General features: G+C 73.5%; 40 protein-coding genes and 1 pseudogene (1 of these 41 only partly in view). 14 read left to right on the forward strand and 27 right to left on the reverse strand.

From position 1 onward, the window contains the following. From ACF061_RS34555 to ACF061_RS34570, 4 genes are all read right to left on the reverse strand, one after another. A protein-coding gene (locus ACF061_RS34555) for an acyl-CoA dehydrogenase family protein (protein WP_392270968.1) crosses the window boundary here: on the reverse strand, positions 1-518 show its 5' portion. Its footprint begins 649 nt before the window's first position; only the first 518 of its 1,167 coding nucleotides appear in the window; it begins with the start codon at positions 516-518; its stop codon lies off the left edge, out of view. A 37-nt stretch (positions 519-555) separates the two neighbouring features. Continuing rightward, a complete protein-coding gene (locus tag ACF061_RS34560; protein WP_392270969.1) occupies positions 556-2,214 on the reverse strand; it encodes an AMP-binding protein in 1,659 nt (552 codons plus the stop codon). A gap of 11 nt (positions 2,215-2,225) precedes the next feature. After that, positions 2,226-3,461 carry an NADH:flavin oxidoreductase gene (locus tag ACF061_RS34565; protein WP_392270970.1) on the reverse strand — a complete coding sequence of 412 codons (1,236 nt, stop codon included), beginning with the start codon at positions 3,459-3,461 and terminating at the stop codon, positions 2,226-2,228. A 224-nt stretch (positions 3,462-3,685) separates the two neighbouring features. Then, positions 3,686-4,447, reverse strand: a complete 762-nt coding sequence (locus tag ACF061_RS34570) for an SDR family NAD(P)-dependent oxidoreductase (RefSeq protein ID WP_392270971.1) — start codon at positions 4,445-4,447, stop codon at positions 3,686-3,688. Positions 4,448-4,722: 275 nt separating this feature from the next. On the opposite strand from ACF061_RS34570, the gene ACF061_RS34575 reads away from it, so the two are divergent. Next, positions 4,723-6,366, forward strand: a complete 1,644-nt coding sequence (locus ACF061_RS34575; RefSeq protein WP_392270972.1) for a class I adenylate-forming enzyme family protein — start codon at positions 4,723-4,725, stop codon at positions 6,364-6,366. On the opposite strand, the gene ACF061_RS34580 is transcribed toward ACF061_RS34575, so the two are convergent. From ACF061_RS34580 to ACF061_RS34650, 15 genes are all read right to left on the reverse strand, one after another. Further along, the gene (locus tag ACF061_RS34580) at positions 6,276-6,791 is read right to left on the reverse strand and encodes a hypothetical protein (protein WP_392270973.1); all 516 of its coding nucleotides are present in this window, start codon (positions 6,789-6,791) and stop codon (positions 6,276-6,278) included. The genes ACF061_RS34575 and ACF061_RS34580 overlap by 91 nt on opposite strands. A 266-nt stretch (positions 6,792-7,057) precedes the next feature. Continuing rightward, entirely contained in the window at positions 7,058-7,714 is a 657-nt protein-coding gene (locus ACF061_RS34585) for a PaaI family thioesterase (RefSeq protein ID WP_392270974.1), read from the reverse strand. Further along, positions 7,711-8,583 (reverse strand): MaoC/PaaZ C-terminal domain-containing protein, encoded by an 873-nt coding sequence (locus ACF061_RS34590; RefSeq protein ID WP_392270975.1) that lies wholly within the window; start codon positions 8,581-8,583, stop codon positions 7,711-7,713. Before ACF061_RS34590 ends, ACF061_RS34585 begins: the two co-directional genes overlap by 4 nt. Then, a complete protein-coding gene (locus tag ACF061_RS34595) occupies positions 8,580-10,802 on the reverse strand; it encodes an acyl-CoA dehydrogenase (protein WP_392270976.1) in 2,223 nt (740 codons plus the stop codon). Before ACF061_RS34595 ends, ACF061_RS34590 begins: the two co-directional genes overlap by 4 nt. 6 nt (positions 10,803-10,808) lie before the next feature. Then, positions 10,809-11,969, reverse strand: coding sequence for a steroid 3-ketoacyl-CoA thiolase (locus ACF061_RS34600; protein ID WP_392270977.1), 1,161 nt, complete (start codon positions 11,967-11,969; stop codon positions 10,809-10,811). Positions 11,970-12,123: 154 nt separating this feature from the next. Next, positions 12,124-12,915, reverse strand: a complete 792-nt coding sequence (locus tag ACF061_RS34605; protein WP_392270978.1) for an SDR family oxidoreductase — start codon at positions 12,913-12,915, stop codon at positions 12,124-12,126. 371 nt (positions 12,916-13,286) lie between these two features. Then, positions 13,287-14,039 carry an SDR family NAD(P)-dependent oxidoreductase gene (locus tag ACF061_RS34610; RefSeq protein ID WP_392270979.1) on the reverse strand — a complete coding sequence of 251 codons (753 nt, stop codon included), beginning with the start codon at positions 14,037-14,039 and terminating at the stop codon, positions 13,287-13,289. Positions 14,040-14,111: 72 nt separating this feature from the next. Beyond that, the gene (locus ACF061_RS34615; protein WP_392270980.1) at positions 14,112-15,599 is read right to left on the reverse strand and encodes an FAD-dependent oxidoreductase; all 1,488 of its coding nucleotides are present in this window, start codon (positions 15,597-15,599) and stop codon (positions 14,112-14,114) included. Then, the gene (locus ACF061_RS34620) at positions 15,596-16,525 is read right to left on the reverse strand and encodes a VOC family protein (protein WP_392270981.1); all 930 of its coding nucleotides are present in this window, start codon (positions 16,523-16,525) and stop codon (positions 15,596-15,598) included. Before ACF061_RS34620 ends, ACF061_RS34615 begins: the two co-directional genes overlap by 4 nt. Before the next feature lie 44 nt (positions 16,526-16,569). Beyond that, the gene (locus tag ACF061_RS34625) at positions 16,570-17,754 is read right to left on the reverse strand and encodes an acyl-CoA dehydrogenase family protein (protein ID WP_392270982.1); all 1,185 of its coding nucleotides are present in this window, start codon (positions 17,752-17,754) and stop codon (positions 16,570-16,572) included. A gap of 8 nt (positions 17,755-17,762) precedes the next feature. Beyond that, positions 17,763-18,827, reverse strand: coding sequence for a 4-hydroxy-2-oxovalerate aldolase (gene dmpG, locus ACF061_RS34630; protein WP_392270983.1), 1,065 nt, complete (start codon positions 18,825-18,827; stop codon positions 17,763-17,765). Between the two features lie 21 nt (positions 18,828-18,848). After that, positions 18,849-19,757, reverse strand: coding sequence for an acetaldehyde dehydrogenase (acetylating) (locus ACF061_RS34635; protein WP_392270984.1), 909 nt, complete (start codon positions 19,755-19,757; stop codon positions 18,849-18,851). A gap of 183 nt (positions 19,758-19,940) precedes the next feature. Continuing rightward, complete coding sequence (locus ACF061_RS34640; protein WP_392270985.1) at positions 19,941-20,975, reverse strand: 2Fe-2S iron-sulfur cluster-binding protein; 1,035 nt, start codon at positions 20,973-20,975, stop codon at positions 19,941-19,943. Between the two features lie 29 nt (positions 20,976-21,004). Continuing rightward, positions 21,005-22,684 (reverse strand): FAD-binding protein, encoded by a 1,680-nt coding sequence (locus ACF061_RS34645; protein WP_392270986.1) that lies wholly within the window; start codon positions 22,682-22,684, stop codon positions 21,005-21,007. Next, on the reverse strand, positions 22,681-23,577 hold the full coding sequence (locus ACF061_RS34650) for an alpha/beta fold hydrolase (protein WP_392270987.1): 897 nt from the start codon (positions 23,575-23,577) through the stop codon (positions 22,681-22,683). The genes ACF061_RS34645 and ACF061_RS34650 overlap by 4 nt, the downstream gene beginning before the upstream one ends. 219 nt (positions 23,578-23,796) lie before the next feature. On the opposite strand from ACF061_RS34650, the gene ACF061_RS34655 reads away from it, so the two are divergent. Continuing rightward, on the forward strand, positions 23,797-24,375 hold the full coding sequence (locus ACF061_RS34655; RefSeq protein ID WP_392270988.1) for a flavin reductase family protein: 579 nt from the start codon (positions 23,797-23,799) through the stop codon (positions 24,373-24,375). 142 nt (positions 24,376-24,517) lie between these two features. On the opposite strand, the gene ACF061_RS34660 is transcribed toward ACF061_RS34655, so the two are convergent. Next, positions 24,518-25,414 (reverse strand): IclR family transcriptional regulator, encoded by an 897-nt coding sequence (locus tag ACF061_RS34660; RefSeq protein ID WP_392270989.1) that lies wholly within the window; start codon positions 25,412-25,414, stop codon positions 24,518-24,520. 205 nt (positions 25,415-25,619) lie between these two features. On the opposite strand from ACF061_RS34660, the gene ACF061_RS34665 reads away from it, so the two are divergent. The 3 genes from ACF061_RS34665 to ACF061_RS34675 are packed head-to-tail and all read left to right on the forward strand — an operon-like array spanning position 25,620 to position 27,514. Beyond that, on the forward strand, positions 25,620-26,474 hold the full coding sequence (locus ACF061_RS34665) for a TIGR03619 family F420-dependent LLM class oxidoreductase (RefSeq protein WP_392270990.1): 855 nt from the start codon (positions 25,620-25,622) through the stop codon (positions 26,472-26,474). A 15-nt stretch (positions 26,475-26,489) separates the two neighbouring features. After that, entirely contained in the window at positions 26,490-27,041 is a 552-nt protein-coding gene (locus tag ACF061_RS34670) for a nuclear transport factor 2 family protein (protein WP_392270991.1), read from the forward strand. Further along, positions 27,038-27,514, forward strand: coding sequence for a nuclear transport factor 2 family protein (locus ACF061_RS34675; RefSeq protein WP_392270992.1), 477 nt, complete (start codon positions 27,038-27,040; stop codon positions 27,512-27,514). The genes ACF061_RS34670 and ACF061_RS34675 overlap by 4 nt, the downstream gene beginning before the upstream one ends. 352 nt (positions 27,515-27,866) lie before the next feature. Here the strand turns inward: ACF061_RS34675 and ACF061_RS34680 are convergent, their stop codons facing one another. The 3 genes from ACF061_RS34680 to ACF061_RS34690 all read right to left on the reverse strand — a co-directional run bounded on the left by ACF061_RS34680 (position 27,867) and on the right by ACF061_RS34690 (position 32,356). Continuing rightward, complete coding sequence (locus ACF061_RS34680) at positions 27,867-29,375, reverse strand: MFS transporter (protein WP_392270993.1); 1,509 nt, start codon at positions 29,373-29,375, stop codon at positions 27,867-27,869. A 70-nt stretch (positions 29,376-29,445) separates the two neighbouring features. Further along, positions 29,446-30,861 carry an amidase gene (locus ACF061_RS34685; protein WP_392270994.1) on the reverse strand — a complete coding sequence of 472 codons (1,416 nt, stop codon included), beginning with the start codon at positions 30,859-30,861 and terminating at the stop codon, positions 29,446-29,448. 583 nt (positions 30,862-31,444) lie between these two features. After that, entirely contained in the window at positions 31,445-32,356 is a 912-nt protein-coding gene (locus ACF061_RS34690; RefSeq protein WP_392270995.1) for an SDR family oxidoreductase, read from the reverse strand. Positions 32,357-32,598: 242 nt separating this feature from the next. On the opposite strand from ACF061_RS34690, the gene ACF061_RS34695 reads away from it, so the two are divergent. The 4 genes from ACF061_RS34695 to ACF061_RS34710 are packed head-to-tail and all read left to right on the forward strand — an operon-like array spanning position 32,599 to position 36,051. Then, complete coding sequence (locus ACF061_RS34695; protein WP_392270996.1) at positions 32,599-33,354, forward strand: enoyl-CoA hydratase family protein; 756 nt, start codon at positions 32,599-32,601, stop codon at positions 33,352-33,354. Between the two features lie 14 nt (positions 33,355-33,368). Continuing rightward, positions 33,369-34,223, forward strand: a complete 855-nt coding sequence (locus ACF061_RS34700; RefSeq protein WP_392271009.1) for a CoA transferase subunit A — start codon at positions 33,369-33,371, stop codon at positions 34,221-34,223. After that, positions 34,220-34,990 carry a CoA-transferase subunit beta gene (locus ACF061_RS34705; RefSeq protein WP_392270997.1) on the forward strand — a complete coding sequence of 257 codons (771 nt, stop codon included), beginning with the start codon at positions 34,220-34,222 and terminating at the stop codon, positions 34,988-34,990. The genes ACF061_RS34700 and ACF061_RS34705 overlap by 4 nt, the downstream gene beginning before the upstream one ends. Further along, positions 34,987-36,051 (forward strand): NAD(P)H-dependent flavin oxidoreductase, encoded by a 1,065-nt coding sequence (locus tag ACF061_RS34710; protein WP_392270998.1) that lies wholly within the window; start codon positions 34,987-34,989, stop codon positions 36,049-36,051. Before ACF061_RS34705 ends, ACF061_RS34710 begins: the two co-directional genes overlap by 4 nt. A 76-nt stretch (positions 36,052-36,127) precedes the next feature. Here the strand turns inward: ACF061_RS34710 and ACF061_RS34715 are convergent, their stop codons facing one another. The 4 genes from ACF061_RS34715 to ACF061_RS34730 are packed head-to-tail and all read right to left on the reverse strand — an operon-like array spanning position 36,128 to position 39,922. Further along, entirely contained in the window at positions 36,128-37,285 is a 1,158-nt protein-coding gene (locus ACF061_RS34715) for an acetyl-CoA C-acetyltransferase (protein WP_392270999.1), read from the reverse strand. A gap of 53 nt (positions 37,286-37,338) precedes the next feature. Continuing rightward, a complete protein-coding gene (locus ACF061_RS34720) occupies positions 37,339-37,959 on the reverse strand; it encodes a TetR/AcrR family transcriptional regulator (RefSeq protein ID WP_392271000.1) in 621 nt (206 codons plus the stop codon). A 14-nt stretch (positions 37,960-37,973) separates the two neighbouring features. After that, on the reverse strand, positions 37,974-38,759 hold the full coding sequence (locus ACF061_RS34725; protein WP_392271001.1) for an SDR family oxidoreductase: 786 nt from the start codon (positions 38,757-38,759) through the stop codon (positions 37,974-37,976). Next, positions 38,756-39,922 (reverse strand): acyl-CoA dehydrogenase family protein, encoded by a 1,167-nt coding sequence (locus ACF061_RS34730; protein WP_392271002.1) that lies wholly within the window; start codon positions 39,920-39,922, stop codon positions 38,756-38,758. Before ACF061_RS34730 ends, ACF061_RS34725 begins: the two co-directional genes overlap by 4 nt. Positions 39,923-39,968: 46 nt before the next feature. Here ACF061_RS34730 and ACF061_RS34735 point away from each other — a divergent pair, with 46 nt between their 5' ends. The 5 genes and pseudogenes from ACF061_RS34735 to ACF061_RS34755 form a co-directional block, all read left to right on the forward strand. Beyond that, the gene (locus ACF061_RS34735) at positions 39,969-40,847 is read left to right on the forward strand and encodes an enoyl-CoA hydratase (RefSeq protein WP_392271003.1); all 879 of its coding nucleotides are present in this window, start codon (positions 39,969-39,971) and stop codon (positions 40,845-40,847) included. Continuing rightward, entirely contained in the window at positions 40,847-42,016 is a 1,170-nt protein-coding gene (locus ACF061_RS34740) for an acyl-CoA dehydrogenase family protein (protein WP_392271004.1), read from the forward strand. Before ACF061_RS34735 ends, ACF061_RS34740 begins: the two co-directional genes overlap by 1 nt. Then, entirely contained in the window at positions 42,016-43,146 is a 1,131-nt protein-coding gene (locus tag ACF061_RS34745; RefSeq protein ID WP_392271005.1) for an acyl-CoA dehydrogenase family protein, read from the forward strand. The genes ACF061_RS34740 and ACF061_RS34745 overlap by 1 nt, the downstream gene beginning before the upstream one ends. Further along, entirely contained in the window at positions 43,143-44,291 is a 1,149-nt protein-coding gene (locus ACF061_RS34750) for an acyl-CoA dehydrogenase family protein (RefSeq protein WP_392271006.1), read from the forward strand. Before ACF061_RS34745 ends, ACF061_RS34750 begins: the two co-directional genes overlap by 4 nt. 19 nt (positions 44,292-44,310) lie before the next feature. Next, positions 44,311-44,412 (forward strand): annotated as a pseudogene (locus ACF061_RS34755) (electron transfer flavoprotein subunit beta); the annotation flags it as partial.

The raw sequence follows: 44,412 nt of genomic DNA on the forward strand, positions 1-44,412 counted from the left end.
GTGCGGGCGGCGAGCCAGATGTAGTCGGCGGTGTTGGCGCCGCTGGTGAAGATCTTGGCGCCGTCGACGACGAACTCGTCGCCGTCCCGCACCGCCCGGGTGGTGAGCGAGGCCAGGTCCGTGCCGGCGGCCGGCTCGGTGTAGCCGATCGCGAAGACGATCTCGCCGGAGAGGATGCCGGGCAGGAACCGCTTCTTCTGCTCCTCGGTCCCGTACTCCATGAGCGTGGGCCCGACCGTGTTGACGGTGACGAACGGGAAGGGCAGGCCGGCCCGCTGGACCTCGTCGAAGAACACGTACTGGTCCTCCACGGGCCGGCCCTGGCCGCCGTACTCCTCGGGCCAGCCGATGCCGAGCAGCCCGTCGGCGCCGAGCCGGGCCACGATCTCCCGGAAACGGGACCCGCCCACCCCCTCCTCGCCCGCCCGGCGGCGTTCGTCCTCGGGCAGCAGGCCCGAGAAGTACGCCCTGAGCTCCTGGCGCAGTTCGCGCTGCGCGGCGCTCTCGCGCAGTTGCATGTGGTTCTCCACTCTCCTCGTGTGCGGCCGGGCGCGGTCAGGGCACGAAGCGCCCGCGCCCGTTGGCGAGGAACTCCTCGCGCAGCGCCGTCTTGTCCGCGTCGGTCATCAGGGCGTATTCGGGCCGACCGCGTCCCGTCCAGCGGTAGACCGGGTCGCCGGTGCGCCAGCCCTCGGCCTGCATCTCCTTCTTGCGGAGCTTGCCCGAGCCGGTGGCCGGCAGGGCGTGGGAGACGCGGACGAAGCGGGGGGCGCCCTTGGTGCCCAGGTCCTCCTGGGCGGCCAGGAACTCCGGCAGGCGCAGGTCCTCCAGGCCGCTGCCCACGGGGATCTCCACGGCGGCCATGACCTGGTCGCCGGAGCGGGGGTCGGGGACGCCGAAGACCGCGGCGGCGACGACCGCGGGGTGTCTGCGCAGGATGCGTTCGGTCAGCAGCGCGGAGGTGTTCTCGCCGTCGACCCGGATCCAGTCCCCGGACCGGCCGGCGAAGTAGAAGTAGCCGGCCTCGTCGACGTAGCCGAGGTCGCCGGTCCAGTACCAGCCGTGGTGGACGCGTTCGGCGTTGGCGGCGTCGTTGTTGTAGTAGCCCTCGAACCGGGCGGCGCCCTCGGTGTCGACGATCTCGCCGATGGCCTCCTCCGGGTTGCGCACCCTGCCGTGCGCGTCGAGCAGCGCGGGCGGGCAGGTCTCGCGGGTCCCGGGGTGCACGATCCGGACGCTGTCGCGCGCGGGCACGCCGAGTGCGCCGGCCGGGCCGTCGGGGGCCCGCCGGAGCATTCCGGCGCCCTCGCTGGAGCCGTAACCCTCGATCAGCCGGCAGCCGAAGCGGCGCAGGAAGGCGGCCTGGTCCTCGGGGGACGCCTCGGTGCCGAAGGCGTGGGTGAGCCGGTTGTCGCCGTCGTCGTCCCGCTCCGGGCGGGCCAGGACGTAGGCGATGGCCTTGCCCACGTAGGTGAAGAACGTGGCGCCGAAGAAGCGTACGTCCGGCAGGAAGCCGGAGGCCGAGAACTTCGGGGTGAGGGCGACGGCGGCGCCGGCCGCCAGGGCCGGCGCCCACAGGGCCATCAGCGCGTTGCCGTGGAACAGCGGCATCGGGCAGTAGCACACGTCGTCGCGGCCGACCTCGTACTTGGCGGAGTTGGCGTGGCCGAGCGCGGCCAGCCGCCCCTGCGAGCAGATCGCCGCCTTGGAGGCGCCGGTCGTGCCGGAGGTGAACAGCAGCAGCATGCGGGTGGCCGCGGTGACCTCGGGGTCGCGGACCGGCTCGGCCCCCGCGTGCGCGGCCAGGGCGTCGGCGTACGCCGGGTCGTCGACGACGAGGTACCGCTGCGGCGGGACGCCGAGGTCCAGTCCGTCGAGCAGCTTGAGCCCGGCCCGGTCGGTGATGATCAACTGGCAGTCGGTGTGGCGTACTTCCTCCTCCAGGTAGCTGCCGCGCCGGGTCGGGTTGATGCCGACGACGGACGCGCCGGCGAGGGCCGCTCCGCCGAGCCAGAAGACGTACTCCGGCACGTTGTCGAGGAGGATGCCGATGTGGAACGGCCCGTCGGTGCGCAGCTCGCGCGCCAGCAGGGCGCGGGCCGCGCTCTCGTGCACGACCTCGTCCCAGGTCCAGTCCCGTTCCCGGGTGCGCAGGCCGGGACGGTCGTCCCCCGTGCGGGCGAGGAGCAGATCGGCGATGGTGTCGGGTGCCAACGTCGTCCCTCTCAGGCGGTGATGGGCGCCTTGCCGGCGGCGGTGCTCCCGCCGGCCGGCTCGACGAGTACGCAACGTGTGCCGCCGTAGATGGTGACGAAGCACTTGTTGCAGTGGATGCAGAGCGAGGGGGTGTCCGCCTCGGCCTTGATGCGGTTGATCAGATCGGGTTCGCGCAGCAGGGCGCGGCCCATGGCGACGAACTTGAACCCCTCCTCCATGGCCAGGTCCATGCTCGGCCGGCCGGTGATCCCGCCCAGCAGGATCAGCGGCATGTCGACGGCGGCGCGGATCTGCCGGGCCTGGTCGAGGAGGTAGGCGTCCTGGTACGGGTAGCTGTGCAGCACCCGCTTGCCGACGAGTTTGATGCCCGTCTTGATCGGCTCGGGCATGATCTGGGTGAACTCGTGCAGGGGCGCGTCACCGCGGAAGAGGTACATGGGGTTCAGCAGGGAGCTGCCCACGGTCAGCTCCAGGGCGTCGAGGCAGCCGTCGCTCTCCAGGGTGCGTGCGACGGGGATGGCCTCGTCGAGCCAGAAGCCGCCGGGGACGCCGTCGTCCATGTTGAGCTTGGCGATGACGGCGATCCGGTCGCCGACCGCCTCACGCACGGCCCGCACGATCTCGCGCGGGAAGCGGAACCGGTTCTCCAGGCTGCCGCCGTACTCGTCCTTGCGGTGGTTGACGCGCGGGCTGAGGAAGGAGCTGGCGAGGTAGTTGTGGCCCAGGTGGATCTCGACGCAGTCGAAGCCCGCCTCGACGGCCATGGCGGCGGCGTCGGCGTGGTTGCGGACGATGCGCTCGATGTCGGCCCGGGACACCTCCTTGGCGAAGCTGAGGGTCGTCTTGTGGAAGTGCCGGCTGGGCGAGAGCGCGGGAAGTCCGTTGGACTTCGGGTTGGCCACCGGACCGGCGTGGCCGATCTGGGCGGAGACGGCCGCGCCTTCGGCGTGGACGGCGTCGGTCAGCCTGCGCAGCCCGGGCAGGGCCTCGGGCCGCCACTGGATCTGGTGCCTGTCGGTCCTGCCCTCGGGGGCCACCGCGCAGTAGGCGACGGTGGTCATGCCGACCCCGCCCCGCGCGTACCGGACGTGGAAGTCGATCAGGTCCTGGGTGACCAGGCTGTCACGGCTCAGCCCCTCGTACGTCGCCGCCTTGACGACGCGGTTGCGCAGGGTGATGGGGCCGAGTGTCGCGGGGGCCAGGACGTCCGGCGTTCCGGGCGGCTGGTGCGATGTCTGAGTCAAGGGGAACCTCCGTCCGCGCACCCGTCGTGGTGGCGGTCGCGACGTTATTCAGGGATCAGCCGGCGGGCGGGGGCCGTCCCGCTGACCGGGAGGGCCGGGGGCCTGGAGCGCGGGCGGCGCCCGGGTCGGGGTCGGCGTCGGCGTCGGGGCTCGGCCGCCCCGGCGACGGGCGGCGCGGTGGTGGGCGGCGCGGGGGTGGGGCCGGGTCCGGGCCCGTGCCCGTGTCAGTCGAAGTTGGCCTGGCCGCCGTCGAGGGGCACGGTCGCGCCGGTGAGATAGCGGGCGTCCGGTCCGCACAGCATCACCACGGCCCGGCCGATGTCCGTCTCGCAGTCGCCGACACGGCGCAGCGGTACGGAGGCACGGAACTCCTCGGCCTCCGCCGGGTGGGCCTCGGCCCAGCGCACGTACCCGGGTGACGCCGCGTGCGGGGCGATCGCGTTCACGCGGATGCCGTCGGGCCCCCATTCGTTCGCGGCGGTACGGGTCAGGGAGCGCACGGCGGTCTTGGCGGCCGCGTAGGCGCCGTAGGTGCTCAGGTCCCAGCGGACCATGGCGGAGGTGACCAGGTTGATGACGACGCCTTCGCCGGAGCGTTTCAGGTGGGGGTGGCAGGCCTTCATGAACGCGAAGGTGGCGAAGGGACCGCTGCGGAATCCCCGTTGGAAGTCGGTGTCGCTCAGCGACAGCAGCGGGCCGTAGGCGCCGTCGTAGACGTTGTTGACGAGGACGTCGATACGTCCGAACCGCTCGGCGATCTCCTCCACCAGGTGCGGGATCCGTTCGGTTTCCAGCACGTCACAGCCGAACGGTTCGGCCCGCGCGCCGCGGGCCCGCAGCAGCGCACAGGTGGCCTCCAGTTTCGCCGGTGTCCGGCCGAGGACCGCCAGCGACGCTCCCTCGGTGGCCAGGGCGAGGGCGATGCCCTGGCCCACCCCCTGGCCCGCTCCGGTGACGACCGCGACCTTGCCCTGAAGGTGTCCCACCGGTTCTCCTCTCTCGCGTCTCTCGTGTTTCTCGTGTCTCTGGGGTGTGTCGTGTCGTCTCGTGCGTCTCGTGGACGGTGGGTGCCGGTCGGTCCGGCGCCCGGACCGCTCATGTTCCGGGCGGGGCGGAAGTCGCCGGGAGGCGTGTCCCACTGAGTGGTAGGCCGGCCGTCGCCGGATCGGGGCCCGTCCCGGTGACCGGGAGCCGCGCTCCCCGCCGGGGGCCCGAGGAGAACCATGACGCGCACATCGACCACTCGGAGAGAGGGAGGCACATGAGCGCGACGGCGGATCACCAGGAGACGGTGCCGGAGATCCTGCGGCGGCTGACGGGCCCCGGTGGCGCCTTCGAGCTGGTCCGGGAGGACGTGCTCGGAGCCCGTATGCAGGTGTTCGCGCACCGGGAGAGGTCACTGGCGGATGTGGTGGCCGCATCCGTGCGGCACGGTGACCGCGACTACATCGTGACCGAGGACGAGAGGATCTCGTTCGCCGATCACGCGCGTCAGGTGGCCTCCCTGGCCCGGGTCCTTCAGGAGGAGTACGGCGTCGGCAAGGGCGACCGGGTGGCGCTGCTGGCGGCGAACAACCCGGGCTGGATCGTCGCGTTCTGGGCGACGGTCTCGCTCGGCGCCGTCGCCGTCGGCTACAACGCCTGGTGGACGGCGCCCGAGATCGCCTACGGCATCGAGCACACCCGGCCCAAGGTGGTGCTGGCCGACACCAAGCGGGCCGCCTCGGTGGACGGCTCCCGCGTGCCGCTGCTGACGTTCGAGAAGGACGTCCCCGATCTGGTGCGGCGACACCCGGACGCGCCGCTGCCCGAGCCGGAGATCGACGAGGACGATCCCGCGGTCATCATGTACACGAGCGGTACGTCGGGCCGGCCTAAGGGGGCGGTGCACACGCACCGCAATCTGCTGGCGGTCATCGGCTACCTGTGCCTCAACAACGCACTGGCCGCGGAGCTGGGCGACCCGACCGCCCCCGAGGACCGGCGGCACCTGCTCGCGCTGCCCCTCTTCCACATCGCGGCACTGCACAACCTCGCCGTCCCCCGGCTCGTGGACGGGGGCACCGTGGTGATGTACCAGGGCCGCTTCGAGGTGGACCGGGTGCTGCGGCTGATCGAGCGGGAGCGGGTCACCAACTGGGGCGCGGTGCCGACCATGGCGCACCGTCTGATCGAGCACGGCGACCTCAGCGGCTACGACCTGTCGTCCCTGACGTCCTTCGCGCTGGCGTCGGCCCCGTCCTCCCCGGCCTTCCACGACCGGCTGCGCGCGGTGCTGCCGGTGGCCCGGAGCGCGCTCGCCAACAGCTACGGGCTCACCGAGTCCTGCACCGGCGCGGCCGTGGCCACCCCGGCCGACCTCGCCGTGGCGCCGGACAGCCTGGGCCGCCCGGTGGTGTCGGTGGAACTGGAGGTGCGCGACCCGGCCGGCCTGCCGCTGCCGGAGGGCCAGGAGGGCGAGATCTGCCTGCGCAGCCCCTATGTGATGCTCGGCTACTGGGAGGACCCGGCGGCCACCGCCCAGGCCATCCGCGCGGACCGCTGGCTGCACACGGGGGACATCGGGATGCTCCAGGACGGCCGGCTGCGGCTCACCAGCAGGCGCTCGGACCTGATCCTGCGCGGCGGCGAGAACGTGTACCCGGCGGAGATCGAGAACGCGCTGTCCGAGTGCCGGGGGGTGCGGGAGTGCCTGGTGATCGGGGTGCCCCACCCGGACCTGGGCCAGGAGGTGGCGGCGGTGGTCGTCACCGACGCGGGCTCCTCCCTCACCGAGGAGTCCCTGACCGACTTCCTGCGCGCACGCCTGGCGTACTACAAGGTGCCGTCACGGTGGCGGGTCACCTCGGAAAGCCTGCCGCGCAACGCCACGGGGAAAGTCATCCGGCGCGAGGTGCGCGTCTGACGGCGGGGCCCGTCCGGTGTCCCGAGGCGCGGTCCGGCACCGCCGGCGACCGCGTCGGGCCGACGCTCGTCCCGCGCCACCGACCCCTGTGACCGACGTGCCGCGCCGGTCACAGGGGTCGGCCGGACGAGTTCACACGATGCCGTCGAGGGGGTGCTGGGCTGCCGGGCCACGGGCAGGACGACGTCGACGCCGTCCCGGCGGGCCAGGGGCAGCGGTCTGCTCATGGTGGCGCCGAGGTCGTCGAACAGGTAGGGCACGGGGCGCAGCGGCCGGTCCAGGCCGAGGAAGAAGTCGTCCCAGTGCGCCAGGACGACCCGCCCGGCCCCGGTCCCGGCCACGTCCCAGTATGTGTGGAGGAACTCCGCGGGCTGCTTGCCCGGCGCACCGCCCCCCAGGCGGACGACCTCGCCCGGCGCGTGCACCGACGACGAGGGACCTCCGTCGCCTTCGCGGGCGGACCGTCTTCACGAGCGGGCCGTCTTCACGGCTGGACCGTCTTCACGAGCGGACCGGCTTCACGGCTGGACCGTCTTCACGAGCGGGCCGGCTTCACGGCTGGACGGCAGCGGCCCCCGGCACGTCCCGGACGAGCCGATGGACGGTACACCTCGTCAGGTGGGCGTCCGGCGGCAGGGGAAGGGCGAGGCCCCGGGGCGGAGGGGTGTCCGGCCCGGGGCCTGCCCGTGGGTCAGCTCGGGCGGGGCAGTTGTTTGGCGATGAAGAGGCCCTGGGCCGTCACGCACTCGCGGCCGCCGGCGGAGATGGACCCGATCGTCTGGATCTTCTTGCCGTCCACGGAGATCTGGCGGCCGGTGACGGTCAGGGGTTCGAACAGGGGGGTGGGGCGCAGGTAGCGCAGGGTGAGTTCGGCGGTCATCCCCGACAGGCCCGCCCAGTGGTTGGCGACGCCGAGGGTGTGGTCGAGCAGCAGCGCCGACACGCCGCCGTGCACGCAGCGGGGCGGGCCCTGGTAGGGGAACCCGAGGGTGACCGTGCCCTGGACGGAGCCGTCCTCCCGGCCGGCGAGCGTCAGGGGCGGGGCGATGGCGTTCTCGGGGCCGGTGACGGGGTCGTGCCGGGTGATGCCGCTGCCCTGCCACATGGTGACCAGACGGTCCTCCGGGCCGGGGGCCCGTTCGGTGAGCTGGTCGGCGAGGGCGTCGAGCTGCTTGGCCACGTCCGCCATGTCGGTGTCGGTGTGGTCGCCGGCTCTCAGCAGGGCGTCGATCAGTCTGCGCGCGGCGGCGGCCGCCGCGTCGACGCCCTCGTCGCGGGCGGTGGAGACCAGGGCCTCGGGCCGTGCGACGGGCTCGGAGGGCACGGGAGTGTGGTGTTCGGCGGTCATGCGGTGATCCTCGCCGTCGCGTGGGTGAGTACCGGGGCGTCGTCGCGGTCCGGGCAGGTGGCGTGCAGCAGGAGGCGGTCGCCGTCGCGCCACAGGGCGGTGCGGATGGTCTCGCCGGGGAAGAGGACGCCCGCGAACCGCACGGACAGTTCCGTCAGCCTGGTGGCGTCGCCGTCGAGCAGGCCGCCGACGAGGGCCTTGGCGAGAAGGCCGTAGGAGGCGAGGCCGTGCAGGACGGGCCGGTCGAAGCCGGCCAACCGCGCGAACCCGGGGTCGGCGTGCAGGGGGTTGAGGTCGCCGTTGAGGCGGTAGAGCAGCGCCTGCTGGGGCGTGGTCGGGGTGTCGAGCACGGCGTCGGGCGCGCGGTCGGGCACGGACCGTTCGGTCTGCGGGCCGGGCTCTCCGCCGAAGCCGCCCGCGCCGCGGGCCCAGATCTGCATCCTGCTGGTCCACAGCGGCTCGCCGTCGGGGCCGGTCGCGGTGGACTCCCGTACGATCACGGCCGCCTTGCCCTTGTCCCACACCTCGGCGACGCGGGAGGAGAGCGTGGCCGAGCCGGCCGTCGGCAGGGGGCGGTGGACCTTCAGGTCCTGGCCGGCGTGGAGGATGCGGCGCAGGTCGATGTCGATGCCCGGCAGTTCGAAGGACGGGTCGGGGTCGGTGCCGGTGGAGACGCCGGTGCCGGCGACCATCGCGAAGGTGGGCAGCACCGTCAGGCCGCGCTCGTAGGTGAGGTGGAGTTCGGGGCCGAGGGCGGTGTCCGCGCCGGCGCCCAGGCTCAGGTGGTAGAGGAGGACGTCCCGCGTGGTCCAGCTGATCTCCTGGACGGCCGGGGGCGCGCCGAGCGCCTTGTCGCGGTCGATCGTCATGCGCGGGCCTTCTCTCCGGAGGTGCTGGGGGCGGGCGCGGGGTCTCGGGGCAGGCCCAGCATGCGTTCGCCGATGATGTTCAGCTGGACCTCCGTCGTGCCGCCCGCGATGGACATGCAGCGGGAGTTGAGGAACCACCAGGTGGGGTCCTGGCGGGGGCCCTCGCCGGTGAGGGAGGCGTCGCCGAGCCAGTCCATGGCGGTCTCCCACACCTGCTGGACGTGTTCGACGCCGATCAGTTTGGCGATGCTGGCCTCGGCTCCGGGCTGCTGCCCGGACACCGAGCGCAGTGTGGTGCGCAGGCCCAGCAGTCCGCCGCACTGGGCGTCGCAGAGGATGCCGCCGAGGGTGGTGAGCCGTTCGTCGTCCATGTCCTCGGGTGCCGAGGCCGCGAGGTCGAGCAGGGCCTCGCCGCCGGTGCCGAGCGAGGAGTCGTGGGAGAGGGCGACGCGTTCGTTGGCCAGGGTGGTGCGGCTCAGCCGCCATCCGTCGCCGGGCGCGCCGACGAGCATGGCGTCGGGAACGAACACGTCGTCGAGGAACACCTCGTTGAACTCGGCCTCGCCGGTGATCTGCCGCAGGGGGCGGATGTCGATGCCGGGGGCGCTCATGTCGAGCAGGAAGTACGACAGGCCCTTGTGCTTGGGCGCGTCGGGGTCGGTGCGGGCGAGCAGGATGCCCCAGTCGGCGTCGTGGGCCATGGAGGTCCACACCTTCTGGCCGCTGATCCGCCAGCCGCCGTCGGTTTTGACCGCGCGGGTGGACAGGCCGGCCAGGTCCGATCCGGCGCCGGGCTCGCTGAACAGCTGGCACCAGGTGATCTCGCCGCGCAGGCTCGGCCTGAGGAACCGTTCGCGCTGCTCGTCGTCGCCGTGCGCGACGAGGGTCGGCACCACCCAGCCCCCGATGACCATGTCCACGGGCTTGAGTCCGGCCGCGCGCATCTCCTCGGCGATGACGAGCTGGGTGACGGCGTCGGCGCCCTTGCCCCAGGGGGCGGGCAGGTGCGGGGCGGTGTAGCCGCGGTCGGCGAGGAAGGCGGGCCGCTCGGCGCCGTCCACGGCGGCGGCCTCGCCGAGTTCGGCGCGGATCCCCTCGCGTACGGCCTCGGCGGCGGGCGGCAGTTCGACGCCGAGGCGGCGGCGGGCGCCGTCCAGCGTTAGCCCGGCGACGCGGCGGCGCCAGGCGGCGGCCGGGCCGAGCGCGATGCGCAGGGTCTGGGCCCGGCGCAGGTACAGGTGGGCGTCGTGCTCCCAGGTGAAGCCGATGCCGCCGAGCACCTGGACGCAGTCCTTGGCGTCGGCGAAGCCGGCGTCGACGGCGGTGGCCGCGGCGACGGCGGCGGCCAGCGACGCCTCGCGGGGGTCCTCGACGGCGCCGGGGTCGGCGGCGCGGGCCGCGTCCCAGGCGCAGGCACGGGCCTGCTCGGCCCGGGCGAGCATCCGCGCGCAGCGGTGCTTGACGCCCTGGAACTGGCCGATGGGGCGGCCGAACTGTTCGCGGACCCGGGCGTAGTCGGCCGCGGTGGCGACGGCCCAGTCGGCGATGCCGGAGGCCTCGGCGGCGAACAGCGTCGCGGCCAGGTCGAGCGGCAGCCGCGGGTCGAGGGACAGGACGTCGCCGGCGGGCACCGTCACCGCGTCGGCGCGCACCCGGGACGAGCGGCGGGTGAGGTCGTGGCCGCGGTGGTGGACGGCCGCCACGGTGGCGCGCGGGACCACGACCCACGCGGTGGCGTCACCGTCCGCCGCGGGCAGCACGAGGACGTCGGCCGTGTGGCCGCCGATGACGAGGCCGGACTCGCCGGACAGGGAGATCCCGCCGTCGTCCCGGCGGGTCAGGGCGAGGGTGCCCGGGCGCAGTCCCAGGGCGCCGACGACGGTGCCGTCGGCCAGGCCCGGCAGGTATTTCGGGTGTGCGGCCCGGTTCAGGACCGCGGCGGCGAGGGTGGTCGGCAGGAACGGGCCGGGAGCGACCGCTCGGCCCAGTTCTTCGGTGACGACGGCGAGTTCGACCAGTCCGTAGCCCGCTCCGCCCACCTCCTCGGGCAGGTGGAGGCCGAGCAGGCCCTGTTCGGCGAGCGCCCGCCAGTACGGCGGCAGCGTCTCGTCCTCGGCGTCGACCGCCTTGCGGACGACGTCCGGGGTGATGTGCCTCGCGGCGAAGGCGCGTACGGAGTCGCGCAGGTCGCGGTGCTCCTCGGTCAGCCCGATGGTCATGGTGTCTCAGATCCGTTCGATGATGGTCGCCGTCGAGTGCGCGCCGCCCGCGCACATGGTGATCAGCGCGGTGGACTTGTCGGCGCGCTCCATCTCGTACAGCGCCTGGGTGATCAGCCGGGCGCCGGTGGAGCCCACCGCGTGGCCGAGCGCGATCGCACCGCCGTTGACGTTCACCTTGTCCATGTCGGCCTGGTGGACCTGGGCCCAGGACAGCACCACCGAGGCGAACGCCTCGTTGATCTCGACGAGGTCGATGTCGTCCAGTGTCATGCCGGCCCTGCGCAGGACGTCACGGGTCGCCTCGACGGGCCCGTCGAGGTGGTAGTAGGGGTCGGAGCCGACCATGGTGGAGGCGACGATCCGGGCGCGTCCGCGCAGCGAGAGGCGGTCGGCGCTCTCCCGGCTCATCAGGAGGACGGCGGCGGCGCCGTCGCTGATCTGCGAGGAGTTGCCGGCGGTGTGGACGCCGTCGGGGATCACCGGCTTCAGTCCGGCGAGCCCTTCGGCGGTGGTGTCCCTGAGGCCCTGGTCGCGGGAGACGACGGCGCGCTCGCCGGTGGGGCCCTCCTTGCCCATCACCGGGGCGTCGACGTCGAGGATCTGGCCCGCGAAGCGGTCCTCGGCCCAGGCGCGGGCGGCCTTGCGCTGGGAGGCGAGGCCGAGGGCGTCGGCGTCGGCGCGGGTGATGCCGCGCTTGCGCGCGATCCGCTCGGCGGCGGTGAACTGGTCCGGCATGTCCAGCGACCAGCTCTCCGGCACCGGCACTCCGGTGCCGGGTGTCTGCGCCTGGCCGAGGAAGACCCGGCTCATCGACTCCACGCCGCAGCCGATGCCCACGTCGATGGCGCCCGCGGCGATCAGTCCGTGGATCAGGTGCACGGCCTGCTGGGAGGAGCCGCAGGCGCAGTCGATCGAGGTGCAGGCGGTGGTGTGCGGAAGTCCGCCGTGCAGCCAGGCGGTGCGGGTCACGTTGTTGGACTGCTCGCCGGCCTGGGTGACACACCCTCCGACGACCTGGTCGACCAGGTCCGGTGCGACGCCCGCGCGTTCGAGCAGGCCCTTTTGTGCCAGGCCCAGCAGTTCGGCCGGGTGCAGACCCGACAGGACACCGCGACGCCGGCCGACCGGCGTGCGCGCGGCTTCGACTATGACGGCCTCGGCCATGGTTCTCCGTAGGTGTGAGGGCGGCCCGCGAGGGCCGGGGCGGTTGCGTCCCAACAGAACTAGAATTCATTCTGGATCGAGGCAAGCGGCGGTCCCACTGAGTGGATCGCGCCCCGCGCCCCCGCCGCCCTCGCCCCACGGCGAGCCAGGGCGCTCAGACCCGGTCGGGTCCGCGCAGGACCACCTCGGCGCCGCCGTCGACGTACAGCACCTGGCCGGTCACGTGGGTGTTCTCCTCGCTGGTCAGCCAGCGCAGGGCCCGCGCGACCACCTCCGGCTCGGCGTGGCCGTTCAGCGGCATCGGCACGGCCTGCTCGACGATCCTGCGCTGTTCCTCCGTCACGGCGACGGCGGCGTGCATCGGCGTCAGCACCACGCCGGGGCCCACGGCGTTCAGCGGGATGCCCGCGCCGGCCCACTCGTCGGTGACGCTCACACGGCGCAGCCAGCGGGCCAGGGCGTTCTTGGAGGCCGGATAGAGGGCGCCGCCCGCGCCCTCGTCCGCGACGGCGGCGGCCACCGCGAGCGCGGCGGGCTCGTCGCCGGCGAGGCAGGCCTCGACGACCTCGGGGGCCACGTCCTTGGTCCCGACGATGGAACCGACGAACGCGGCGCGGGGCGCCCGGGCGCGCGCCAGGGCCGGCCTGAGGCCCTCCAGCAGCTCGGTGACGCCGAAGTAGTTGACGGCGATCGTGGCCGGCACCCGCGCCGAGATGCCGGCACAGGCGATCACGGCGTCGAGGACGCCCCCGGTGCGCTCCAGGACGGCTCGGACGGCCTCCCGCCGCCCCACGGGGGTGCCGAGGTCCGCGCGGACGTCGGCGTTCTCCAGGTCGACGCCGATCACGTCGTCCCCCTGGGCGCGGAGCATGTCGGCGAGTGCCTTGCCGATGCCCGAGGCCGCTCCGGTGACGGCGACCCCGCGCGGTGCGGATGAGGTGGTCATGGTGATCGTTCCCTTCTTTCGGCGGGCACGTGTCACCGGCCACTCAGGCGCACGTCCTGATCGCCGGGCACGCGCCCGTGTGGTCGATCGGCAAAGGTCCCGTTCGTCGGGCGCGCGCCCGGCTGTCGGGCACGCGCCCCCAGGTCGGAGGCGCGTGCCAGGGCCGGTACGCTCACGGCCCCGGGCGCACGCCCCCGTCGCGGGCACATGTCCCCGGTGCCGGACACATGTTGCCGGTGCCGGACACATGTCCGGCACCGGCTACGCCCAGCCGCTCACACCTCACAGCCGGTCGCGCGCCGGCCGTCGGGAGTACGCCCCCGTCGCCGGACGCACGTCGGCCCCGGGCGGGTCGCCGCCCGGGGCAGGGGTCAGATGTGGGAGCCGCCGTCGGCCCGGATCTCCGCGCCCGTGAGGTAGCCGGCGTCCGGTGAGGCGGCGAAGGCGATGACGCCCGCGATCTGTTCCGGGCCGGCCGCGCCGAACGGCGCGCGGATGCGCTGGTAGTAGCTGGTGTCGAGGTCCGACGGCAGCATGTCGGGCCGTGCGGTCAGGGGCGTGGCGACGGTGCCGGGCGAGACGGGCACGACGCGGATGCGGCGGTGCGCCACCTCGGAGGCCAGGCACAGGGAGAACGCGAGCACCGCGCCCTTGGAGGCTGAGTAGGCGCTCATGTACGGGTTCCCGTGGGTGGCGGAGGACGAGGCGACGTTGACGATGACGCCCTCGCCGTCGGGCAGGTGGCGCAGCGCCTCGCGGCAGAACAGCGCCGTCCCGACGACGTTGACGGAGAACAGGTGTCGCAGGTCCTCGGCGGTCAGCCGGTCGATGGGCGTGGTGCGGTGCACGCCCGCGACGTTGACCAGGACGTCGATGCCGCCCAGTTCCCGTGCGGCGCACGCCACGGCGTCGACGACGGCGCTCTCGTCACAGACGTCGGCGACGTGGGTGTGCAGTCGTCCGGGCCCCGGCGGGAGGCTGTCGGCGGTCTCCCGCAGGCCGCTCCCGGACAGGTCGACGCCGAAGACGGCGGCGCCCTCCGCGGCCAGTCGCAGCGCGGTGGCGCGGCCGATGCCGGACGCGGCGCCGGTGAGCAGGACGTTGACACCTTCGAAGCGGTTCATCACGGCCCTTCGCGTGAGCGTGCCGGGGGCGCGGGCCCTCGGGGATCCTGAACGGTGGGGGGCCCGGCGCGCTCAGGGCCGGGCCGGGCCGGCGGCGGCCCGGCCCGCCCTGCGGCCGAAGAAGGTGCCGTCGCCCAGCGACGTGCCGCTGACGTAGCCCTGGCCGTGGATGCCGGAGGTGGCCCGTCCGGCCGCGTACAGGCCGGGGACGGGTGCGCCGGAGACGTCCAGCACGGCACCGTCGACGGTGGTGCGCAGCCCGCCCAGGGTGAACCCGGCCGCGCCCGTCCCGGCGCCCGCGCTGTCCCGGTCGCCGGTGTGGAAGCCGAGTCGCGGGTCGAGGGCGGCGAAGGGTGGCCCAAGGGGGCGCACCCAGCGGGCGTTCTTGTGGAAGTAGGGGTCCTCGCCGCGCTCGGCGTGCGTGTTGTAGGCGCCGACGGTGGTCTCCAACGCGCCCCGGGGCATGCCGAGTTCGCGTTCCAGGCCGGCCAGGTTCTCGTCGGCGTGGCTCGGGAGCACGCCCCAGCGTTCCGCCTCGGGGACGGACTCGTAGCCCTCCTGGTCGACGATCACCCAGTAGGGTCCCGGCTGGGTCAGCACCGCCGCCGTGCTGAACAGCCCTGGATAGACGTCCTCGTTGATGAAGCGCTGGCCGAGCGCGTTGACGAGCAGGCCGCGCACGGCCAGGGCGGGCAGCGCGGTCATCGCGATCTCGGCCGCCGACATGCGCCGGGTGGCCGCGCCGACCGCGCAGGCCATCCGGATCCCGCTGCCGTCGTCCAGGCCGTCGCTGACCTTGCCGAGGCCGAGCAGGGCGTGCGCGTGGTCGGCGAGCATCTCCTCGTTGTCGACGAACCCGCCGGTGGTCAGGACGACGCCGCGGCGGGCGCGGAAGGCCAGCTCCTGTCCGTAGCGGCGGGCGGTGACACCGGTGATCCGGCCGTCGTCGCCGGTGATCAGGGCGGTGGCCAAGGTGTCGGTGCGGGTCGCGGCGCCGGCCGCGCGGGCGGCCGCGACCAGCTTCTCCATCAGCAGCCCGCCGCCGAAGTGGCCGACGGCGGGGCGGTGGCCGCGCGGCACCGGCCGGGCGAGGGTGTCGTAGGGCCAGGCGTTCTCGCCCAGCCACATCAGGCCGTCGTCGGTGGGCGGCATCCAGGTCGGGGCGTCCCACAGGGTGTGCTGGAAGGGGACTCCCCGGTCGACGAACCACTGGAAGTGCTCGGTGCTGCCGTCGCAGTAGGCGCGCAGCTTCTCCTCGTCGGTGTGCGGGCCGAGGGCCGCCGACAGATAGGCGAACATGTCGTCGGCGGTGTCCTCGAAGCCGCAGGCGGCCTGTACCGGGGTGCCTCCGCCGAGGTACAGCTCGCCGCCGGACAGCGCCGAGGAGCCGCCCGGTCCCCCGGCGCGTTCCAGCACCAGGACCTCCGCGCCCGCCGAGGCCGCCTCGAAGGCGGCCGCGGCGCCCGCGCACCCGAAGCCGACGACGAGGACGTCGGCTTCGGCGTCGTAGTGGGTGACGGACGAGGCGCGCACCGGGGTCACGGGCCGGGGCGGGGTCATGCGTCCTTCCCGGGCGGCAGGAACGCCGCGAGCGGCTGGGAGCCGGACCAGTCGTGGCCCCAGTAGCTGTCGGCGGTGATCTCCTCGGCGGTGTAGTGGGTCTCGTCGACGAGCAGGCCGTCGGTGCCGTACTCCAGGTCCCAGCCGCCCGGCGCCCGGACGTAGAAGGAGACCATCTTGTCGTTGGTGTGGCGGCCGAGGGTGGAGGAGAGCGGGAAGCCGAGGCGGCCGACGTTGTCCAGGGCGCGGCCCACCGCGTCCAGGGTGTCGACCTCGACCATGAGGTGGACCAGGCCGGGGGCCTCGCCGTGCGGCGCCGGACACAGGGCGAGGCTGTGATGGCGCTGGTTGACGCCCATGAACCGCACCCGGCGCGGCGGGGCGTCCGGTGACTGGACGCTCAGCTTGGTCGCGCCGCGCGGCAGGAAGCCGAGCACCTCGGTGTAGAAGGCGACGGTCTCGTCCATGCGGGTGGTGGGCAGGACGACGTGGCCCATGCCCTGGGCGCCGGTGACGAAGCGCTGCCCGAGGCCGGTGAGGACGGGGCTGTGGTCGAGGACCGGGCCGAAGAAGACCTCGACCCGGACGCCGGCGGGGTCCTCGAAGGCGATGGCCCGCTCCACCGCGAGCGCGTCCGCCTCCTGCCAGGTCAGTTCCTCGACCGGGGTGCCGGACGCCTCGACGGCGCGGGCGACCTCGGCCAGCGCGAACTGGTCGCGGACCTCCCAGCCGACGGCCTCGGCCCGGTCGGTGTCGCCGGGCAGGACGACCAGCCGTGCCTGGCGTTCGTCCATCCTGAGGTAGAGGCCGTCGGGGTCCGGCCCGGACCCCTCGGCGAAACCGAGGGCGTCCACGGTGAGTTCGCGCCAGCGGGCGACGTCCCGGGTGCGGACGCGCAGATAACCGAGTCCTCGGACGTGCGTCATCTTTCTTCCTCCCGTCCTTGCTGCCTGTGGTGGTCCCGCCGGTGTCAGATCATCGAGCGCATCGGCCCCTGCGGGGGCTCCACGCCGATCTGGGTCAGCGCCGCGACGTGGAAGACCGCCCCGGTGACGTGGATGGCGTGCGCGAGACCGGTGTGGGCGTCGCGCCAGAAGCGCTGGATGGGGTTGCTCATCCGCATGGCGTTGCCGCCGGAGCGTGCGACGATCTCGTCGACCGCGCGCACGGCCCGCCAGGCGGCACCGGCCTGGGTGCGGCGGCCCACGGCCCGCCGGTCGAAGCTGATCCGCTCGCCGGCCGCCACCATGTCGTACAGGCTGCTGACGTTGTCGAGCAGGGCGGCGCGGGAGGCGGCGATCTCGGCGGCGGCCTCGCTGACCGCGTACATGACGTACGGGTCGTCGCGGGAGGCGGTGCCGGTGATCTGCACGCGGTCGCGCTGGTAGGCGAGGTGGTGGGCGAGGGCGCCCTCGCAGATGCCGATCACGGCGGAGGTGATGCCGAGCGGGAAGGCCGCGGAGAACGGCAGCCGGTACGTCGGGTTGGTCAGGCCGGCCTCGTCGGCGAGGCTGCCGTCGACGACCTTGTTGTAGTCGATGACCCGGTGGTCCGGTACGAAGGCGTCCTTGACGACGATGTCCTTGCTGCCGGTGCCGCGCAGGCCGACCACGTCCCAGGAGTCGGGGACGATCTCGTAGTCGGAGCGGGGCAGGATCACGTGGACGGAGCGCGGCGGGCTCAGCCGCTCGCCCTTCTCGTCGGCGAGGAACGCGCCGAGGAAGATCCAGTCGCAGTGGTCGGTGCCGGACGAGAACTGCCAGTGCCCGTTGAAGACGTAGCCGCCGTCGACGGGGCGCAGCAGGCCCATCGGGGCGTACGGGGAGGCGATCCAGGTGTCCTGGTCCTCACCCCAGACCTCCTCCTGGACCCGGGAGTCGGCCATCGCCATCTCCCAGGGGTGGACGCCGACGACGCCGGTGACCCAGCCGGTCGAGCCGTCGCAGGAGGCGATCTTCATGACGGTCTCGGCGAACTCGCGCGGGTGCAGTTCGAGGCCGCCGTACTTCTTCGGCTGGAGCATCCGGATGGCTCCGGTCTCCCGCAGCACCTTGGCCGTCTGGTCGTCCAGCCGGCCGAGGGATTCGTTGGCGGGCCCCAGGGCGCGGATCTCCTCCGCGCGTTCGACGACGGCGTCGAGTACCGGATTGGCCATGGTCGCTCTCACTTCCCCGCGGGCGTCGGCCCGGTCGTGTCCTTGGCCGCGGCGGCCCGCTCGGCGAGCCCGACGGCGATTTCGATGAGCTGGTCCTCCTGGCCGCCGACGAGCTTGCGCCGTCCGGCCTCCAGGAGGATGTCGGTGCCGGAGACGCCGTACTTGGCGGCCTGCCGGCCGGCGTGCGCGAGGAAGCTGGAGTAGACGCCCGCGTAGCCCATGGTCAGCGACATCCGGTCGAGCAGGCGGTCGCCGCCCATGATGGGCAGCACGACGTCCTCGGCGGCGTCGATGATCTTCGGGGTGTCGACGCCGGTGCGGATGCCGAGCTTCTCGGCGACGGCCACGAACGCCTCGACGGGGGTGTTGCCCGCGCCCGCGCCGAAGCGGCGGGTGGAGCCGTCGATCTGCAGGGCGCCGGCCCGGACGGCGTACACCGAGTTGGCGACGCCGAGTCCCAGGTTCTCGTGGCCGTGGAAGCCGACCTGGGCGTCGTCGCCGAGTTCGGCGACGAGCGCGGCGACGCGGTCCCCGACGCCTTCGAGGACGAGCGCGCCGGCGGAGTCCACGACGTACACGCACTGGCAGCCGGCGTCGGCCATGATGCGGGCCTGGCGGGCCAGGGCCTCGGGCGGGGTGCTGTGCGCCATCATCAGGAAGCCGACGGTCTCCAGGCCCAGTTCGCGGGCGAGCCCGAAGTGCTGGACGGAGATGTCGGCCTCGGTGCAGTGGGTGGCGATACGGCAGATGGCGGCGCCGTTGTCGGCGGCCTCGCGGATGTCGTCCTGGATGCCGAGTCCGGGCAGCATCAGGAAGGCGATCCTCGCCTGCCGGGCGGTCTTCACCGCCTCCTTGATGAGTTCCTGCTCGGGGGTGCGGCTGAAGCCGTAGTTGAACGAGGACCCGCCCAGGCCGTCGCCGTGGGTGACCTCGATGACGGGAACCCCGGCGTCGTCGAGGGCGGACACGATGGCCCGTACGTCCTCGACGGTGAACTGGTGCTGCTTGGCGTGCGAGCCGTCCCGCAACGAGGAGTCGGTGACGCGGATGTCGAGGTCTGCGCTGAAGGGCATGACGGAGGGACTCCTTGGTGGTCAGGACGCGGTGCGCCGGGCGATGATCCGCTGGGCGAAGCCCTCACCGACCTTGGTGGCGGCGGCGGTCATGATGTCGAGGTTCCCGGAGTACGGCGGCAGGAAGTCGCCCGCGCCCTCCACCTCCAGGAAGACCGCGACCCGGGCGAGGCCACCGCTGACGGTGTCGGGCTCGTCGAACTGCGGCTCGGCGCGCAGCCGGTAGCCGGGCACGTACGAGGCGACCTGGCGTGCCACCTCGTGGACGGACTCGGTGATCGCGGCGCGGTCGGCGTCGGCGGGGATGGCGCAGAACACGGTGTCCCGCATCAGCATGGGCGGTTCGGCCGGGTTGAGGATGATGATGGCCTTGCCGCGGGCGGCGCCGCCGATGGTCTCGATGCCCCGGCTGGTGGTGAGGGTGAACTCGTCGATGTTGGCGCGGGTGCCGGGCCCGGCGGACGGCGAGGCGACGCTGGCCACGATCTCCGCGTAGGCCACCTCGGTGACCCGGGAGACGGCGTGCACCATGGGGATGGTGGCCTGTCCGCCGCAGGTGATGAGGCTGACGTTGGGCGCGTCCAGGTGTTCGCCGAGGTTGACGGCGGGGACGACGGCCGGGCCGAGCGCGGCAGGGGTGAGGTCGATGGCCTGGATGCCGAGTTCGGCGTACTTGGGGGCGTTGACCTTGTGCACGTAGGCGGAGGTCGCCTCGAAGACCAGGTCGGGCCGGTCGTCCCGGGCGAGCAGCGCGTCCACGCCGTCGGCGCTCGCCGTCAGGCCTTCCTCGGCGGCACGCCCCAGACCGGGGCTCTGCGGGTCGATGCCGATCATCCAGCGTGGCTCGATCGTCTCGGACCGGAGCAGTTTGTACATCAGGTCGGTGCCGATGTTTCCGGAGCCGACGATCGCGGCGGTCGCCTTGGTCACAGTTCGAACCTCATCCGAATCGAGGGGTCGCGGGGGTCGTGGAGTCGCGGGGCGGCGCGGGGCGGCGCCGGGGGGCGAGGGTGCGGGCGCCGCGGGGGGCGCGCTCCCCAACGTGTCAGCGCGGCGGCCCGGCCCGCCCGGCCCCTCCCGCTGAGCGGGAGTCGCCGGGCGGGCCCGGTCCTCTCATCCGTCGTAGGTGATCCGGACGCGCTCGCTGAGCGGGAGCGCCTGGCAGGCCAGGACGTATCCGTCGGCGACGTCGCGCTCCTGAAGCACCTCGTTGCGTTCCATCGCCACCTCGCCCTCGACGAGCAGGCAGGTGCAGGCGCTGCAGTTGCCCTCGCGGCAGGAGTACGGCGCGTCCAGCCCGGCGGCGAGGAGGGCGTCGAGCAGCCTGCTCCCGGCCGGCCAGGGGACGGTCCTGGTGGCGCCGTCCAGCTCCACCTCGACCTCGCCGGCCGGGCCGGAGTCCTCGCCGGGTGTCTCGGGAGCCGCGAACGGGTCCCCGGTCAGGGAGGAGAACCGTTCGACGCGCACCCGCCCGGCCGGCGTGCCCAGGCCGGTGAGGGTGGCGGTGGCGAGGTCCATGAAGGGGCCGGGTCCGCAGACGAACGCCTGACGGCCGGCGTAGGGCCGGGTCAGGGCCCGCAGCGCGGGTCCGGTGGGCAGGCCCTGCACCGACTCCAGCCAGTGGAGCACCGTCAGCCGGTCGCCGAACTCCTCGGCCAGCGCGACCAGTTCGTCGCGGAAGATCACGGAGCGTTCGTCGCGGTTGGCGTAGACGAGGGTGACGGACCCGGTGCCGGCGTGCAGACAGGACTTGAGGATCGACATCACGGGTGTGATCCCGCTGCCCGCCGCGAGGAGGAGGAGGTCCTCGTCGAGTGTGTCGGGTGTGAAGGTGCCGGCGGGCCGCAGGACCTCGAGTGTGTCGCCCTCCACGACGTGGTCGCAGATCCAGTTGGAGCCGTAGCCGTCCACCGTGCGCTTCACGGTGATCCTCAGCTTCTCGTCGCGCTGCGGGGAGCTGCACAGCGAGTAGCAGCGGGCGGCGCCTCCGGGGCGTTCGGAGGGCACGCGGACGGTCAGGAACTGGCCGGGCCGGTAGCTGAACCGGTCCTTGGGCGCGTCGATCGGTTCGAGCACCAGGGAGTGCGCGTCGGGGGTCTCGCGGACCACCTCGACCACACGGACCGTGAAGGGGGTGTTTCGCCCCATGGGTTCCTCCGTCTTCCTTGCCGAAGCGGTCAGGCCCGGCCGGCGCCGCCGCGGCGGGCGGCGTGCCGGGCGGCGAGGTAGCCGAAGACGATGGACGGGCCGATGGTGGCGCCCGGCCCGGCGTACTCGTTGGCCATGACGGACGCGGAGGTGTTGCCGGTGGCGTACAGGCCCTCGACGTGGCCGCCGTCCTCGCGCAGGACCCTGCTGTGCTCGTCGCAGACCAGGCCGCCCTTGGTGCCGAGGTCGCCCACGTCGATGCGCACGGCGTAGTAGGGGGCCTTGTCGATCACGTCGAGGTTGGGGTTGGGCAGCGTGGGGTCGCCGTAGTAGCGGTCGTAGGCGCTGTCGCCGCGGCCGAAGTCGGCGTCCTTGCCGGAACGGGCGAAGCCGTTGAACCGTTCGACGGTCGCGGTCAGTACCTGCTCCGGGACGTCGATGGCGCGGGCGAGTTCGGCTATGGTGCCGGCCCGGTGGACGAGCCCGGCGTCGTAGAACCCGCGGGGGAAGGGCATCCCGGGCAGGACCTGTGCGAACGGGTAGCGGGCCCGGGCCTTGGCGTCCATCACGAACCAGGCCGGCACGTGCTTGCCCGCAAGCTGGTCGTGGACGAAGTTCGTGTACGGCGAGGACTCGTTGGTGAAGCGCCTGCCGTTGGCGGAGACGATCAGCGACGGCGGGATGCAGCGCTCGGAGACGAGGGGGATGGTCACGCCCTTGGGATGGCGCACCGACGGCATCCACCAGGCGTCGTCCATGAAGTCCACGGCCGCGCCGAGTTCCAGTCCGGCGAGGATTCCGTCGCCGACGTTCTCCTGCGCTCCGGCGCTGAAGTCCTCCTTGCCGCCGTCCGGTAGGTACTGCTCGCGCATGCCCTGGTTGTGGTCGAAGCCGCCGGTGGCGAGCAGGACGCCGTACCGGGCGCCGACGCGCACGCTCCTCCCTTCGCGTTCGACGACTACGCCGGTGACCCGGCCGCTGTCGTCGGTGACGAGGGAGGTCATCGGGGAGCGCAGCCACAGGGGGACGCCGGCGTCCTTGAGGGCCATGCGCATCCGGGCCACCAGGGCGCGCCCGCCGGTGGACATGTGCCGGCGGCGGATCACGTTGGAGGAGACCCGCCAGGCGGCGACCACGGAGGCCCAGCGTCCGCGCCAGGTCCGCTTGACCATGGCGAGGTCGTGGTAGTCCTTGCCGGTGACCCACAGGCCGAGGGGGCCCTTGAGGCTGTTGGGCCGCTGGTACTTCTCGTCCTCGCCGAGCTTGCGGGTGTCGAACGGGACCGCCTCGACGGACCGGCCCATGGGGCGGCCCCCGTCGTACTCGGGGTGGTAGTCGGAGTAGCCCTTGGTCCAGGTGAAGCGCATCCACTTGCTGCGGCCGAGCAGTTCCATGGCGGCCGGCCCGTGGTCGACGTAGGCGTCGAGCCGGGCGGCCGGGACCCGGCCCTCGGTGAGCAGGTCGAGGTAGCGGCGGACGGAGTCCCGGCTGTCGTCGTGGCCCTTGGCGCGCAGGGTCGGGTTGTTGGGGATCCAGATGCCGCCGCCGGAGATGCCGGTGGTGCCGCCGTACATGGCGCCCTTCTCGACCACGACGGTGGACAGTCCGGCGTCGGCGGCGGTCAGCGCGGCGGTCATGCCGCCTCCGCCGCTGCCGACGACGACGAAGTCGAACTCCTGCTCCCAGGCGGGGGTGGGGGTGCCGGTCATGCCGACTCCTTGCGGGTCAAGAAGGCCAGTACGACGTTCTCCCAGGCCGCCTTCTGCTCGATCATCACCCAGTGACCGCAGTCGGGGAACACGTGCAGTTCGGCGTCGGGAATGGTGCGCATCGGCACGATGGACATGTCGACGGGGCTCACGCGGTCGTCGCGGCCCCAGGTGATCAGGGTCTTGGGCTTGAGCCTGTGCAGCATCGCCCAGTACGGCGCCTCCTCGGAGGCGGCCGCGGCGGCGGCGCGGGCGGCGAAGGCGGCGCTGCCGTACATCTTGCGGGCGTTGGCGAGGGCTTCGGGGTCGTTGGCCAGCTGCCAGCGTTCCTCGACGAGTTCCTCGGTGACCAGGCTCTGGTCGTACACCATGGAGCGCAGCCAGCGGATCAGGCCCTCGCGGGTGGGGTCGTCGGTGAACTCCGTCAGGAGCCTGATGCCCTCGCCCGGGCCGGGGCTGTGGAGGTTGCGGCCGATGCCGCCGATCGTCACGAGCCTGCGGATCCGGTCGGGGTGGCTGAGCGCGTACTGGGTGCCGACGATGCCGCCCATGGAGTTGCCGATGACGTCGACCCGGTCGAGGCCGAGGGCGTCGAGGAAGCGGCCGAGGGCGGCCGGGGCGGTGGCCATGGGGTGTCCGTCGACGGGGTCGCTGACGCCGAACCCGGGCATCTCCAGGACCAGGCAGCGGAAGTGCTCGGCGAACGTGGCGAGGTTGCCCCGGTAGTTGCGCCAGCCGGTGACGCCGGGACCGGAGCCGTGCAGCATCACCAGCGGCGGCCCGTCGCCGGCCTCGTGGTAGCGCAGTACGCCCCGGTCGGTGGCGATCTCCCGCGCGGTGGACTCGTGGCTCAGCTCCGTCATCGTCCCTGCCTTCGCCGTCCCTGTGGTCACGCCCGGAACGTAGCCAGCGCCGAGGGGGCGCCGTCACGACCGTCCCGATCAGCGGGACTCACCGGTGGCGGGGGCCGGGCCTCGGCGGGGCCGGTCGGCGCCCGGGGCCGGGTTCCACTCATCGGGAACGCCTCTCGCCGCCGTCCGGCGCGGCCCTACCGTCGGTCTCCGCCCGATCCCGAAGCACGACACCGTGCCGTCCGACGTCGAGGGGAACCGATGACAGGCGATTCACTGACCGCACCCGACACGTGTGCCGGCACGGAGCCCACACCTGCTCTCATGCGCCGCGCCATGGGGGCGTTCGCCACCGGGGTGACCGTCGTCACCGGGCTGGACGCCGCCGGCGAGCCGGTCGGCTTCGCCTGCCAGTCCTTCGCGTCCGTCTCGCTCGAACCACCGCTCGTGCTGTTCTGCGCGGACCACCGGGGGCGGGCCTGGCCGCACATCAGGGACTCGGGGCGGTTCTGCGTCAACGTCCTGGCCGAGGAGCAGTCCGACCTCTGCGCCCGCTTCGGCTCCAGCAGGGGCAGGAAGTACGAGGACCTCGGCTGGGACCTCTCGCGGTGGGGTACCCCCGCGCTCCGCGGCGTGCTGATGCGGGCGCACGCGGAGGTGCACGACGTGCATGTCGCCGGTGACCACGACGTGGTGATCGGGCGGGTCCTCGAACTGGAGACCGAGGACGATCAGCGGCCGATGCTCTTTTTCCGCGGGCGCTTCGGCGTCGAGCAAGAGCCGGCCACCCCTTCTCCGACGGGTTCGTTCTCCTGGGGCTGGGGCGACCACTGGGGGTGACGGTTCGGCCCGGGGCCGGTCCGGGAGCGGCCGGCGGGAGGAGCGCCCCGCGGGGGCGCGGCCTGCGGGGGCGCGGCCTGCGGGTCCGGGACCGGTCCGGGGCAGACGTCGCCTACTCGCGGCACTACAGCCAGACACGGCACTACAGCCAGTCGCCGTTCTGCCCGGTGGCGAGCAGCCGGTCCATGGTCTGCGCCGACCAGTTCCGCTCGTGGGCGTCGGCCGGGTCGGCGTGGTGGCCCCGGTCGGGGTGTTCCAGGCAGGGGAACAGCTCGCGCGAGACCTGGCGGGCGGCGTCGACCACGAGCGGTGCCACCTTCTCCAGCGGGGTCCGGACCTCACCGGCCAGCGAGAGCGCGGCCACCGGGCCCTCGGGGCCGCGGACCGCCACCGCGACACAGGCGATGCCGGGGTAGTACTCGCCGTGTTCGAACGCGAGGCCGCGGCGCTGCCTGATCCGGTTGAGCTCCTGGTGGAGGGTCGGCAGATCGGCGATGGTGCGGTGGGTCAGCCGGCCGATGGTGTCGCCCAGTCTGGCGTCGACCTCCTCCGGTTCGAGCCAGGCCAGCATCGCCTTGCCCAGCGCGGTCGCATGGGCCGGGACCCGGCCGCCGACCCACGAGGGGACGGACGCGGCGAACCGGCCGCCGGCCTTGTCGAGGTAGTGCACCTGGCCCTCGTCGAGCACGGCCAGATGGACGACAAGACCGGTGCGGATCTGAAGGTCGTGGATCCGTCCCGCGGCGGCCGCGCGGATCTCGGCGTGGGCGCCGTCGCCGCCGCCGAGCCCGAGGGCCCGGCGGCCGAGGCCGTAGCCGAACTGGGTGTGCTCCAGCCACCGGAGCCGGACGAGCTGCTCGAGGATCCGATGGGCCGTGGAGCGCGGCAGGCGGGTACGGCGCGCCACGTCCTCCAGCGACAGCCTGGTGGTACGGCCCGTGAACGCGTCCATGATCAGCGTCATTCGCTCGACCATCGACGGCGGCAGCTCCTTGCGAGCGGTCGCGTCCACAGCAGGCTCGGCATCGACAACCGTCATGGGCCCTCCAGACGAACTGAAATGAATTCTGGTTTTGGAAGTTAGCAGCGCCGGGGAGCGGTAGGAAGGGGTGTGCACCGCCTTTCCCACCGCGGCACCCACGGCTTCCCGATCAGCGGGACGGCACCGGCCCCGGCCGCCCCCCGTGCGTTACGAATCGCCTGAACGGCACGGCCATGCGGCGACGGCACGAGGAGAGACCTCCATGCGGATCGGGATCACATCACCCGTAGTGGTGCAACTGCCGGGAGCCTCCTCCCCCTGGGAGGCGGAGGCCGGCATCGAGGAACTGGGGCTGATCGCCCGGGCCGCCGACCGGCTGGGCTTCCACCACCTCACGTGCAGCGAACACGTGGCCGTCCCGCTGGACGTCGCCCGGGAACGCGGCGGCACCTACTGGGACCCGGCCGCCACCCTCGGCCACCTGTCCGCGCTGACCCGGGACATCCGACTGGTCACCCAGGTGCTCGTCCTCGGATACCACCACCCGCTGGAGATCGCCAAGCGCTACGGCACCCTCGACCGGATCAGCGGCGGCCGGGTCACCCTCGGGCTCGGGGTGGGCACCCTGCGCGAGGAGTTCGACCTGCTCGGCGCCCCCTTCGAGGACCGTGGCGCGCGCGCCGACGACGCCCTCGCGGCGCTGCGGGCCGCGCTGTCGCGACGGGTGCCGCGATACCGGGGAGAGCACTACGCCTTCGAGGACTTCGTGGTCGAACCGCACGCCGTGCAGGAGCACCTGCCGCTGTGGGTCGGCGGCCGGACCCCGAGGTCGCTGCGCAGGGCCGTCGCCCTCGCCGACGGCTGGGTGCCGTTCGGCCTCGCGCCCGACCGGCTGCGCGAGATGGTCGAGCGGGCCGAACCGCCGGAAGGTTTCGAGATCGTCCTCGGCCCGGGTCGTCCCGTCGATCCGACCGGCGACCCGGAGACCACGGTCCGGGCCCTGAGCCGGCTGCGCGACGCCGGGGCGACCGTGCTGACCGCCTCCCTCGCCGCGCGCTCCGCGGAGCACTACCGCGAGCAACTGGAAGCCCTCCGGGACCTGGCCGCGACCCTCTGACCCACAGGAGTGACGATGACCGACGACGCGCAGTGCCCGACCGACGACCGGCAAAACCCCGCCGACACGCGGCAGCACCTGGCCCGCCTCGAACAGCGGCTGGCACGACTGGAGGACGAGGCCGCCGTCACCTCCCTGATCCTGTCCTACGGACCACTGGTCGACAGCGGACGGGCCGAGGCCGTGGCCGGCCTGTGGGAGGAGGACGGGGTCTACGACGTCGACGAACTGCTGATGACCGGGCGCGAGGAGATCGCCGCCATGGTCCGCTCCGCCAACCACCAGAGGTGGATCGGCCTCGGCTGCGCCCACGTCGTGGGCCCGCCACGGGTCCGGGTGCACGGCGACCTGGCCGTCGCCGTCTGCTACACCACCATGATCGTCCGGGACCCGGAGACCGGCGGGTTCACCCTGCGCCGCGCCACCGCGAACCTCTGGCGGCTGCGCCGGGGCGCCGACGGCTGGCGGGTGACCGTCCGTACGAACCGGGTCCTGGACGGGCGTGCCGAGTCCCCCGAACTGCTCGCCCGCGGTGCGGCGGCCGACGGATCGGCGGAGGAGGCGTGACGGGGGGCACGGCGGAGCGGGGGGAACGGGCGACCGGAGGGGACCGCGGGTCCGACGACCACCGGCTGATCACCGAAGGGCTCGCCCGGCTCGCCTCGGCGCTCGACACCCGGGACTGGGAGGGTGTCGCCGCCGCCTTCACCGCGGACGCGACCGGTTACGGAGTCACCGGCGTGGAGAACGTCGTCGCCGTCGTCCGACGCCATCTGGGCGGCTGCGGCCCCTCCCAGCACCTGCTCGGCAATCACCGGGTGACCGTAGACGGCGACCGCGCCCGGTCCCTGACGTACGCGCGCGTGTACCACCAGGGCGCGGGCTCGTTGGCGGACCGCTTCTTCGAGTGCTGCGGCGAGTACGACGACCTCTGGCTGCGTACGGAAGGGCGATGGCTGCTGTGCCGCCGGGAGTTCACCATGACGATCCGGCTCGGGGACTTCGGCGTGCTGCGTCCGCCGCCCGAGCCGGAGACGTGACGGACCCGATGGCTTCTCCCGCCGGACATTCCCATGGTCCCCGGGGCACCTCGGAGTTGTTCCGGGGTGCCCCGGGGGTTGTCGCGGGGTGTCCGGGGGTTGCACCGAGGTGACCGGAGGTTGCTCCGGGGTGACCGGGGGTCCGCCCGGTCCGCCCGGTCCGCCCGGTCCGCCCGGTCCGCCCGGTCCGCCCGGTCCGCCTGCCCAGGGTCGCCCCGGGGTCCTCTCGGATCGGACTCCCGGGCGACTGCTCCGGTGGCCGGTCACGTGCCGCCGTGTGTGAGCGGGAGCGGGGCCGTCCGGCCGCGGCTTCGGACCGCGGCCGGACGGCGCGTGCTCGGCGGCGCCGGGCTCAGCCGGCCGCCTCGGTCGCGGACAGACGCACGTCCCCGACCGGCGGGAGCCCTTCCGCCGGTTCGACGAGACCGCCGCGGGCGGGGGCGCGTCCGTGTTTCATGAGCAGGGCGACCACCACTCCGACGCCGCCCACCAGCGCCGCGTACCCGTAGGCGTGGGTGAGCGCGCTGTCGGCGTAGACCACGGAGCTGGTGGCCGCGTCCACCATCAGCACGTGGTCGGACATGACCACGCCGGTCAGTGCCGTGGCGATACCGGCGGCCAGCAGGGTGGTCATGCCGCCGATCGAGTTGCCCACCGCGTTCTGCGAGGCGGGCAGCGAGTCCTGGAGCAGGTTGGCGTTGGAGGAGTGCAGGAAGCCGTTGGCGCAGCCGCCGACCAGGGCCAGCAGGCCGATCTGCCACTGCACGGTGAACAGGCGGGAGCCGAGGAACATGACCAGGAGGTAGCACGCGGCGCCGGCGAGGAGGACGTTGCGGGCGCCGATCCTCGTGGTCAGGTAGCCCCCGAAGGGTCCCACGAACATGGCCACGATGCCCAGCGGGCAGGTCCACACGGCGAGTTCCGTGGCCGACAGTCCGACGCCGTAGCTGATGCCCGGGATGCCTCCCGGTGTCCTCAGCATGGTGGGGCTGATCAGCGCGTGCGCGTTCATCATGTACGACACGCACGCGACGGCCAGCACGGTCGGGCCGAACCTGCGGCCCAGCAGGACGTCGAGCGAGATCAGCGGGTGGCTGCAGACACGTTCCCAGGCCGCGAACGCGATCAGCATGGCGACGCCGAGGATCAGGAACGTCAGCGTGGATCCGGCGGACCAGCCCCATGTGCTGCCCTGGGTGATGCCGAGCAGCAGCACACCGATGCCCGGGCCGAGGAGGATGGTTCCGACGTAGTCGACGGGACGGTCGACGCGCACCGGGCTCTCGGGGATGACGAAGGCGTAGAACGGCAGCAGGACGACCGCGTAGAGCGCGAGGAACCAGAAGACGCCTTCGGGGCCGTGGTCGTCGATGAGCCAGCCGGCCAGGAAGGGGCCGGCGACCGCCGCCATGCCGATCCCGGTCACCACCGTGCCCAGGGCGATCGGCACGAAGTCGCGCGGCATGATGTCGCGCACCAGGCTGTACGAGAGGGAGACGATACCGACGAGACAGCCCTGGAGGGCCCGGCCCACCAGCAGCACGGCGAAGGAGGACGCGAGCGCGCAGATCACGCTGCCCGCGAGGAAGACGAGGCCGAGCAGGATGATGACCCGCTTCTTGCCCCACTTGTCCGCCGCCTTGCCCACCAGTGGCATGACGGTGGCGCCGGCGAGTGTGACGATCGAGGCGGCCCAGGCTATGTTCAGGGTCCTGAACTCCCTGGCCATGTCCGGCAGCGCCGGGTAGACCATCGTGATCTCGAAGGTGCCGGCCTCCGAGAGGAGGATGACCAGGGCGAGCACGGCCAGTGCCCTCCCTCTGGAGATCACCGCGGGACGCGGGGTGACGTTGTCTGCCATCGTGGTCCTTCGTCGAGGGTGCGGGGTGCCAGGAGGGTGCGCGGTGCGGGGGGCGACATCTGAGGCATCGTCAGTCACTCGCGTCGAGGGGGGCGTTGAGCTCCCAGGGCGCGGCCTGTTCCAGTCGCGTGGCCAGGGCGAGCAGGAGTCCCTCGCCGCCGAGGCCGGCGGCGAACTGGACGCCCAGCGGCAGTCCCTCGCCGTCCCGGCCGAACGGCACGGACATCGCCGGCATGCCGGTGACGTTGTGGACGCTGGTGAACGCGGAGCAGACCGAGGCGTGTTCGTAGACCGTCTCCGGCCGGCGCGTGTCGAGCGTGCCCAGGCGGGGCGTGGGCCGGGCGAGGGTCGGGCTCAGCAGGACGTCGTACGCCGTGAACGCCGCCCCGACCTGCCAGCCGATCTCCTGCACCCGGCTCAGCGCCCGGCTGACGTCGGCGCCGGTGAGGGAGCGGTAGTGCTCGTAGAGCACTCTGGTGAACGGTTCGACGTCGTCGTCGGCGAGGGGCCGGCCGAGCTGCGCGAGGCGGGCGTCGATCCGGGCGACCAGGTCGCCGCCCATCAGGACGCCGGAGGTGTGGCCCACCTCCTCCGGCCGGTAGGGCGCCGTGATCTCGGTGACCTCGTGGCCGAGGCTCTCGCACAGTCGGGCCGCCGCGAGCACGGCTCGTTCCGGATCGGGGTGCACGGCGGGACCGCCCGGCAGGGAGGTGATCAGGCCGATGCGCAGCCGTCCGGGATCGCGCCGCGCGAGGGCGGCGAACGAGTCGGCGGGGGTGGGCGCGGCGTACGCGTCGCCGGGGAGCGGGCCGGCGGCGATGTCGAGGAGCAGGGCGCTGTCGCGCACCGTCCTGGCCACCGCGTGATGGCCGGAGACCAGTCCCGACAGGGTGGAGGGCCGCGGGGCGGGGCTCACCCGGCCGCGGCTGGGTTTGAGTCCGAACAGTCCGCAGGCCGCCGAGGGGATGCGGATGGAGCCGCCGCCGTCGCTGGCGTGGGCGACCGGGACCATTCCGGCGCTCACGGCTGCCGCTGATCCGCCGCTCGATCCTCCGGGCGAGTACGCCCGGTGCCACGGGTTGCGGGTCGGACCGCCGAGGGTGGGTTCCGTGCTGGCGTTGAGGCCGAGCTCGGCGGTGTTGGTGGTGCCGAGGACGACCATGCCGGCGCGCCGGTAGCGCCGCACGAGTTCGCTGTCGCGCGTGGCGACGCCGTCGGCGAAGAGCCGGCTGCCGCCGGTGTGCGGCAGGCCGGTCACCTCCGTGCCGAGGTCCTTGACGAGGACCGGCACACCGCGCAGCGGCCCGTCGGGCAGTCCGGCGTCCACCTCCGCCAGGGCCTCGTCGAAACGTGTGTGGATGACGGCGTTGAGTTCGCCGTTGAGCTTCTCGATCCGGGCGATGGCCTCTTCGACCACGGCGCGGATGCTCACCTCGCCGTCGGCGATGGCCGCCGCGGTCGCGACGGCGTCCCACCTGTGGGCCACTGGCTCCTCCTCGGGCTCGGACATCCGCACACCGGGACGCGGGTCCCGGTGGCGGCGCGGCTCGCCGCACGGCATGAGGCCGCACGACGTCGGTTCGTCGGGATGGGGGGCCTTGGGGGGTGAGGGGAAGTTACGGTCCGGGGCATTCGCCGATGTGATCCGTCCCACTCACCGGGAGCGCCGGACGTCGGCGCCGAACGACGCCCGCGCGGCGCCCCGGCTCCGGCCGCCGGCACCGGCACCGGCACCGGCACCGGTCCACCCGTACGTCGTACGCCGGGCGACGGGCGACGGGCGACGGGCGACGGGCGAACTGCGACGGCGCGCGGGCCGGCGGGACCAGGCACCGGACGGCGGCACCGGACCGCGGACGAGCCCCCGTCGGCGCGGCCCCGGCTTGCGCCGGGGAGGCGCGCGGCCGGTCCGGGGGCCGCCCGGACGGCGTGCGGCCCGCGCACCGGCTCGGGGCCACCGGACGGCCGCGGTCGCCCTCCTCCGGCCGCCGCACACCACTCGCCGCCCTGCGCCCACCGGACGCCACCTGCCGTCCTGCGGCCCCCGGGCGGCGCTTGCCGCCCTGCGGCTACCGGGCGCCGTACACCGGCTGCGGGTCGGCGGAGTCCGCCAGCAGGCGCAGGGCGGTCTCGCCCGCCTCGGCCGGGGTCCGGCGGGCGCCCCGGTCCGCGGTGGGGCCGGGGCGCCAGCCCTCCATGACGGTGATCCGGCCGCCCTCGGCCTCGAACACCCGGCCGCTCACACCGGCCGAGGCGGCGGAGCCCAGCCAGACGACGAGCGGCGAGACGTTCTCCGGGGCCATGGCGTCGAAGCCGCCCTGGCCGGGCGCGGCCATGGTGTCGGCGAAGGTCTGCTCGGTCATCCGGGTGCGGGCGGCCGGGGCGACGGCGTTCACCTGGACGCCGTAGCGGCCCAGTTCGGCGGCGGCGACGAGGGTGAGGCCGACGATCCCCGCCTTGGCGGCGGAGTAGTTGCCCTGGCCCACGCTGCCCAGCAGCCCGGCCCCCGAACTGGTGTTGACCACGCGGGCCTCGGGGGTGCGGCCCGCCTTCGCCTCGGCGCGCCAGTGCGCGGCGGCGTGCTTGAGCGGGAGGAAGTGGCCCTTGAGGTGGACGCGCATGACGGCGTCCCAGTCGTCCTCGTCGAGGTTGACGAGCATGCGGTCGCGCAGGAACCCGGCGTTGTTGACGAGGGTGTCCAGGCGGCCGAAGGCGTCGAGGGCGGCGGCGACGAGGGAGGCGGCTCCGTCGGAGGTGGCGATGTCGCCGCCGTGGGCGACCGCCTCCCCGCCGAGCGCGCGGATCTCCTCGACGACCCGTTGGGCCGGCCCGGCGGCCCCGCCGGTGCCGTCGAGTCCGACGCCGAGGTCGTTGACGACGACCTTGGCGCCCTCGGCCGCGAGGGCGAGGGCGTGGGCGCGCCCGAGTCCGCGGCCCGCTCCGGTCACCACGGCGACGCGTCCGCTGCACAGTCCGGTCATGACGGCTTCAGGTCCCTTCTCCTTGGGGCATCGGGCTCCGGCCGACGACCGAGGAGGACGCCGGACGGCCGGGCGCTGCCGGGTCCCGGCGCCGAAATTCCGCCCGCGCCCCTTTGGAGGGGGCGACGGGGGGTCCGACGACGGGGCCCGGGCGCCCGCCGCCCGTGGACGCCTTCCCGCGGCGCGTGCCCGCTGCTACATTCCCCTAACAAACGTTTGGTGGAAAGGTAGCTGATCTGCTCATGGGTGTCTCCACCTCCGCCCCGGAAAAGGGCGTCGCCGTCATCACCGTGGACTTCCCTCCGGTCAACGCCCTGCCCGTGCGGGGCTGGCACGACCTGGCCGCAGCGGTGCGCGCCGCCGGGGCCGACCCGGACGTGCGCTGTGTGGTGCTCACCGCCGCCGGCCGGGGCTTCAACGCGGGCGTCGACATCAAGGAGATGCAGCGCTCGGACGGCCACGACGCCCTCATCGGCGCCAACCACGGCTGCTACGAGGCGTTCGCCGCCGTATACGACTGCCAGGTCCCCGTGGTCGCGGCGGTGCACGGCTTCTGCCTGGGCGGGGGCATCGGCCTGGTGGGCAACGCCGACGCGATCGTCGCCGCCGACGACGCCGTCTTCGGCCTCCCGGAGCTGGACCGGGGCGCGCTCGGCGCCGCCACCCACCTGGCCCGGCTGGTGCCGCAGCACCTGATGCGGACGCTGTACTACACCTCGCGCACCGTCACCGCCGAGGAGCTGCACCGGCACGGCTCGGTGTGGCAGGTGGTGCCCCGCGAGCGACTGGACGCCGCCGCGCTGGAGCTGGCCCGCGAGATCGCCGCGAAGGACGGATACCTGATCCGCCTGGCCAAGGCCGCGATCAACGGCATCGACCCGGTGGACGTCCGCCGCAGCTACCGCTTCGAACAGGGCTTCACCTTCGAGGCCAACCTCAGCGGTGTCGCCGATCGCGTCCGTGACACCTTCGGCACGAACCAGGAGCAGCATTCGTGAGCAGGGACAAGACGATGACGGCCGAGGAGGTCGTCGCCCGGCTGGAGAGCGGGATGACGATCGGCATCGGCGGCTGGGGATCGCGCCGCAAGCCGATGGCGCTGGTGCGGGCGCTGCTGCGCTCGGACGTCACCGACCTGACCGTGGTGTCGTACGGCGGCCCGGACGTGGGCCTGCTGGCGGCGGCAGGGAAGATCCGCAAGCTGGTGGCTGCGTTCGCCACGCTCGACTCCATACCCCTGGAGCCCCATTTCCGCGCGGCCCGGGAGCGCGGCGCGCTGGAACTGGTGGAACTCGACGAGGCCATGTTCATGTGGGGGCTGACCGCCGCCGCGCACCGGCTGCCGTTCATGCCGATCCGGGCCGGCCTCGGCTCCGACGTGCTGCGGGTCAACCCGCGCCTGCGGACGATCACCTCGCCCTACGAGGACGGCGAGGAGCTGGTGGCGGTGCCCGCGCTGCGCCTGGACGCCGCCCTCGTCCACCTCAACCGCGCCGACGTGCACGGCAACGCCCAGTACCTCGGCCCGGACCCCTACTTCGACGACCTGTTCTGCGAGGCCGCCGACGCCGCGTACGTCTCCTGCGAACGGATCGTGGACGGCGCCGACCTGCTCAAGGCGGGCGGTCCGCAGACGCTGCTGGTCAAGCGCGCGTTCGTGAACGGGGTGGTGGAGACCCCGAACGGCGCGCACTTCACCTCCTGCGTCCCCGACCACGACCGGGACGAGGCCTTCCAGCGCGCCTACGTCCGTGCCGCCGGCGACCCCGAGTCCTGGCGGGCCTTCACCGAACGGTTCCTGTCCGGCGACGAACACGCGTACCAGGCCGCGGTGACGGCGTTCCACGAGGAGGAGGCGGCAGCATGAGCGAGAGCGGTACGACGACGGCGACCCGGGCCGAGTACTGCGTGGTGGCCTGCGCGGAGGCATGGCGCGGCGCGGGCGAGGTCCTGGCGAGCCCCATGGGCACCGTGCCCACGATCGGGGCCCGGCTGGCGAGGCTCACCTTCTCCCCCGAGCTGCTGCTCACCGACGGCGAGGCGCTGCTCATCGGCGACGTCCCGGCGATCGGCGCCCCGGCGGGGGTGGTGGAGGGCTGGCTGCCCTACCGTCAGCACCTGGCCCTGGTGGCGACCGGACGGCGGCACGTGATGATGGGCGCCTCCCAGATCGACCGGTACGGCAACCAGAACATCTCCTGCGTCGGCGACTGGGACCGGCCCGCCCGGCAGTTGCTGGGCGTGCGCGGCGCACCCGTCAACACCCTGAACAACCCGACGAGTTACTGGGTGCCCCGGCACTCGCGGCGGGTGTTCGTGGAGCGGGTCGACATGGTCTGCGGGGTCGGCTACGACCGCGCGCGGGCCGCCGGGCCCTCCGCCGCCCGCTACCACCGCGTCCCCGAAGTCATCAGCGACCTGGGCGTCTTCGACTTCGAGACCCCGGACCGCTCGATGCGGCTGCGCTCCCTGCATCCCGGTGTGACGGTCGAACAGGTCGCCGAGGCCACCGGGTTCGCCCTCACCGTCCCCGACGAGGTGCCCTACACCCGCGATCCCACGGCCGAGGAGCTGCGGCTGATCCGCGAGGTCGTCGACCCGGCGGGTGCGCGCGAGCGCGAGGTGCGCCCATGAGCGGGGCCGTGATCGCCACCCCGCTCACGCGACTGGTCGGGGTGAGGCACCCGATCGTGCAGACCGGCATGGGCTGGGTGGCCGGACCCCGTCTGGTCTCGGCCGCCGCCGAGGCCGGCGCGCTCGGGATCCTCGCCTCCGCGACGATGTCCGTGGAACGGCTGCGCGCCGCCGTGCGCGAGGTCAGGTCCCGTACCGACGCGCCGTTCGGCGTCAATCTCCGGGCCGACGCCTCGGACGCGTCCGAGCGGGTCCGGGTGATCGTCGAGGAGGGCGTACGGGTCGCCTCGTTCGCCCTCGCGCCGTCCCGGGAGCTGATCGCCCGGCTCAAGGACGCCGGTGTCGTGGTCATCCCCTCGATCGGCGCCCGCCGGCACGCCGAGAAGGTCGCGGCCTGGGGCGCCGACGCCGTGGTGGTCCAGGGCGGTGAGGGCGGCGGGCACACCGGCGACGTCGCGACGACGGTGCTGCTCCCCCAGGTCGTGGACGCCGTGGACATTCCGGTGATCGCGGCCGGCGGCTTCCACGACGGCCGCGGGCTGGTCGCCGCGCTCGCCTACGGCGCCGCCGGCATCGCCATGGGCACCCGCTTCCTGCTCACCTCCGACAGCCCCGTCCCCGACGCGGTCAAGGCCAGGTACCTGGCCGCCGGCGTCAAGGACGTCACCCTCACCACCAAGGTGGACGGCCTGCCGCACCGGATGCTGCGCACGGAGATGGTCGACGCGCTGGAGCGCTCGGGCCGGACGACGGCGCTGCTGCGGGCGGTGCGCCACGCGGCGGCCTTCCGGCGCGAGTCCGGCATGAGCTGGGCGCGGATGGTCCGCGACGGCCTCGCCATGCGGCACGGCAAGGAACTGACCTGGGGTCAGGTGCTGCTGGCCGCCAACACCCCCATGCTGCTGCGGGCATCCATGGTCGAGGGCCGCACCGACATCGGTGTGATGGCCTCCGGGCAGGTCGCCGGAGTCATCGAGGACCTGCCGTCCTGCGCCGAACTGGTCGAGCGCGTCATGACCGAGGCGCACACCGCGCTCGGCGCGCTGCCGGCCGTGCGCTGAGCGCCGGACGGCCCGGCCCGCACACCGAAGGACCCGGCCCCGCGTCGCGGGGCCGGGTCCTTGCCATGACATGACGTCAGAGGCGTTCGATGATGGTGACGTTGGCCTGGCCGCCGCCTTCGCACATCGTCTGGAGGCCGAACCGGCCGCCGGTGCGCTCCAGTTCGTGCAGCATGGTGGTCATCAGCCGGGTGCCGGTGGCGCCCAGCGGGTGGCCCAGGGCGATGGCGCCGCCGTTGACGTTCACCTTCTCCGGGTCGGCGCCGGTCTCCTTCAGCCACGCCAGGACGACGGAGGCGAAGGCCTCGTTTATCTCGACCAGGTCGATGTCGTCGAGCGTCATCCCGGCCTTCTTCAGGGCGTACGCGGTGGCCGGGATCGGCGCGGACAGCATGCGGATCGGGTCCTCGCCGCGCACCGAGAGGTGGTGGATGCGGGCGCGCGGAGTCAGCCCGTGCTCGCGCACGGCCCGCTCGGAGGCGAGGAGCATCGCCGCGGCTCCGTCGGAGACCTGCGAGGAGACCGCCGCCGTCAGCCGGCCGCCCTCGACCACCGGCTTCAGGGCCGCCATCTTCTCCAGGCTGGTGTCCCGGCGCGGCCCCTCGTCGGCCGTCATCTCGCCGTAGGCGGCGATCTCCCGGTCGAAACGGCCCTCGTCGACGGCGCGGACCGCCCGCCGGTGCGAGCGCAGCGCGAACTCCTCCATGTCGCGCCGGGAGACGTCCCACTGCTCGGCGATGAGTTCCGCGCCGTGGAACTGGTTGACCGGCTGGTCGCCGTAGCGCGCCCGCCAGCCCGCGGAGCCGGCGTAGGGGCCCTGGGTCAGACCGAGCGGTTCGGCTGCCTGGCGGCTGGCGAAGGCGATCGGGATCTGGGACATGTTCTGGGTGCCGCCCGCGACCACCAGGTCCTGGGTGCCCGACAGGACGCCCTGGGCCGCGAAGTGCACGGCCTGCTGGGACGATCCGCACTGCCGGTCCACGGTCACGCCGGGCACCTCCTCGGGCAGCCCCGCGGCCAGCCAGCAGGTGCGTGCGATGTCGCCGGCCTGCGGTCCGACGGTGTCCAGGCAGCCGAAGACGACGTCCTCGACCGCGGCCGGGTCGATGCCGGAACGTTCCACGAGCGCCTTGAGCACATGGGCCCCGAGATCGGCCGGGTGGACGGCGGACAGTGCGCCGTTCCGGCGGCCGACCGGGGTCCGTACCGCTTCGACGATGTATGCCTCGGCCATGCCTGCTGCTCCCTTGGTGAAGGTGACGTCCGGTGAGGGTGACGTCTGCCGTGTCAGGTCCGTACGGCGATGCCCTCCAGCACCATCGACAGGTACTGGCGGGCGATCTCCTCCGGACTGTGCTGTCCGCCCGGCCTGTACCACGACGCGGCGACCCAGACGGTGTCGCGCACGAAGCGGTAGGTGAGCCGTACATCCAGGTCGGCGCGGAAGGTGTTGGTGGCCACACCGCGTTCCAGCGTCCCCAGCCAGGCCCGCTCGAACTTCAGCTGGGAGTCGGCGAGGTAGGCGAAGCGCGGCTGGCTCTGGAGGTGCTTGGACTCCTTCTGGTAGATGGCGACGGCGGCGCGGTGCCGGTCGATCTCCCGGAAGGACTCCACGACGAGGGCCTCGATGGTCTCCCGGGGCCCGAGCTCGGCGGCCAGGACGGCGTCGTAGCGCTCCCAGAGCTCGTTCAGGAAGGTGGAGAGGATCTCGTCGAGCATCGACTCCTTGGAGTCGAAGTGGTAGTAGAGGCTGCCCGCGAGCATCCCCGCCTCGTCCGCGATCCTGCGCACGGTGGTGGCGTTGTACCCCTGGGCGGCGAACACCTCGGCGGCGGTGGCCAGGAGCTCCTCGCGCCGCTCGGGCGACGGGCTCGTCGCGTTCTTCTTGCTGCTGCTGACTTTCGGCACCCGACCATCCTCGCTCAGGCGTGCTGGCTGCTGACGGACAGGATCTCGCCCGTCATGTACGAGGAGTAGCCGCTGGCCAGGAACACGATGACGTTGGCGACCTCCCAGGGCTCGGCGTAGCGGCCGAACGCCTCCTTGGCGGTGAGTTCCGCCAGCAGCTCGGGAGTGGTGACCTTCACCAGGTGCGGGTGCATGGCCAGGCTGGGCGAGACGGCGTTGACCCGCACCCCGTACTCGGCCGCCTCCAGGGCGGCGCAGCGGGTGAGCGCCATCACCGCGGCCTTGGCGGCGGCGTAGTGCGCCTGCCCCTTCTGGGCCCGCCAGCCGATCACCGAGGCGTTGTTGACGATCACTCCCCCGCTGCCCGCCGCCTTCATGCGGCGCAGGGCGGCGCGGGTGCAGCGGAAGGTGCCGTTCAGGGTGACGTCGAGCACCTTGTCCCACTGCTCGTCGGTCATCTCGACCAGGTCGGCGGTGCCGCCCAGTCCGGCGTTGTTGACCACGATGTCGAGGCGGCCGTGGCGTTCCTGGGCGAGGTCGAACAGCGCGCCGACCTCGCTCTCGTCGGTGACGTCGCAGGGCAGCGCCGCAACGCGCGCCGCGCCGAACTCGTCGGCGAGCGCGGCCCGGGTCTCCTCCAGCCGGCGGGCGTGGGCGTCGGACAGGAGTACGTCCGCGCCCTCCTCCAGCAGCCGCCGGGCGGTGGCGCCGCCGATGCCGGCGCCGGCGGCGGCGGTGACGACGGCGGTCCGGCCCCGGAGCAGGCCGTGCCCCGGGACGTACACGGGATCGGTGGTCACGGACGAACCTCCTTGGGCAGGCCGAGCACCCGCTCGGCGATGATGTCGCGCTGGATCTCGTTGGAGCCCGCGTAGATGGTGTCGGCGCGGGAGAAGAGGAACAGCCGCTGCCAGTCGTCGAGGTCGTACGGCCCGCCGGCGGCGAGCATCCCGCCGGCGCCGCACACGTCCATGGCGAGTTCGCCCAGTTCCCGGTGCCAGGTGGCCCAGTAGATCTTGCCGATGGAGGCCTCCGGGCCGGGGGCGCCGGCGGCGACGCCCTCCAGCATGCGCAGCGCGTTGAACCGGATGGTCTCCAGGCCGATCCAGGCGCGGGCGAGCCGGTCGCGGACGACCGGGTCCTCGGCGGCGCCGTTGCGGCGGGCCAGGTCGAGCAGTGCCTGGAGCTCGCGGCGGAAGCCGACCTGCTGGCCGAGGGTGGACACCCCGCGTTCGAAGCCGAGCGTCGCCATCGCGACCTTCCAGCCCTCGCCGGGCGCGCCCACGATGTGCGAGGCGGGTGTGCGGGCCCCGTCGAAGAACACCTCGTTGAACTCGGAGGTGCCGGTCAGCTGGGTGATGGGCCGGACCTCCACGCCGGGCTGGTCGAGCGGGACCAGCAGGTAGGACAGTCCCCGCCGGCGGACGCTGCCGGGCTCGGTGCGCGCCACGACGAAGCACCACTGGGACTCGTGGGCGAGCGAGGTCCAGGTCTTCTGCCCGCTGACCACCCACTCCCCGCCGTCGCGCTCGGCCCGGGTGCGCACGCCCGCCAGATCCGACCCGGCGTCCGGTTCGCTGTACCCCTGGCACCACAGCTCCCGCACCGCGACGATCGGCGGCAGGAAGCGCTCACGCTGCTCGGGCGTGCCGAAGGCCATCAGGGTGGGCCCGAGGAGCTGCTCGCCGATGTGGTTGACCCGGGCGGGGGCGTCGGCCAGGGCGTACTCCTCGTGGAAGGCGACCTGCTGCTCCAGGGTGGCCCCCCGGCCGCCGTACTGCTCGGGCCAGCCCACGCACGTCCAGCCGGCCGCGGCCATGTGGCGCTCCCAGGCGAGCCGTTCGGCGAACGCCTCGTGCTCGCGGCCCGGTCCGCCGCGTCCGCGCAGGGCCGCGAACTCACCGGTGAGGTTGGCCCGCAGCCAGCCGCGGACCTCGGTGCGGAACTCCTCGACGCTGCTCATGGACGTACGTTAACCTACCAAACACTTGTTAGGGAAGGAGGGGCGGATGCCCGCTGCCCACGACCACTCGGCCGAGCGCCCCCAGGCGCAGGACGGCCCGGTGCGCTACCACCGGCAGGGCCCGGTCGCGATCGTCACCATGAACCGGCCCGAGTACCGCAACGCGCAGAACTCCGCGATGACCTACGCCCTCGACCGGGCCTTCTACCGCGCCGCCGACGACGACGAGGTCAAGGTCGTCGTCCTCGCCGGAGCGGGGGAGCACTTCTCGGCCGGTCACGACATCGGCACCCCGGAGCGCGACGCCCACCTGCCCTTCGACCGCAGGGCCGGGCTGTGGTGGGACCACTCGGACAAGGCGGGCGCGGAGAGCCGCTACGCCCGCGAGTCCGAGGTCTACCTCGGCATGTGCCGCCGCTGGCGGGAACTGCCCAAGCCCGTCATCGCCTCGGTGCAGGGCGCGTGCGTGGCGGGCGGCCTCATGCTCGCCTGGGTGTGCGACCTGATCGTCGCCTCCGAGGACGCCTTCTTCGCCGACCCGGTGGTCCGCATGGGCATACCCGGCGTGGAGTACTTCGCGCACCCCTGGGTGATGCCGCCCCGCGTCGCCAAGGAGTTCCTCTACACCGGCGACCGGATGACCGCCCGGCGCGCCCACGAGGTGGGCATGGTCAACCGGGTCGTCCCGCGCGCCGAACTCACCGAGCGCACCATGGAGCTGGCCGACCGGATCGCCGGGATGCCGCGCATGGGCCTGGCGCTCACCAAGCGCGCGGTCAACCAGGCCGAGGACCTCCAGGGCCTGCACAGCGGCATGGACTCGGTCTTCGGACTGCACCACCTGGCACACGCGCACAACGCCGAGACCGCCCGCGACCCGCTCGGCGGCATGGACGTGCGCGCCATGAAGAAGGGCTCTGCCTGATGGACCTCGACTTCACCGCGGCGCAGGACGCCTTCCGCGCCGAGGCCCGCGACTGGCTGGCCGCCCATGTCCCGCCGGCGCCGCTGCCCTCGCTGGAGACGGCGGACGGCTTCGCGGCCCACCGGGACTGGGAACGCACGCTCTCCGCCGACCGCTGGTCGGTGGTCTCCTGGCCCGAGGAGTACGGCGGCCGGTCCTGCTCGCTCCTGGAGTGGCTGATCTTCGAGGAGGAGTACTACGCCGCCGGCGCGCCCGGCCGGGTGAGCCAGAACGGCATCAACCTGCTCGCCCCCACCCTCTTCGAGCACGGCACCGACGAGCAGCGCGCCCGCGTCCTGCCCCCCATGGCGAGCGGCGAGGTGATCTGGGCCCAGGCCTGGTCCGAGCCGGAGTCCGGTTCGGACCTCGCCTCGCTGCGCTCCACGGCCGTGCGCACCGACGGCGGCTGGCTGCTCAGCGGCCAGAAGACCTGGTCGTCGCGGGCCGCCTTCGCCGACCGCGCCTTCGGCCTGTTCCGCAGCCACCCGGACGCGGACCGGCCCCACCGGGGTCTGACGTACCTGATGTTCCCGCTGGACGCCGAGGGCGTGACGGTGCGGCCCATCGGCCGGCTCGACGGCAAGCCCGCCTTCGCCGAACTCTTCCTCGACCGCGTCTTCGTCCCCGACGAGGACGTGATCGGCGAGGCCGGCCAGGGCTGGCGGGTGGCGATGAGCACGGCCGGCAACGAACGCGGGCTGACCCTGCGCAGCCCCGGCCGGTTCACCGCCGCCGCCGACCGGCTCACCGCGCTGTGGCGCTCCGCCGCCGACCCGGCCGACACCGCCCTGCGCGACCGGGTGGCCGACGCCGTCGTCGCGGCCCGCGCCTACCAGCTCTTCTCCTACGCGGGCGTCTCACGGATCGCCGCGGGAGGCGCGATCGGCGCCGAGTCCAGCCTCAACAAGGTCTTCTGGTCCGAACTGGACATCGCCCTGCACGAGACCGCCCTCGACCTGCTCGGGCCGTACGGCGAGCTGTCCGACGAGGCCGCCGACGCCCCCGGGCACGGCGGCTGGGCCGAGGGGCACACCTTCTCCCTGGCCGGTCCCATCTACGCCGGGACCAACGAGATCCAGCGTGACATCATCGCCGAGCGGCTGCTCGGCCTGCCGAAGGGACGCCGGTGATGCGGTTCCTCCTCAACGACGAGCAGCGGGAGTTCGCCCGCTCGCTGGACGGCATGCTCACCGCGGCCGGCACCCCCGCCGTCGTACGGGCCTGGGCCGCCGGGGACTCCGCGCCGGGACGCGCGCTGTGGGCGAGGCTCGCCGAGGCCGGCGTCTTCGCCCTCGCCGTGCCGGAGGAGCACTCCGGCACCGGCCTCCTGCCGGTCGAACTGACCGTCGCCTTCACCGAACTGGGCCGCCACGCCGTGCCCGGCCCGCTGGTGGAGACGGTGGCCGCGGCCGCCTTCCTGGACCGGCTCGGCGACGAGAAGGCTGCCTCCGAGTGGCTCCCCGCGATCGCCTCCGGCGCGTCGGCCGTCTCCTTCGCACTGCTCTCCCCCGCCGGCCCCGCGCACGGCACTGTGCCCGGCACTGTGCCCGGCGGTGCGCACGGGGGTGCGCACGGGGGTGCGCACGGAGGTGCGCACGGGGGTGCGCACGGCACCCCGTACGCCCTGGACGCCGACGCGGCCGACGCCGTGTTCGCGGTCGACGGCGACAGCGTGCGCCTCGCGCGGTCCGCGGGCGCCGTGCAGCCCTCCGCCGACCCCGCGCGCAGACTCGCCCGGCCGCTCGGCGGGACCGTCCTGGCCCACGGCCCCGCGGTGACGGCCGCGGCGGAACACGCCGCGCACGTCGCCCGGCTGGCCACGGCCGCGCAGTCCCTCGGGCTGGGACGCACCCTGCTGGCCCGGACCGTCGACCACGTCCGCGGGCGCACCCAGTTCGGGGTGGCGATCGGTTCGTTCCAGGCGGTCAAGCACCACCTGGCCAACACCCTGATCGCCCTTGAGTTCGCCCAGCCCCTGGTCCACTCCGCCGCCCTGGCCCTGGCCGCGGGCGATCCGGCCGCCGACCGGGAGATCGCGGCGGCGAAGGTCGCGGCGGGGGAGGCCGCCCACGGGGCCGCCCTCACCGCCCTGCAACTGCACGGCGCCCTCGGCTACACCGACGAACTCGACCTGTCCCTGTGGATCCGCAAGGCCCGGCCGCTCCGGGACGCCTGGGGCACCCCCGCCGTGTGCCGGGCCCGCGTCCTCGCCGGACTCGGGGCCGCCTCCGCGCCCGCACGCACGGCGGTGGACGAGTGAGGCCGACCCGGGAGCAGGAGGAACTGCGCTCCGCCGTACGGTCGTTGCTCGCCCGCTACGAGGGTGCGAGCGCCTGGGCCCCGCTGACCGGGCAGATCGGCGTCGCCGGCCTGTGGGTGCCCGAGGAGTACGAGGGCGCGGGGTACGGGGCGGTCGAAGCGCACCTGGTGGCGGCGGAGCTGGGCCGGGTGCTGAGCCCCGTCCCGTATCTCGGTTCGGCCGTTCTGGCCGCGCAGGCCCTGCTCGCCTCCGCGGACGACGCGGCGTGCGCCCGGCTGCTGCCCGGCATCGCCGCCGGCGCCGCCGTGGCGTCGCTGGCCTGGGCGGAGGACGGATCGTGGGATCCCACGGCGGTGCGGAGCACGGCTTCGCCGGGTCCCGGCGGCGGCTGGCGGATCCACGGCGTCAAGGAACACGTGCTCGACGGCGCCGGAGCCGACGTCCTCCTCGTGGCGGCCCGCACCGACGCGGGGGTCTCCCTCTTCGAGGTGGCCCCCGACGACCCGCGGGTCCGAGGCGAGGCAACGGTGACCATGGACCTGACGCGGTCACTGGCCCGGCTGGCCCTGGAGGGAGCCGAGGGCCGGCTCGTCGGCGCGGAGGGCGACGGCGCCCGGGTACTGGCCCACGTCCTGGACCTCGGGTGCGCGGCCCTCGCCGCCGAACAGGTGGGCGCCGCGGAGCGGTGCCTGGAGGTCACGGTCGCCTACGCCCGCGAACGCGTGCAGTTCGGCCGGCCCATCGGCTCCTTCCAGGCCGTCAAGCACCGGCTGGCGGACGCCTACGTCCTGGTGGAGTCGGCGCGCTCGGCGGCGCTGGGCGCCGCCTACGCGGCGGCGGCGGGCGCGCCGGACCTGCCCAGGTACGCGGCGGTCGCCAAGTCCGCCTGCTCGGAGGCGCTCTCGACGGTGGCGGGCGAGATGATCCAGTTGCACGGCGGTATCGGCATCACCTGGGAACACGACGCCCACCGCTACTTCAAGCGTGCGCACGGCTCGTCCCAGCTCCTCGGCGCGCCGGCCCTGCACCGGCGGCGACTCGCCGCCGCGCTGGGTCTGACGGCGGGGACGGACGGCCCGCGGCCCCCGCACGACGCCGGACCCGCGGACCTGGCCGACGCGGTGCGGTCGAGTGCAGTCAAGTGAGAGAGTGAAAGGACCCGGAGTGAGCCTGAGGATCGTTGTCACTGTGAAGTACGTGCCCGACGCCACTGGCGACCGGCACTTCGCCGATGACCTGACCGTCGACCGGGACGATGTGGACGGT

Source organism: Streptomyces sp. NPDC015220 (genome assembly GCF_043079345.1).
In the GTDB taxonomy this organism is placed as follows: Bacteria; Actinomycetota; Actinomycetes; order Streptomycetales; family Streptomycetaceae; genus Streptomyces.

Bases quoted from the DNA above. Each gene is read 5' to 3' on its own strand.
- ACF061_RS34695 (WP_392270996.1), top strand. From the start codon at position 32,599: ATGGGTGTCTCCACCTCCGCCCCGGAAAAGGGCGTCGCCGTCATCACC.
- ACF061_RS34705 (WP_392270997.1), top strand. From the start codon at position 34,220: ATGAGCGAGAGCGGTACGACGACGGCGACCCGGGCCGAGTACTGCGTG.
- ACF061_RS34600 (WP_392270977.1), bottom strand. From the start codon at position 11,969: ATGGCCGAGGCCGTCATAGTCGAAGCCGCGCGCACGCCGGTCGGCCGG.
- ACF061_RS34735 (WP_392271003.1), top strand. From the start codon at position 39,969: ATGCCCGCTGCCCACGACCACTCGGCCGAGCGCCCCCAGGCGCAGGAC.
- ACF061_RS34670 (WP_392270991.1), top strand. From the start codon at position 26,490: ATGACCGACGACGCGCAGTGCCCGACCGACGACCGGCAAAACCCCGCC.
- ACF061_RS34595 (WP_392270976.1), bottom strand. From the start codon at position 10,802: ATGACCATCGGGCTGACCGAGGAGCACCGCGACCTGCGCGACTCCGTA.
- ACF061_RS34730 (WP_392271002.1), bottom strand. From the start codon at position 39,922: ATGAGCAGCGTCGAGGAGTTCCGCACCGAGGTCCGCGGCTGGCTGCGG.
- ACF061_RS34625 (WP_392270982.1), bottom strand. From the start codon at position 17,754: ATGGCCAATCCGGTACTCGACGCCGTCGTCGAACGCGCGGAGGAGATC.
- ACF061_RS34665 (WP_392270990.1), top strand. From the start codon at position 25,620: ATGCGGATCGGGATCACATCACCCGTAGTGGTGCAACTGCCGGGAGCC.
- ACF061_RS34585 (WP_392270974.1), bottom strand. From the start codon at position 7,714: ATGACCGCCGAACACCACACTCCCGTGCCCTCCGAGCCCGTCGCACGG.
- ACF061_RS34640 (WP_392270985.1), bottom strand. From the start codon at position 20,975: ATGGGGCGAAACACCCCCTTCACGGTCCGTGTGGTCGAGGTGGTCCGC.
- ACF061_RS34700 (WP_392271009.1), top strand. From the start codon at position 33,369: ATGACGGCCGAGGAGGTCGTCGCCCGGCTGGAGAGCGGGATGACGATC.
- ACF061_RS34710 (WP_392270998.1), top strand. From the start codon at position 34,987: ATGAGCGGGGCCGTGATCGCCACCCCGCTCACGCGACTGGTCGGGGTG.
- ACF061_RS34740 (WP_392271004.1), top strand. From the start codon at position 40,847: ATGGACCTCGACTTCACCGCGGCGCAGGACGCCTTCCGCGCCGAGGCC.
- ACF061_RS34615 (WP_392270980.1), bottom strand. From the start codon at position 15,599: ATGACCCCGCCCCGGCCCGTGACCCCGGTGCGCGCCTCGTCCGTCACC.
- ACF061_RS34690 (WP_392270995.1), bottom strand. From the start codon at position 32,356: ATGACCGGACTGTGCAGCGGACGCGTCGCCGTGGTGACCGGAGCGGGC.
- ACF061_RS34655 (WP_392270988.1), top strand. From the start codon at position 23,797: ATGACAGGCGATTCACTGACCGCACCCGACACGTGTGCCGGCACGGAG.
- ACF061_RS34645 (WP_392270986.1), bottom strand. From the start codon at position 22,684: ATGACCGGCACCCCCACCCCCGCCTGGGAGCAGGAGTTCGACTTCGTC.
- ACF061_RS34660 (WP_392270989.1), bottom strand. From the start codon at position 25,414: ATGACGGTTGTCGATGCCGAGCCTGCTGTGGACGCGACCGCTCGCAAG.
- ACF061_RS34715 (WP_392270999.1), bottom strand. From the start codon at position 37,285: ATGGCCGAGGCATACATCGTCGAAGCGGTACGGACCCCGGTCGGCCGC.
- dmpG (WP_392270983.1), bottom strand. From the start codon at position 18,827: ATGCCCTTCAGCGCAGACCTCGACATCCGCGTCACCGACTCCTCGTTG.
- ACF061_RS34605 (WP_392270978.1), bottom strand. From the start codon at position 12,915: ATGACCACCTCATCCGCACCGCGCGGGGTCGCCGTCACCGGAGCGGCC.
- ACF061_RS34620 (WP_392270981.1), bottom strand. From the start codon at position 16,525: ATGACGCACGTCCGAGGACTCGGTTATCTGCGCGTCCGCACCCGGGAC.
- ACF061_RS34680 (WP_392270993.1), bottom strand. From the start codon at position 29,375: ATGGCAGACAACGTCACCCCGCGTCCCGCGGTGATCTCCAGAGGGAGG.
- ACF061_RS34575 (WP_392270972.1), top strand. From the start codon at position 4,723: ATGAGCGCGACGGCGGATCACCAGGAGACGGTGCCGGAGATCCTGCGG.
- ACF061_RS34745 (WP_392271005.1), top strand. From the start codon at position 42,016: ATGCGGTTCCTCCTCAACGACGAGCAGCGGGAGTTCGCCCGCTCGCTG.
- ACF061_RS34610 (WP_392270979.1), bottom strand. From the start codon at position 14,039: ATGAACCGCTTCGAAGGTGTCAACGTCCTGCTCACCGGCGCCGCGTCC.
- ACF061_RS34590 (WP_392270975.1), bottom strand. From the start codon at position 8,583: ATGACGATCGACCGCGACAAGGCGCTCGGCGCGCCCCCGGCCGTCCAG.